Raw genomic sequence first — 49,681 nt, 5'->3', positions numbered from 1 at the left:
CTGCGAGCGCTGCGGCGTCGAGGTGACCCGCTCCAAGGTGCGCCGCGAGCGCATGGGCCACATCGAGCTCGCCGCTCCCGTGACCCACATCTGGTACTTCAAGGGCGTCCCGTCGCGCCTGGGCTACCTGCTCGACCTGGCCCCGAAGGACCTGGAGAAGGTCATCTACTTCGCGGCCTACATGATCACCTCGGTCGACGAGGACGCCCGCCACAAGGACCTCAGCGCCCTCGAGGGCAAGGTCGGCCTCGAGCGCGAGCGGCTCACCAACCGCATGAACGTCGCCATCGAGGACCGCACCAAGAAGCTCGAGGAGGACCTCGCGGCCCTCGAGGCCGAGGGTGCCAAGGCCGACGCCAAGCGCAAGGTGCGCGACGGTGCCGAGCGTGAGCTCGCCGCCATCCGCAAGCGCAGCGAGGCCGAGATCGCTCGCCTCGACGAGGTGTGGGACACGTTCAAGAACCTCAAGGTCCAGGACCTCATGGGTGATGAGCTCCTGTACCGCGAGATGAAGAACTGGTTCGGCAAGTACTTCGAGGGCCACATGGGCGCCACGGCGATCCAGAAGCGCCTCGAGACCTTCGACATCGAGGCCGAGGTGGACTCGCTGCGCGAGACCATCGCGACCGGCAAGGGCCAGCGCAAGGTCCGCGCCCTCAAGCGCCTCAAGGTCGTCGACGCCTTCCGCAAGACCGGCAACAAGCCGATCGGCATGGTGCTCGACGCCGTCCCGGTCATCCCGCCGGACCTGCGCCCGATGGTCCAGCTCGACGGTGGCCGCTTCGCGACCTCCGACCTCAACGACCTGTACCGCCGCGTCATCAACCGCAACAACCGCCTCAAGCGGCTGCTCGACCTCGGCGCGCCCGAGATCATCGTCAACAACGAGAAGCGGATGCTGCAGGAGGCCGTCGACTCGCTATTCGACAACGGTCGCCGTGGCCGTCCGGTCACCGGCCCGGGCAACCGGCCGCTGAAGTCGCTGTCCGACATGCTCAAGGGCAAGCAGGGTCGCTTCCGCCAGAACCTCCTCGGCAAGCGCGTCGACTACTCCGGCCGCTCGGTCATCGTGTCGGGTCCACAGCTGAAGCTGCACCAGTGCGGTCTGCCCAAGCAGATGGCGCTGGAGCTCTTCAAGCCGTTCGTCATGAAGCGGCTCGTCGACCTCTCGCACGCGCAGAACATCAAGTCCGCCAAGCGGATGGTCGAGCGTGCCCGGCCGGTCGTGTGGGACGTCCTCGAAGAGGTCATCACCGAGCACCCCGTGCTGCTCAACCGCGCGCCCACGCTGCACCGTCTCGGCATCCAGGCGTTCGAGCCGCAGCTCATCGAGGGCAAGGCCATCCAGCTGCACCCGCTGGTGTGCGGCGCGTTCAACGCCGACTTCGACGGTGACCAGATGGCGGTGCACCTGCCGCTGTCCGCCGAGGCGCAGGCCGAGGCCCGGATCCTGATGCTGTCGACGAACAACATCCTCAAGCCGTCCGACGGTCGGCCTGTCACGATGCCGTCGCAGGACATGATCATCGGTCTGTTCTTCCTCACCGCCGACCGCGACGGCGAGCCCGGCGAGGGCCGCACGTTCGCGTCGCCGGCCGAGGCGATCATGGCCTTCGACCGCGGCGAGATCACGCTGCAGAGCAAGGTGAAGATCAAGGTCGACGGCATCGTCCCGCCTGAGGGCCTCGAGGTTCCCGAGGGGTGGCAGCAGGGCGACCCGCTCGTCGTGGACACCACGCTGGGCCGCACGATCTTCAACGACACGCTCCCGGCCGACTACCCGTACGTCAACGTCGAGGTCGGCAAGAAGCAGCTCGGTGCGATCGTCAACGCGCTCGCCGAGCGGTACCCCAAGGTCGTCGTCGCGGCGTCGCTCGACGCTCTGAAGGACAACGGCTTCCACTGGGCGACCCGCTCGGGTGTCACGGTCTCGATCGACGACGTCACCACGCCGGCGAACAAGACCGAGATCCTCTCCGAGTTCGAGGCCAAGGCCGCCAAGATCCAGAAGCAGTTCGAGCGCGGTCTCGTCACCGACGAGGAGCGCCGTCAGGAGCTGGTCGAGATCTGGACCGAGGCTGCGAAGCTCGTCGGTGAGGCGATGGAGCAGGCCTTCGACCGCCGCAACCCGATCTTCATGCAGGTCATCTCGGGTGCGTCCGGTAACTTCAACCAGATCCGTCAGGTCGGCGCCATGCGAGGCCTGGTGGCGAACCCGAAGGGCGAGATCATCCCGCGGCCGATCAAGGCCAACTTCCGCGAGGGTCTCTCCGTGCTCGAGTACTTCATCTCGACCCACGGTGCCCGCAAGGGTCTGGCCGACACCGCGCTGCGGACGGCCGACTCCGGCTACCTGACCCGTCGTCTGGTCGACGTGTCGCAGGACGTCATCATCCGTGAGGACGACTGTGGCACCGAGCGTGGCTTCACGGTTCCGATCGTGGGCGAGGACGTCGAGACCACGGCGTACGCCCGCACGGCGGCCGTCGACATCGTCCACCCGACGTCGGGCGAGGTCCTCGCCGCCGCCGGTGACGACCTCGGTGACGTGAAGATCGCCGAGCTCGCCGAGGCCGGCATCGAGGAGGTCAAGATCCGCTCGGTCCTGACCTGCGAGGCCCGGACCGGAACCTGCGCGAAGTGCTACGGCCGCTCGCTGGCCACCGGCAAGCTGGTCGACATCGGTGAGGCGGTCGGCATCATCGCCGCGCAGTCCATCGGTGAGCCCGGCACGCAGCTGACCATGCGTACCTTCCACACGGGTGGTGTGGCCTCCGCCGACGACATCACGCAGGGTCTGCCCCGCGTCGTCGAGCTCTTCGAGGCTCGCACCCCGAAGGGTGTCGCCCCGATCGCCGAGGCCTCCGGCCGCGTGGAGATCGAGGAGACCGACAAGGCCCGCAAGGTCCTGCTCACGCCGGACGACGGCTCCGAGGTCGTCGAGTACGTCGTCTCGCGCCGCAGCCGCCTCAACGTTGCCGACGGCGAGCACATCGAGGTCGGTCGCACCCTGACGGTCGGTACCCCCGACCCGAAGGAGGTGCTGCGCATCCTCGGTGTCCGGTCCACCCAGAAGCACCTCGTGGACGAGGTCCAGGGCGTCTACAAGAGCCAGGGTGTGTCCATCCACGCCAAGCACATCGAGATCATCGTGCGGCAGATGCTGCGCCGGATCACCGTGCTGGAGTCGGGTGACACCAACCTGCTGCCGTCCGACCTGGTCGACCGTGGTCTCTTCGAGGAGGAGAACCGCCGCGTGGTCTCCGAGGGCGGCAAGCCGGCCTCGGGTCGTCCCGAGCTCATGGGCATCACCAAGGCCTCGCTCGCGACCGAGTCGTGGCTCTCGGCCGCGTCCTTCCAGGAGACGACCCGCGTCCTCACCGACGCGGCGATCAACGGTCGCTCGGACTCGCTGCGCGGTCTGAAGGAGAACGTCATCATCGGAAAGCTGATCCCGGCGGGAACCGGCCTCGAGCGGTACCGCAACATCCGGGTGGAGCCGACCGAGGAGGCACGTGCCGCGGCGTACTCCGTCTCCGGCTACGACCCGTACGACTACGAGTTCGGTGGCACCACCGGCCAGGGTCAGGCCGTCGCGCTGGACGACTTCGACTTTGGTTCCTATCAGAGCTGACGCGCGCAAGCGCGCTCAGCTCTGGTGAAGGAACCAGATCGAGCAAACCAAGGCCCCGCCTGCGCCAGCAGACGGGGCCTTGGTGCGTCGAGATCCGGTCGAGCGGGGGATACAGCGCGGGTGAGCGCCCTGACACCCGCCCCGCGCTTGCCTAGAGTCACGACATGCCCAGCCGTGAGGAGATCGTGACTTTCGACGACAGCCCGCCGCCGCCCGGGCAGTCCCCCTGGGTGAGCACCGGCCCGTCGACACTGGTCGACGTCGTCGACTACGACCCGGCGTGGCCGGAGACGTTCGCGACCATCGCGGCGACGATCCGCAGTGCCCTCGGCTGGCGGGCGATCGTCGTCGAGCACGTCGGCTCGACGGCCGTGCCGGGCCTGCCCGCGAAGCCGGTGATCGACATCGACCTGACGGTGGCCGACCCGGCCGACGAGGCGGCGTACGTCCCCGCTCTGGAGGCCGTCGGGTTCGAGCTGCGGGTGCGGGAGCCGTGGTGGTACCAGCACCGGGTGCTGCGCGCCGACGAGCCACGCTGCCACGTGCACGTGTTCGGCTTCGACAGTCCCGAGCTGGTCAAGCACCGGATATTCCGGGACTGGCTGCGCGGGAACCCCGAGGAGCGCGAGCGCTACGCGCAGGTCAAGCGCGAGGCCTCCGCGGCGAGCACCGCGGCCGGCGAGGACGCGATGGCGTACAACGCCCGCAAGGAGCAGGTGGTGCGGGAGATCTACGACCGCGCCTTCCGGGCGACCGGCCTGCGGTAGGCGCGGCTCCTCGGTCTGGAAGGATGAGGACATGCCCGGCACGCTCCCGACCTCGACCGACGTGCTGGTCGTGGGCGCCGGGCCGGCCGGCTCCGCGGCCGCGACCTGGGCCGCGCGCGCCGGCCTCGACGTACTGCTGGTCGACGCCGCCGTCTTCCCGCGCGACAAGACCTGCGGCGACGGGCTGACGCCGCGCGCGATCCACGAGCTGGTCCGGCTCGGACTGGAGGACTGGCTGCGCGCTCATCCGGCCAACCGCGGTCTGCGCGCCCATGGCTTCGGGCAGACGCTGGAGCTGCCGTGGCCGGGCGGTTCGCTGCCGGGCTGGGGCTCCGCCGTCGCCCGCACCGAGCTCGACGACCACCTGCGCACCACCGCGATCAAGTCCGGCGTGACCGCCGTCGACGGGCTGCGGGCCGTCGACGTCCGGATGGACGGCGGCCGGGTGGCTGCCGTGGTGCTGCGGCGCGGCGAGGAGACCGTGGAGATCGCCTGCCACCGCCTCGTGGTCGCCGACGGCGTCCGCTCGCCGTTGGGCAAGGTGCTGGGCCGGGAGTGGCACCGCGACACGGTGTACGGCGTCGCCGGCCGCTCCTACGTGCGCTCCTCGCGCAGCGACGACCCCTGGATCAGCTCGCACCTGGAGCTGCGTGGTCCGGCGACCGGCTCGTCGGGCGTCGGACCGGTGCTGTCCGGGTACGGCTGGGTCTTCCCGCTCGGCACCGGCGAGGTGAACCTCGGCGCGGGCACGCTGGCCACCGCCAAGCGCCCGGCCGACATCGCGATCAAGCCGCTGATGCGCCTCTACGCCGCCTCGATCCAGGAGGAGTTCGGGATCGAGGGCGAGTTGCGCGCCGAGGCCTCGGCGCTGCTGCCGATGGGTGGCGCCGTCAGCAACGTCGCCGGCGCGAACTGGGCGCTGATCGGCGACGCCGCCGGTTGCGTGAACCCGCTCAACGGTGAGGGCATCGACTACGGCCTGGAGACCGGCCGGCTGGTCGCCGAGATGCTCTCTGGCGGCTCTGGCAGCTCTGGCAGCGGTGCCCGGACCGACCTCGCCACCGCGTGGCCGGCGCTGCTGCGCGACCACTACGGCGAGTCGTTCTCGATCGCGCGCAAGCTCGCCGGCATCGCGACGAACCCCCGCTTGGTCGCCGCCCTCGGGCCGGTCGGCATGCGCTCGGACGCGCTGATGACGCTCGCGCTGCGCTGGATGGGCAACCTCGTCACCGACGAGGATCGGGACCGAGCCGCTCGGGTGTGGCGCTGGGCGGGCCGCCGTTCGCTGGCCCGCGACCACCGTCCGCCGTTCTCGTGAGGGCCGCCGCGTGAGCCGCCAGATACCCCGACGGCGCACCCGTCTGCCGCAGGTGCAGCGCGTGGCGGCGTACGCCGTCGTCCTGCGCGGTGACCGGATCCTGCTCAGCCGACTCTCCGACACCCTCACCCGGTCGCCGCTGTGGACGCTGCCCGGCGGCGGGCTCGACCACGGCGAGGACCCGCGCGCCGCGGTGGTGCGCGAGGTCTACGAGGAGACCGGCCTCGACGTCTCCATCGGCGACACCGCGTGGGTGTTCTCGGCGCACCGGGCCAACACCTGGCGGCGCGGGCGCAACGTCGACGCGCACGCTCTCCGCATCGTGTACGACGGGTGGGTGCCGCTGGATGCGCCGGAGCCGCAGACCGTCGAGGTCGGGGGATCGACCGCCGAGGCGGCCTGGCTCCCGCTCGCCGACGTGCTCTCCGGTGCGGTGCCGACGCTGCCGCTGGTGCGCGAGGCGCTCGCGCAGCACCGGCCGTACCAAATGCAGCGCGTGGCGGCGTACGCCCTCGTGCGGCGCGGTCCCGACGTGCTGCTCACCCGCATCTCCGAGCGGGGGTTCCACTCCGGCTCCTGGACGCTGCCGGGCGGCGGTGTGGACTTCGGAGAGAGCCCTCGCGCGGCGTTGGCCCGCGAGGTCCGGGAGGAGTGCGGCATCGACTGCGTCGTCGGAGCGGTGCTGGAGGTCGACGACGTCGCGGTGACTGGCACCGCGCCGAACGGCCGCCACGAGGACTTCCACGGCGTCCACCTGGTCTTCGCCGCCACCGTCCCCGACGACGCCGAGCCGGTGGTCACCGAGGTCGACGGCACCACCGACGCCGTCGCCTGGGTCCCGGTGACGGCCATCGAGGCCGGCGAGCTTCCGGTGCTCGACGTCGTGCGCACCGCGCTGGCGGCTGCGCGGCGCACCCCCGACGGCCCGTAGGCGGCGTCCGTCGTTGGTCGAGCCGGCGAGCCGCTAGGCGAGCCGTGTCGAGACCTCCCGGGGGGCGTGCTGGTGGCCCCGCTCCCCGGGTGGGGGTGGCGGGGTCAGGGGCGGGATGGATGTCGAGTGGTCTCGATACTGGTGGTGCCCTCGGTGTCGACGTGGAACCTCAGGCTGTGTGGGCTGCGCCAGACATAGGTGCCGGGGTCGAGCAGGTCGTAGCTCCAGGCGGTGTGGGTCTTGATCCGGTGGTGGCGGCGGCACAGGGGTGCGAGGTTGCAGGAGCAGGTGGGTCCGCCGGCGGCATGGCCGGTGGTGTGGGCGGTGATGTGGTCGGTGTCGCAGCCGCGGGCGGGGCGGGTGCAGTGGGGGAACACGCACCGGCCGTTGACCAAGGCCACCTGCTCCCGGAGTCGGTTGGTGGGTTGGTAGCCGGTGGTCTCGAGGTGCTCGTTCAGGTCGAGCACCGGCCGCACGGTCACGGTCGTGTTCTGGATGGTGAGCCATTCCCGGAGCTGGTCGAGGGTGATGAGGCTGCGGGTGTTCTCCACCCGCACGAACGGATCCACCACCTGACCATCGCCGTCATCGTGGACGGTGAGGTGGGCGTAGAGGACCACCTGGCGTCGGGGCACGGGCACCCGCACCGGCGCTTCACCGGGCTTCGCGGTCTGCTCATCGGAGTCAGTGGTGAGGTGGAGGGTGTGGTCGTTGCGGGCGATCTCGCCGAGGGCTTTGGCGCGGCGTACGTCGAGGGAGTCGGTGGAACCCAACTGCGCGAGGGTGGTGGCGACCGCGTGGAGGGCGTCGTCGAGGTCGAGGGCGTCGGCCAGGTCCAGGGTGCCGTGGAGCTGGACGCAGCCGGTGGTGGTGATGTGCCGGGTCTCGACCGTCACGTACCGCGACTCCCTGGCGGCCTGTGCTTCGGCTTCAGCTCGGTCGGGCTGGAAGCGGGTGAGGGCCTCGGTGATGGTGCGGTCCAGCTGGGCGGGGCCGATCTTGTGCGCCACCGGGGCGAGCTGTCGGTCCACCCAGGCCGCGGCCTCGACGGGCAGGCTGAGGGTGGCCTCGGCGATGCGGCGGGCCTGCCAGGGCTGCACCCGGCCACCGGTCAACGCGGCCCAGATGCGAGGGAGTCGGTAGCGGCATTCCATGACCTGGCCGAGCCAGATCCGGCCGGAGTCGGTGGAGCGCCCCAGCACCGCGGCGAGCTCGGCGATGGCGAACTCCGCCACCAGCGGCGCCCCCTCGCCCGCGATCGCCACGGCACCTTCGGTGCTCGGCAGCGTCGCGGCCTGCGAGATCGAGTCGACCGAGTGCATGGCCGCCCAGGCGATCGCGTCGACCATCATTTGCACCTCGGCGGCCCGGGCGTTCTCGCGGTGGGTGCGCAGGTCGGCCAACACCCCGGCCGGGGAGTCCGGCGTGGTGTCGAGGTCGATCCGCGGGCTGGTCATGAGTCCACTCAAGCACCCGCCACCGACAGTCCCCGCGAGCCCGCCGCCGGCCCTGTGGAGGGCCGATCACGAGTCCGATACCCGCCTTCCAGCGGCACCACGGGTGGTCTCGACACGGCTCGCTGGCGCTCGCCGGCTCGACCAACGAGGCGGCGGCTCGCCGGGCCGACGTACCCGCCTTGGTCGAGCAGTGAGGCCCGCCAAGGGCCGAACGTGTCGAGACCCCCGACACCCTGGCTCCCAGCGGCACCACGGGTGGTCTCGACACGGCTCGCCTGGCGGCTCGCCGGCTCGGCCAACGAGGTGTGGTGGTCTCGACACGGCTCGCTGGCGCTCGCCGGCTCGACCAACGAGGAGACGTGGCTCGCCGGCTCGACCGACGAGGCGGTGCGGTGGTCTCGACACGGCTCGCTGGCGCTCGCCGGCTCGACCAACGAGGGACGACGCTCGCCGGTCGACCAACGGGGAGGAGCTCGGGTCGACACCTGCGGACGGGCCCGCGATGCACCTCGCGGAGCTGCTGGCTTCTAGGATCGAGGGGTGAACCCCCGCCACCGTCGCCTTGTCATCCCCGCGGCACTCGTGGCTCTCCTCGTGATCGTCCTCGTCGCGCAGCTACTGAAGTGAACCCCCGATGAGCGAACCCCTGCTCCGCGTCCTCAACCGCATGCGCGGGCTGATCCTCGACCCCGACGTGCTGGTCAAGGCGGTCGGATCCGGCCGCCAGAAGGGGACGACGCCGCAGTGGCGGCGCGCCGAGCTGAGGTACGTCGACCTCAAGGGCGGTCGGCATCTGCAGGTCACCACCTTCGATGCCACGCAGGCGTTCACGAAGAACTACCCCGCCGGCGACGCCAGGGACGCCGTCGACGCGCTGCTCGACGAGCCGTTCGGCCACTGGAACGTTGACACCACCACCGAGCACCACGCGGTGCGGGTCACCAAGAAGCTCGAGGCCCTGGTCATCACGACCCCGCGGGCGACGGAGGTCGAGGTCGCGCGCGAGCACGACAAGCCCAAGGAGCGGCTGCTCCCGGCGGACGATCCGGTCTTCGTCACGCTCGGCATCTCCGACAAGGACGGCACCCTCAAGCCGAGCCGGCAGGGGAAGTACCGCCAGGTCGAGGAGTTCCTGCGGCAGCTCGACGCCGGCCTGGAGGACGCGAAGGGCAAGCTGCGCAAGCCCACCGCCGATGACCCGCTGCGGATCGTGGACCTGGGCTGCGGCAACGGCTACCTGACGTTCGCGGCGCAGCGCTACCTGACCCTCAAGGGGCTGCCGGTGGTCGTGACCGGGGTCGACGTCAAGGAGCAGTCCCGCGACCACAACAGCGCGGTCGCCGAGAAGCTGGGCGTGGCGGCGGAGTTCATCGCCGGCACCATCTCGGGCGTCGAGCTGCCCCAGCCGCCCGACGTCGTGCTCGCGCTGCACGCGTGCGACACCGCCACCGACGACGCTCTGGCCCGCGCCGTGGAGTGGGAGGCTCCGCTCGTGCTCGCCGCCCCATGCTGCCACCACGACATCGCCGCCCAGCTGCGCAAGCAGCCGACGCCGTCGCCGTACGCCGCGCTCACCCGCCACGGCATCCTGCGCGAGCGGCTGGCCGACACCCTCACCGACGGGCTGCGCGCCTCGCTGCTGCGGATCAGCGGCTACCGCGTCGACGTCGTGCAGTTCGTGGAGAGCCAGCACACGCCCCGCAACACGATGCTGCGCGCCGTACGCACCGGCGGGCCGGTCAGGGGTGGCAGCGTGCGCAAGGAGTACGACGACCTCGTCTCGACCTGGCGGCTGCGGCCCAGGCTCGGCGAGCTGCTCGGGGTCACGACGGGTGAGTGACCGGCTGCCCCGGCTGCTGTGGCTCGAGCGCGCGCTGGCCGCCCTGGTCATCGTGCCGTTCCTGCTCGGCGCGGCGGCGGCTCCGACCGGCACCGAGCGGGTTGCGTTCGCGTTCGAGGATGCCGCGATCGCGGAGTCGTCGGGGCTGGTGGCCGTCGGTGGCCTCTTCGCGACGACCAACGACTCCGGCGACAGCGGCCGGGTCTTCATCGTCGACCGGCACGGCCGGACCGTCGGCGTGACGCACTGGGCCGAGGACCCCTACGACGTCGAGGCGCTCGCGCCAGCGGGCGACGAGCATGTCTGGGTCGGCGACATCGGCGACAACAACCGGGTGCGGGAGTCACTCACCGTCGCGCGCGTCCCCGTGGGCCGCGGCGAGCGGCGGGTCTCGCCGGAGGTCTACGAGCTGGTCTACCCCGACGGCGCCCACGACGCCGAGACGATGCTCAGCGACGCCGAGGGCCGGCTCTACGTCGCCACCAAGGGCTTCCTGGGCGGGACGCTGTACGCCGCCCCCGCCGAGCTGTCCGCCGCCGCGCCCAACCTGCTGGAGCCGGTCGGTGACGTCCTGCCGATGGCGACCGACGGCGCGCTGCTGCCCGACGGCCGGCACGCGCTGGTCCGCGGCTACACCTCGGCCACGCTCTACACCTGGCCGGCGCTGGAGCGGGTGCGCTCGATCCCGCTGCCGCGCCAGCAGCAGGGGGAGGGGCTCGCCGTCGACGCCTCCGGGGCGGTGTACCTCAGCAGTGAGGGCTCGCGCACCGACGTCCTCGTCCTCGACCCGGTCGACGTCGCTGACGACGGTGACGGCGACGGCTCAGCGACCAGCGACCCCACCGCCACCCCTGCACCCGACTCCACCGACGAGTCGGGCGAGTCCGGCGACCCCGTCGCCGTCACCGAACGGACCGACCGCGGCCTGTGGCCCTGGCTCCTCGGCGGCGTGGTCGGGGTGGCCATGATCGTCGTCCTGCTCCGCTCGCTGCGTCCCCGCTGACCTGTCGAGCCCCGGGATTCCCCGGTGACGCGGTATGACTGACCCATGCGGCTGCGCAACGGCGAGCACGGCTACGGCCTGGTCACCAAGGTCCTGCACTGGGCGACCGTCCTCGCGATCGCGGCCCAGTTCGTCGTCGGCTACCGCATCGAGGACGGCGACGCCGCCGACCGCGCGTGCGACCCGCCCGGAGAGGAACGCGGCGGCGGCAAGACCTCCGACGCCGAGGAGGAGCGGCTCGACCGCCTCGAGGACGCCTGTGAGGCGCAGCAGGATCGCCTCGACGACCGAGCCGACGAGCCGGTCGACGTGGCGTTCGGCGACCTCGGGACCGGTGACCTCCTGGACGGCGGGTTGAGCCTGCCGGAGTGGCACGTCCTGCTCGGCCTGACGATCCTCGCCCTCGGTGTGGTGCGGGTGGTGTGGCGGAGGACGACACCGCTGCCCCCGTGGGCGCCAGCTCTCAGCCCGGTCGAGCGGCGGTTGGAGGGACTGCTGGAGAAGGCGCTGCTCGCGCTGCTCTTCGTCATCCCGGCCACCGGGCTGCTCCTGGTGGCCGGCGAGGACGGCTGGCTGCCGGCGCACGTCACGGCGCACGTGGCGTTCTTCGTCGCCGTGGCGCTCCATGTCGGCCTGGTCCTCCGGCACACGGTGGTACGCCGGGACCGGCACCTGCGACGGATGCTCTGAGGCCGCCGGTGACATGACGCGGGGGCCGGGCGGCAACCGAGGGGCATGGTCCGGCTGCGTCGTACGTCCCCCGACGAGCCCGGCTGGACGCGTCGCCGCGCGGGCAAGGGCTTCGTCTACCTCGACGAGCACGGCGAGCGCCTCGCTCCCGAGGACGCCCAGCGGGTCCGGGACCTGGTCATCCCGCCGGCGTGGACCGACGTCTGGATCACGCCGTACCCCAACGGGCACCTCCAGGCCGTCGGCACCGACGACGCCGGCCGGCGGCAGTACCTCTACCACCCGCAGTGGCGGGCCCGGCGGGACGCGGAGAAGTTCGACCGGGTGCTCGGCTTCGGCGAGGCGCTGTCGCGGGCCCGCGAGCAGGTGATGACCGACCTGGCTCGCGACGGCATGCCGCTCGAGCGGGCGTGCGCGTGCGCGGTGCGACTGCTCGACATCGGCTACTTCCGCATCGGCAACGACGTCTACGCCGACGCCAACGGCAGCTTCGGGCTCACCACCCTGCAGCGCCAGCACGTCCGCCGCCGCCAGGACCGGCTGGTCTTCACGTTCACCGGCAAGTCGGGCGTGGAGCACCGCATCGAGATCGACGACGCGATGGTGCGCGAGGCCGTGGACGTGATGCGGCGGCGACGCGGCAGCGACGGCCGGCTGCTCGCCTACCAGGAGGGTCGCCGCTGGCGGGCGATGCTGCCGCAGCTGGTGAACGAGTACGTGCGGGAGACGACCGGCGTCGAGGCGACCGCGAAGGACTTCCGGACCTGGCACGCGACGGTGCTGGCGGCCGCGGCGCTGGCGGAGGGCTACGACGAGCTGGAGTCGACGCTGCGCAAGACCGGTCGCACCGCCTCGCGCACCGCCCGGAAGCGGCTGGTCACCGCCGCGATGCGGGAGGTCTCGGAGTTCCTGGGCAACACGCCCGCGCTGGCGCGCTCGTCGTACGTCGACCCGCGGGTCGTCTCGGCGTTCGAGGAGGGCCGGACCATCGCCGCCACGACCCGGCGCAACTACGACTCGCCGGACGCGCGACAGGCGGCGCTGGAGCGTGCGACGCTGCGGCTGATCCGCAACGAGGCCGACGCGCAGGAGGGCTGATGGAGATCACCGCCGTCGAGGGTGACATCACCGCCCAGCACGTCGACGCGATCGTCAACGCCGCGAGCAACGCGATGCGGGGCGGAGGTGGCGTGGACGGCGCGATCCACCGCGCGGGTGGGCCGGCGATCCTGGCCGACTGCGTCGCGCGGTTCCCCGACGGGCTCGCCACGGGGGACGCCGGGTGGACGACGGCCGGCGCGCTTCCGGCGCGATGGGTGATCCACGTCGTCGGGCCGGTGCACGGCGTCGGCACGCGCGAGCAGCTGCTGTCGTGCTACCGGCGCGCGCTCGAGGTGGCCGACGAGCTCGACGCGCGCACGGTCGCCTTCCCGCTGGTCAGCGCGGGGGTCTACGGCTGGCCGAAGGACGACGCCATCGCGTGTGCACTCGAGGTCTTCCGGTCCGCGCGGACGTCGGTGTCGGAGGCGCGGATCGTGGCGTTCGGGCGGCCGACGTACGACGCGGTCCGCGCGCAGCTCTGAGGGTTACGACCCGGGACTCGACGGGCCAGGACCCGGGACTCGCGGGGCCACGACTCGGGACTCGACGGGCTAGAGCCGCTCGACGACCCAGTCGATGCAGCGGGTGAGGGCGGTGACGTCGGCGGCGTCGATGGAGGGGTACATCGCGATCCGGAGCTGGTTGGTGCCGATGCCCCGGTAGGCGTCGAGGTCGACGATGCCGTTGGCGACGAGCGTCCGGGTGAGCGCCACCTTGTCGATGGCGGGGTCGAGCTCGACGGTGCCGACGACGGGGGAGCGGTGCGCCGGGTCGGCGACGAAGGGCGCGGCGTACGACGCCTTCTCGGCCCAGTCGTAGAGCGCCTGCGCGGAGGCGTCGACCCGCTCGACCATCGCCGGCAGGCCGCCGAGCGCGTTCATCCAGTCCAGCTGCTCGGCCATGAGGAAGAGCGTCGCCACCGCGGGGGTGTTGTAGGTCTGGTCGAGCCGGGTGTTCTTGAGCGCTCCCACGAGGTCGAAGAACGCCGGGATGTAGCGGTCCGAGGCGGCGATCCGCTCGGCGCGCGCGACGGCGGCCGGCGACATCAGCGCCAGCCACAGGCCCCCGTCGGAGGCGAACGACTTCTGCGGCGCGAAGTAGTAGACGTCGGCCTGGGTGACGTCGAGGGCCAGGCCACCGGCGGCGGAGGTGGCGTCGACCAGAGTGAGCTGGTCCTCGCGTGCGCCGGCCGGACGCACCACCGGCGCCACGACACCGGTCGAGGTCTCGTTGTGGGTCCAGGCATAGACGTCCACGTCGGCCTCGGCCTCGGGGAGGACCAGCGACCCGGGCTCCGCCGTCCGCACGGTGGGCGCGCCGAGCCAGGGCGCCTTGCGGGCGGCGGCGGCGAACTTGGCGCCGAACTCGCCGAACACCGCGTGCTGGCTGCGCTGCTCGACCAGCGCGAAGGTCGCCAGGTCCCAGAACGCCGCGGAGCCGCCGTTGCCGATGACGACCTCGTAGCCCTCGGGCAGGTCGTAGAACGTCGTGAGGCCGTCGACGACGCGGCGCACCAGGCCCTTGACCGGCGGCTGCCGGTGGGAGGTGCCCATCAGCGTGCGTCCGGTCGCCGCCAGCGCCTCGAGCCGGCCGGCCGGGACCTTGGACGGACCGGAGCCGAACCGGCCGTCGGCGGGCAGGAGGTCGGCGGGGATCAGCAGCGACATGGCTCGTATTCTCTCAGTTGCCCACCCCCACCCACCGCAGGAGTCCAGCACCCGTGGAGATCCGCCAGGTCCCGTTCGACCACCCCGACGTCGGGCCACTGGTGGAGCAGGTGCAGAGCGTCTACACCGAGCGGTACGGCGGCCGCGACGACGACCCGACCGACCCGGCGATGTTCGCGGCCCCGAACGGCGCGTTCTTCGTCGGCTACCTGGACGGCGTCCCCGTCGCGACGGGCGCGTGGCGCCGCGAGGGGATCGAGCGGCTCGGCTCGTCCCAGACGGCCGAGATCAAGCGGATGTACGTCGTGCCGGAAGCCGCTCGCCGCGGGCTGGCCCGCCGGATGCTCGCCCACCTCGAGCAGACCGCCCGGGACGCCGGGTTCGAGGTCATGGTGCTCTCGACCGGCGCCCGGCAGCCCGAGGCGATCGCGCTGTACGAGTCCTCGGGCTACGAGCGGGTCGAGGGGTTCGGCTTCTACGCCAGCTCGCCGACGAACCGCTGCTACGCCAAGCGGCTGGACCCGTAGGTCACTGCGCCCAGTCGGGGTTCCAGCCGTCGATCGAGTCGGCCGGGCGGGTGCCGGGCCCGGCGTACACCGCCGAGGGGCGGATCAGGCGGCCGGTCTTCTTCTGCTCCAGGATGTGGGCCGACCAGCCGGCGGTGCGCGCACAGGTGAACATCGAGGTGAACATGTGCGCCGGGACCTGGGCGAAGTCGAGCACGATCGCGGCCCAGAACTCGACGTTGGTCTCGAGCACGCGGTCGGGGCGGCGCTCACGCAGCTCGGCGAGCGCGGCCTGCTCGAGGGCCTCGGCGACCTGGAAGCGCGGGGCGTTGAGCTCGCGCGCGGTGCGCCGCAGCACGCGGGCCCGCGGGTCCTCGGCGCGGTAGACGCGGTGGCCGAAGCCCATCAGCCGCTCGCCGGAGTCCAGCAGGTTCTTGACATAGGCGCGGGCGTCGCCGTTCTTCTCGACGTCCTCGATCATCCCGAGGACGCGGGACGGCGCGCCGCCGTGCAGGGGGCCGCTCATCGCGCCGATGGCGCCGGAGAACGCGGCGGCGACGTCGGCGCCGGTGGAGGTGATGACCCGGGCGGTGAAGGTCGAGGCGTTCATGCCGTGCTCGGCCGCGGAGGACCAGTAGGCGTCGATCGCGTGGGCGTGGGCCGGGTCGGCCTCGCCGCGCCAGCGGATGAGGAACTTCTCAGCGAGCGTCCGGCCCTCGTCGACGAGGCGCTGCGGGACGACCGGCTTGTGCAGGCCGCGGGCCGACTGTCCGGCGTACGAGAGCACCATGACCGCCACCCGGGCGAGGTCCTCGCGGGCCTGCTCGTCGGAGATGTCGTAGGACTGGCCGAAGCCGAAGGCGGGCGCGAGCATCGCGATGGCGGCCTGCACGTCGACGCGGACGTCGCCCGTGTGCACGGGCAGGTTGTAGGCCTCCGCGGGCGGCAGCCCGGGCGTGTAGGAGCCGTCGATGAGCAGGCCCCAGACGTTCTCGAAGGGCACCCGGCCGGCGAGCTCCTCGATGTCGACGCCGCGGTAGCGCAGTGCCGAGCCCTCCTTGTCGGGCTCCGCGATCTGGGTCTCGAAGGCGACGACGCCCTCCAGGCCGTGGTGTACCTGTGTGGTGTCCAGAGTCATGTCCAGCTCCTTCGCGTCGTGCTGCCTCCGGCATTCTGCCTGACGTCCTAGGCTGCGATGTCATGGACCTCGATCTCGCTGCCCGGCGGGAGGACTACGCCCGGGGCGGGCTGTCGGAAGCCGACCTGGCCGCTGACCCGGTGACGATGTTCGAGCGGTGGTACGCCGAGGCCGCGGCTGCCGGTGTCCATGAGCCCAACGCGATGGTGGTCGCCACCGCGACGCCGGACGGCGTGCCGTCCTCGCGGTTCGTGCTGCTCAAGGGGCTCTCCGACGGTGGCTTCGTCTTCTACACCAACCTCGGCTCCCGCAAGGGCCACGAGCTCGCCGCCAACCCCCGCTGCGCACTGCTGTTCCCGTGGCACGTCCTCGAGCGGCAGGTCCGGGTCGACGGCGTCGCTGAGCCGCTTCCCCGGACCGAGGTCGAGGCGTACTTCGCCTCCCGCCCCCGCGGCTCCCAACTCGGCGCGTGGGCGTCGCACCAGTCCACCGTCGTCTCCGGTCGCGACGAGCTCGAGGCGGCGTACGACGACGCGGCGGCCCGCTTCGACGGCGCCGATGTCCCGGTGCCGGATGAGTGGGGCGGCTTCCGGGTGCTTCCCGAGACGGTGGAGTTCTGGCAGGGGCGGACCGGACGGATGCACGACCGGCTGGTCTATCGGCGGGTCGACGGCGGGTGGGTCACGGAGCGCCTGGCGCCGTAGCGCTTCTGTCTACGCGGCTTCAAGCGCAGACCTCGGCGGCGACCTGAGCGTGTTCATCACCACTCACCTGTCGTCTATCTCGTCGACCGTCTGATCCGAGATACCGCCCTGGGGCTGAGCGGCCGCGAGTGGAGGTACTTCTCAGGGTCCCACGTCTGGAGCAGGTGAATCTGATGCCGCTCCGCCGCACTTTCTTCGTCGAAGAACTCGACGCTCACTAGTCTCACCGCTGGCGCTCGATGCTTTCCACGGTAGACACACACCTTGAATCGTGTGTCGATTCGCTGCAGCACGGCCATCAGTGGGATCCCTACGATCACGAATGCCAGAAATCCCTGACCGTTGTCGGTCATTGACCTGATCAGAGGCACTGGTGTCAAGGCGGGCCAAATCTCGACGGAGAACCAGTGTTCGCTGCTCACAAATTCCGCATCCAAGTCATCGGGGTCGTGCCCCGGAGGTGGTCCGCTAGGGGTCCCATAATCTGGCTTCCAGATCCTGATGATCGCGTTCACGGCCACAATGAGGACATAGCCTACGACGCCGATCGCCAACAGGAGACCGAGCTCCTGCAGTTCGGTCACGATGCCCGTCTCGAGAGGAGCGCCATCCTCTAAGGTCCAGGGTCTACTCAACGGCTTCAGTCGCCCTCCTTGCTTGCGCCCGGACCAGAGGGTGGCAGACGGTTGGCGTCAAACGAATCAGTGCGCCGGGGGAGCCGTCTTCCGACTAGCCACGCACCGATCCCCCCAGTCCAGTAGCCGACAGTCCGCACCCCGAACGGCAGCGTGTCCACTTCGCTCCAGACGACCAAGAAAGCGCCAAGTGTCAACGCCAATGGGCCGGGCCACCATCGTCCGGACAGTCGTTTTAGATCCCACCGAGGCATTTTCGTCACATCTCTTCAGGCGGACATTTCAGTCCTCGAGCGTCAATGCTCGCGAGGATAGAGAGCCGCGAGGAGGGAAGCGATTGGCCAAACGGCACGCCCGAGTCATGGCCAGATCCCACCGGCCTCATCGCTGAGAAAGGATCGTTAGGCCGCCCGCCAAGGACGTTAGCGTCAACGCGACCACAATCCTCGGGATGATCCCGCCGTCCGGCGGGTACAACACTCCGAGGGTGTTCAGCGACGAGAACAATATGCAAAACACCACGAAAGGTCGACTCTGCTCATCTACTGCCACAATACCTAACCTCCGACCTTGCTAAGTGGACGAGAAGTCCAGATGACGCACTGGCCGAGCTGTGTGCGACGCCCGTCCTAAGCGCCCCAGCCCAAGAGCCGAGGGACTCCTTGGAAAAAGGAACGACGATGCTCACATAGTTCAGTGGACGGGCAATGCATGATCAGGGCAATCATCGGTGCGCCCGACACCCCCAGGCACTGGTGCCAAAGCGACGCCTCGACGAGTCCTATCCCGGCCGCTAGCGCGGAGCAGTCCGCCGAACATCGGCAGAAATGTCGTCTGCCCCGCCGGGCGTACACATGCCGCCTCATTCACGTCACGACAGCCTCCATCGTGCGCGCGCACCACGCGCCTCAGTGCCTGCCTCTGTAAAATCACATCGATTTACGGTGAAGCGCTTCTTTCGATTGCGTTCTGCTCAGCGGCATCGCATTGGCAAGCCGCCCCAATTCCCATGATTCAAGTATCGCCGCGCGCTCAGCGTCTGCCATTTCCTGAGAATCAAAGACTTCGATCGAGAGGGTTCTCCACCGCCCAAGGCGCCCTGGCTTGAGGCGGCATACGACTACCTTCCAGTGGGGGTCGATCAAGCGCGCGATCCACATTCCAACCACGCCGTAGACAATTCCCAGTAGAGCGCCCATGAGCTCCGACGGCTCGTCCATCCAATGCGACATTGGAAACTTCACCGGAAGAACGTAGACCTTGTAGCAATAGTCTCCGTCCGCGAACCAAGCCTCCGGATTCGTAATATCTGGACCTTGGGTCGCCTTGTCTGGCGAACGCATCAGGAATACCTCGCGATCAAGTAGTTAGCCACAGCGTTGAGTCCGGTGACCAGTCCGTAGGCTGTCTTTTCGTGACCGAGTCCCTTGAGCATACTAGACGCTTGGCTGGCAAAAGTCTTGATGTTCCCTAGAGCCCTCACGATCTTGCTTTTTGGAATGTTCTTTCCTGCGACTCCAGAGATGAATCCTAGCTCCGCGGCGACTATCGCGGGAGCAATGCTTGAACTCACACTCTTTCCTTGCATGAAGACACGATTAACAATCGTTGATACGAAGGACGCTGCTGCACTGGCGAGGCCGACGCAGAGGATCGATGCGACTGCCAGTCCCCCGCACGCGAATTTGACGATGAGGCTGCTAAGCCCGATGTTCAGGCCGACCGCGACCGCACTCTTCGCAATCTTCGTTACCCATCCCCAGAATTGCCCATTGACATCCATTTTATTGACGGGGTCGGCGGGGTAGATATAGGCGTTGTCGTTGCCTCCGCGGATGGGGTCGCGGGAGAGGAAGCGGCCGGTGATGGGGTTGTAGACGCGGGCTCCCATGAGGGTGAGGCCGCCGAGGGTGTCGGTGTCGCGTTGGGCGGCACCGAGCCATCCGTAGCGCCCGGGGTTGGTGGAGCCGGGCGTGAGGGTGCCGAATTCGGTGTAGCTGGCGGTGGCCGAGGGTTGGATGGCTGACCCGATGGCGAAGTGTCCGATGATGTTGCCGTTGACGTCGTATTCGGCGGCCATGGGTGTTTGTCCGGATGCCTGGGTGATGGCGAGGGTGCCGTCGATGCCCCTGGCGTAGCGGGTCCAGGCGGTGGTCCAGGCGGTGGTGGCGTTGGGTCGGGTCTTGAACTCGCTCCAGGCGGGGTTGTCGGTGGTGTCGGCGTAGTGGTTGGTGGTCACCGCTACGTCGACGCCGTTGACGGTCTGGGTCTTGGTGGAGATCCGTCCGAGCGGGTCGAGGGTGTAGGTCTGGGTCGTCGAGCCTTGGGTGAGGGTCTTGACCATGTCGTTGACCTGGTAGGTCACGGTCAGTGCGCCGCCGCTGGGGTTGGTGGTGTGGGCGGCGGGCAGGGTGGTGGTGCGGCCGAGGGCGTCGTAGGCGTACCCGGTGGTGGTGATCCGGTCCGCGGCGTCGTAGGTGGAGGTGGTGGCGTTGCCGCCGGTGCTGCTTTGGCAGTTTCCGTTGGCGTCGGGGCCGTAGGTGGTGAGGCTGGTGCGGTTGGAGTCCGTGGTCAGGGTGTAGGTGCGGGTGGTGCACTCCGCTGCTCCGGGTCCGTCGTCGGCGACCGAGCGGAGGCGCCCGCGGTCGTCGTAGGTGTAGGTCTCGGTCCTGCTGAGGACCATGCCGGTGCCGTAGCTACGGGTGCGGGTGGTGCGTCCGTTGACGTCGAACTCGCGAACGCTGGCGACGTAGGCGAGGCCGGAGGCGGCCGCCCGATTCATGAGGTTGCCGGCGATGTCGTAGCCCCAGCTGAGACCGTTGCGGGTGCCGTAGACGGGGGCGCCGTAGCGTTGCTCGATGAGGTGACCGTCGTTGTCGTAGCTGCCTTCGAGCGGAATCACCCCGCTGATGCCGACGCCGAGGGTGGTCACCATCCCGCGTCGCTCGATCTTGCCGTCGAGGGTCTGGTCGTAGCCGTAGGTGTAGGTGCCCTTGCCGTCGTTGTGGGTGGCGACGTTGCCGGCGGTGTCGTAACTGGTGGTGGCGGTGTTGCCGGCTCCGTCGGTTTGGCTGGTGACCCGGCCCCAGGTGTCGTAGCTGGTGGTCATCGTGGCGGTGCCGTTGCCCACCGTGGTCGGTTGGCCATTGGTGGTGCTGTAGCCGGTCGTGGTCGTGATGGTGGCACCGGTCACCCCCGTGCTCGAGATCGAGCTCCTGGTGGATCGGCCGGCGGCGTCGTAGCCGGCGACGACCGTCTTGGTGGCGGTGCCGCTTTGGGTGACCTGACGGGTCGGGGCCAGGTCACGGCCGTAGCCGGTGTGGCTGATCGCGGGCAGGGTGGAGCCGTCGGTGGGCTGGGCGTGGGGGCCTTCCCAGCAGGGCAGGCCTGCCCATTGGGGCTTGTTGTCGCACTCGTTGCGTGAGGCCGAGGCGTCGGCGGTGTAGTACACGGTGTTGTGCCGCCGGGTGGCCTGGCCGGTGGCGACCCCTTCGGGAGTGATCTCCGCGATCAGGCCACCGGCTGCGTTGTAGCCGTAGCTGGTCGTGTCCCAGCCGGCACCGTTTTGCTGCAGCACCGCCGTGGCCTGGTAGAGACCCCAGCCGTTCACGGAGCCGGTGATCGCGGTGTCGTAGCGGTAGCGGGTCTTGGTGGTGTCGTAGACGCTCACGCCGACCGGCGGTGGGGTGTCGGCCTGGCCGGGAGCCTGGGTGATGGCCCAGGTGCCTGGGATGCGCTCGTCGGTGGCCGAGGAGCGGGTCTCGACGACCAGCCCGTAGCCACCCTCGGGCACGTCGGTGGTGGGCCGACCGGGGACCAGTGAGGCGTCGACCTCGTCGTCGTAGAGGTATTGGGTCAGTGACCGCAGGCCCAGTCGGGTGCCGTTCTTCGTGGTGGCGTGGACGATCGGGCCGTATTGGGCCTCGACGCGGGTGCCCTCGGCGTTGTAGAAGGTCCAGGTCGCGGAGTTGTCGGCCATCGCCGCCGAGCTTTCCGGTGGGACCGGGCTGTTGAGGATCTGGGCTTTGATCTCGGGGGTGATCGACCAGATCTCGTTGCCCATGGCGTCGTACCGGGTGGTGCTGATCTGCCACTTGCCGCCGTAGGTGGCGGTGTTGGTCAGCCGCCCGGCGGTGTTCCAGTAGTAGAGGGTGGCGTAGGTGAAGTCGTCGGCCGTGGGCTGGGCGGCCGGGACCTTGTCGGGCCCGAAGACCGCGGCCCCGGTGTCAGGGGCGTCGGCGGCGCGCTGGCCCCACGCGGCGGTCTTGTCCGAGGACATGTTCGGCAGGCCGTCGCCTTCGGCGTTGAGCTTGAGCCCGTACTTGATGGTCCAGGTGGCGTTGCCGCTGCCGACCGCGGGATCGAGTTGCCGGGTGATGGTGGCTACCGCGCCGGTGGCGTCGTAGTTGATCTGCCACGTCTTCTCTCCCGGCGGGGTGACGCTGGTGACCCGCGTGAGCCCGGCCGAGGTGGCGTAGCCGTAGCTGGTCTTCAACGCCGCCGCGCCGTCACCGGCTCGGGGGTCCCAGACCGACTGCAGCGTGCCGTCGGTGTTGTAGGCGTACTTGGCGACCGCCGTCGCGACCACGGCGGCACCGGCGTCGGGCAGCCCGTCGTTCCCGGCGTCGCCGTCGGCGTCGTTGAGCTTGGGGTCCCAGGCGTGGTGGTCGATGCGGGCTACTCGCGCGGCGCCGTTGACCGTGGTGTAGGTCAGCTGGAGTGCCTGGCAGCCGGCCGGCAGGGAGGCCGGAGTGCAGGTGAGGCCCGTGGGGGCCGGGGCGATGATCCACGACGGCAGCCCGTTGCTGCCGTAGTAGTAGCTGGTCGTCGACTCCGCCGCCGCGCCGACGGTGGAGGTTGGCAGCCAGCGGCCTGCGGTGCGTTCGAAGGTGGTGACGGTGCCGCCGGTCTCGGTGTAGGTCAGCTTGCCGCTGTCCCGGTCGAGGTCGACGGTGACGCCCAAGGCACGGGCGTCGCCGGTGGCGGCGAACTCGCCGGACACGTTGGTGGCGGCCGGCTCGCTGCTGCGGTAGGTGTCGACCGTCCCGTCGGGGGCGGTGAACAAGATGCTGGAGTTCGTGGCCCGCTGATCGGTCACGGTCAACGCCGCTGCGCCACCGTCGAGGGACGCCGCCCAGCCCGGACCGAACACCCCAGCAGCGCCCGTCTCGGGGGCGGCGTTGGACAGGTGGGTGCGGGAGACCGCCAAGGCGCCCGCCGCGGCGTCGACCGCGCCGGTCTGGAACTCACCACTGCCCAGTTGGACGCTACCGGGACCCACCGAGACGGTCGGTGCGGCGTTGCCGGCGGCATGGGCCGCGACCGTGACTGGGCTGGTCTGTGTCGGGGTGGTGTAGGTGCCGTCGCTGAACACGACCCGGACGTCGATGGCGCCAGGAATCGTCATCCCGGCCTCGGCGGCGGGGCGCCACGTCACCGCCGGCAGGGTGGACATCGACCCGTTGTCGTTCACGTGGCCATCCCAAGCCTGGTGGCCGGCGGTGAACAGCTCGGTGGCGACCTTCCAGGTGTCGGTGCTGCCCGCCCGCCACTGCAGGACCGCGCTGGTCGCGCCGCTCGCGCCGGCTGCCTCGATCTCGAACGTGGTCGCGCTCGTCGCCCCGGGTGTGGGGCTGATCAGCCATCCCTGGCCGGTGCCGAAGGCGTACTCGGTCCAAGCGGTGGCCAGCCCGGCGTTCGAGACGCCCCGGACCTCGATGCTGGTCCACCCCGAGGCGGGAATCGCGATCGCGGGCGTGGTCGCCGTGCCCTGCTGGTTCGCGTTCAGCACGGACTGGGTGGCGCCGTTGAGCTTCCACTCCAGCTGCACCGACCCGGTGCTGGCGGCGGTGCACGTCATCGAGGCGGCCGGCCGGGTCCCATACCAGTGCTGGTCGGCCGTGCCGGGGCAGGTCACCTGCACGGCCGCGGGCACGGTGCTGTTGATGGTGGTGGTGTGCCACTTCGACCACGCACCGGCCAGGGTGCCGTCCTCGCCCCGCGCCCGTACGTAGTAGGTGCCGTTGGGCAGAGCATCGTTCGGCGTGCAGGAGTCCGGGGCCCCGGAGGCGACGTATCCGGTCGTGCAGGAGGCCACCGCCGTCGAAGTCGGGTCGGTGGAGTCGTGGACCTCGACCCGATAGCGCACCGTGGTCAGGTCCGGGTCAACCGCCGAGGTGGTCCACTCCGGGGTCGCGGTCCGGGTGTACCACTGACCCGCCCAGGTCTGGGAGTCGCTCGGCATCGGCACCGCCGCGGCCAGCGGAGCCCCCGAGCCGGTGATCGACAACACCGCGGCGGCAGCGTCGTACTCCCGTAGCTGCGCTGCGGTCTCATCGGCCGCCACCACCCGCAGCCCGTCATTCGTCGCACCGCCTGCCCACGCCTGGGCGATGGCGGTGATGTCCCAGCTGTCACTGCGCTGCGTGGCGCAGCCCACCCCGGCGCTCGCCGGCTGCACCGTGACCGCTGCATCCGCCGTGGACGCACTGGGCTGACTCGCCCACGTCACCGCCTCCGGCGACCAGGCCGAGGTCAGCCGCTGGACCGCGATGGTGTGGGTGGCGCAATCCGAGGAGTACTCCACCGGGAGCGAGAGCGACGCGGCGGTGATCGTCTCTCCCGCCGAGGTGGCCTCATCGAAGTCCACCAACAGCCGGCCCGCCTCCCCCGACGGGAACCGGCCCACGGTGTAGAAGTCGTAGTCGATGTCGGAGGGGTTCAGCCCCGCGTAACCACCCGCCGGGCCCAGCGTGTACGTCGGGTCGATGGTGACCGGATACGCCGTGCCCGGGTCGGCTAGGAACGCCGCATCCGGCTTCAGCACGACCCTCGTGCCCTTCCCTTTGTCCGTCACCGCCACGTCGACCGCACGAGGACGCGACGCGCCGGCCTCGGTGTTCGCGTCAGTGCGGGCACCCCGGTCCACCGTGGCGTCCCACATCAGCGGCGCCGGAGCACTCACGACTGGCTCACCGTCGTCTGTCGTGAGCGTGAGCGACCCGTGCTTGCCCCGGGTCAGCTTCGCGCCGTCGGCCGCGACGAGCATCGGCAACCGCAACGGCCCCTCGGGGGCCGCGCGCAGCACCACCGAGTGCGAGAAGCCGTCCGCCAGCGCCTCGACCACCAGGTCACCGTTCGGGACCACGTCGGGATAGGTCAGCTTCGAGCCCTCAACCGTCGGAGCCGGCAGCACGGTCGGCCACGACCACGCCACCTCCCGGCCGGTCTCATCGGTCATCCGCGCCAACGGCTCGCCGCCGCCATCGGAGAACGACAACTCGCCCACAGCGTTGGCCGGCCGCCAACCCCCCTCGCGCTCCACCAGCGTCGTGTCGATCGGCCCCCACGTTCCCGTCTTCGGATCCCGGGCACGCACCGGCGCCACCGAGAGCTTCCTGGTCCACGTGCCATCGGGGTTGATGAACACCTGCCGGGTCGGAGTCCGCTGCGACAGGTCCTCCACACCAGTCCGGAGCTCGCGCGCCGCCACGGCCGCTGAGCCGGCGTCCGGCCCGTCAGGACGGCCGTCACCGTCGGAGTCAGCCGCCTCCTTCGCCGACTTCGCCGCCGGTGTCGGCTCGGCAGCCACCGCCAACGGCTGCAACGACGAGGTCACCAACGCCCACGCCATCGCACAAGCCACGACCAGCACGACGACATACCGACGACCCGACAAACCAACCCCCTAGCCAGAGCCCGTGTTCGGGCCGTACGCCGAGGAAGGTCCCAGACGCGTTACTCGGTCGGCGGGGGTTTGTGACCGGATTTTCCGCAGATCCGGCCGAACTTGTGACGTACATGCCAAGAAACAGGCGTCTTACGGCGCGGATCTGACGACGCACGCCCTCCGGGCGAGCCGGTGTGCCCCGCTCGGCCGTCTGCCGTCGGAGTCAGAGGTGGTCGTCTGTAGGAAGTCGATCCCCGCCTCCGTCGGCAGGGTCCGACTCCAGCGGTTCGACGTACGCGAACTCGTCGAAGGCCGCGAGGGCCAGCCACGGGAATGCTCCCAGGGCAAGCAGGATGCCCATCCGCCCGAACGGGGCGAACCCACCCAGAAGCGCTATCAGAAGTGAAGCACTGACGACAGCAAGCGCTACTGGCGGGCGCCAGGCAGGAGCCGTCAGCAGACCGAGGGCGCCCACGATTGCCAGCACGGTGCCCGCCAGACTTCCGAAGATGTGCGCCGTTGCGATGCATCCGACGGCGCACGCCTCAAGGGCCGCAACGATTGCCAAGCGCTTGCCGCCGAGACGCTTGAGGCGTGCCAACGTGCACAAGGGTGCGGCCGTTCGGCGATGAAGCGCGCGCCGGGATGCTGGGCGATGTGAGGCGCCGTCCATGGCACGTTCAACTCCTTGAGGAAGGCCCGCGTCTGCATGGGCGGGACGCGGACACCATGCCATCCCGAACGGGCAATATTGGCTGCGCGATCGTGAATGCTCGCCGTCGCTCGATGGAAGGGGTCAAGGGACGGGCGGGACTGGCAGCGATTGCCTCTTCGCGGCGATCAAATGGTCCTCAGGGATTCCTGGAGGGCCGAGACTGGCGCCACTTGCATAACCCCCAGCCGAGGTTGAACCCTCCAACAAGAACGCCGATCGTCGCCAGTTGTCGCACGCCGTCCTGCAGCTCATAAAGACAAAGCATCCCCGCCAGGCTCGCTGCAGGCAGTCCGGGCGCTAGAAATAAAATCAGTCGGACAGCGGAGGACAAGGGGCGCACGGGAATCGCCACTACGGAACGGGCCCGGCGACGGCCGCAACAATCGCCGCCGACAGACTCGCGAACTGCAAGGTCAGGAGCCACAGCGGAAACATCGGTCGACCATTCGCGCCTCGAACCGTCGAAACGATCAAGAGGATATAAAAGACGCCTGACAGCGCCGCCGGGGCCCTTCCGTAGTCAAGAAACCATACAGCCTTGCCTGTTACAAGGATCCATGAGTTCGCGAAAAGCAAGGTGAGCGCGAATGTAGATTCGCCTATCACCGCTGCAACACCTGTGTGGTCTTTGGTCATCTAGCTTCGAGCCTTCCTGCGCGACCCTGGAGAGGCGGATACCGGTCCGGCGAGCGCCGCGGATCGGTGGAGTGGAATCGATGGCGGATCCCCAGGCCATTCAGAGTCCCCAAACCCACGCGTATCTGGTCGAGCGGACGATGCGTGACCAGGGCAATGATCAGCGCGCCCGAAACCCCGAAACACTGGTTCCCAAGCGACGCCTCGAAGAGTCCTAACCCACCCGCTATCGCAAGCAGCCCGGCGAGCATCGGAAGAAACGTCGTCTCCCTCGCCAGGCGTACACACACCGCCACATTCACCTTCACGTGAGCCTCAATCTTGAATGCCTACTAAATGATCCCATCCAGCCCGCCGAGGTCGTGAGGACCTTGCCCCGAACGGATTCGTTTAGTGTGTCCGCCGACGTCTTGTCGCGGGACGCGTCGGTTCGGTTTTCAAGTTGCGAATGAACTCCCAAATCAATCCGCCGGCGAAGATCGCCGCCATCGTGATCAGCGGCGCCCAATTCTCTTTGGCGACGAAGAATGATGTCACGGCGATAAAGATAAGAACATAAAGAAGTCTCGTCATGTCTAAGGCCTGTTCGGTCGATCATGGTGCGGCTCGTTGGCGCCGGTTCGGGGGAGGGGGGAATCGGTCCTAAGCAGGAACACCCTGTAAGCACTATCGAGGAAGCCGGCGCCCGCAAACAATACGATGGGTTGGATCCCCGTCTCCGGTTGTCCGACGAAATAGGTCAAAAGCACGACAGAATATAGTGCTAGGCCAAGCCGCCAGAGCCTCGACGACGGAGTAGATCGCCTCAGCGCGTGAACTATCAAGAGGATCGTTATCGCGGCGATGCCCAGCCATGTCGCACGGAGCGGCAGGCTGTTAGCGGCGAAGAACTGTCTGAACGACAACAGGGTTACCACAAAGTAGAGGACTCCGGAGGGCCGCGCCGGGGCATGGCGCGTAAGTCGGCCTCTGCCCGGAGTCGGATCTGAGCTCATTACGACGATCTTCCCCTCCTAGCCAGAGCCCGTCTTCGGACCGTACGCCGAGGAAGGTCCCAGACGCGCTACTGCGTCAGCGGAGGTTTGCGACCGGATTGCCAGCAGATCTGGCCGAACTTGTGACGTACATGCCAAGAAACTGGCGTTTGTGGGAGGCGCGCGGTCCGACGACGTGCGCCTTGCGGCGGCGAAGTCGGTGTGCGCAGCGGTCGTCGCTGTCCCGTCAGCGGACGACGGTTCGCAGAAAGTCGACGCCGTCGCGCGTGATGCTGGCTCGGACCTCGTGCGCACGGGCCAAGGCCTCGTCGCGGTTCGTCGCGGGCAGACGGCACCTCTCCCCGGTGTCGGCTTCGATGTCGACGACCCACCGGGTGTGCAGAACTCGCCGCTGCACGGGCGCCGGCAGATGCCGGTAGGCGACAGCCTTGGTGAACGGGTCGACGAGCGGATTCGGGAGAGTGAGCCTGCGACGCCAGCGGCGCAGGCGTGCGACCGCCGGCTCCACCCGCACGGTGACCGGCACGCCATCAGGGCCGCGCGCGTCGGGGAGACGCACGATGGCCTCAGTGGGCGTCATGAGGTGCCTCGCCGTTCGGGGGCGAAGCCGCCGGCTCGAACCTTGGCCGCAAGTCGTTCGCGGAGGGCTTCGGCACCTGCCAGCGAGGTGGCCTTCTCCTTGTGCGCCACGCGGATGAGACCCGACCCGTCGCGCCTGTACCGCACCACACCCACCTTCCAATGCGAGTCCTTTGCGTTCCTGAGATGCAGGAGGACTCCGATCGTTGCTGCGAAGACGAGCCCCTCGATCCCGGCCAGGCCTCCGCCCAGGAACAGTTCGCCTCGTTTGATGGCGCGGACGTAGTAGACGTGCGCCCCTTGAACAATCCGCACGTCGTGCGGTCCGGGGTTGAACTGAATGGGGTCACGCGAAGAATCGAGCATCAACCGACTCCTCGGCGTCGCAGTCTTGATCGTTTCATCCGCTAGTCCGTGGTCCAACTATGGTGACGTTGTCGTGCGCTTGTGCGCTCAGTCGTCCTCCGCCCGTGGGCCCGCCGGAGGTCGGCTACCGCCTTGCGGCGGAGCGGTGCAACGTGGAGGTAGGGCTCCGGGCGCCATGACTCGAGCAGCTCGCGCTGACGCTGTGTGGCCGCCGCTTCGTCGTCGAAGAACTCGACACCGACCAGTCGGACCAACGGCGGTCGATACCTTCCCCGGTAGATGCAGACCTTGTATCGCGTGTCCAGGAACTGCACAGCAGCCATTAAGGGCAGACCGAGGATCAGGAACGCGAGGAAGCCCGTTGGGTTGTCCAGAAGGGAACGCACGAATGCGACCGGCGTCAGTGCGGGCCACGCTTCGACCGTGAACCAGTGTCCGGCACTGGCGAACTCGGCATCGGGGTCATCGGGGTCATGGCCAGGAGGTGGGCCCACCGCCACACGTCGGTAATCGGGTTTTCAGAGCCGGATGGTGGCGTTCACGGCGAGTGCGCCCACAATGAAGACCGCGCCGAGTGCGAGGAGGAGGCCGAGCTCGACGATCTCTTTCGAGAAGCCAGACAACGTCAAGGGCAGCACGCTGTCTCCCCGCTATCGACCACAGATCCCGCGGCTAGAAGTGCTGACCCTGCGCTACCTCGCCAACGGACGCTTAGCTCCTCACGGAAGGCCCGGGTCTCCGGAGCGGGATGCGGACACCATCCCATCCCGATGACGGGCAACGGCGGTGTTTCGCGGCCGCGGGGAGCTGAGCGCTCCGGGAGTTGTGACGCGGATGCCAAGAAGTGTCGACCGGCAGACCAGAGGATGCGGTTGTAGCTCCCGCACCTGGACTGCCGGGGCCATCATTGGCAGGTGGCCCCCATTCTTGAGCTGGAGACGCAGGACACCCAGGAGCGGCGCTGGGCATGGATCCTGCCTGTGGTGACGCTGGTCGTCGGTTCGTTTGTGTCGACCGACGCGGACGGCGTGGCGGTGCGAGTGCTTCTCGGCGCGTGGTTCTTGATCAGTTTGTCCGTCGGCGTCGCGTGGCAGCTGCTGTACCGCCGGAACCTCGCTGATCGGTTCGGGTTGCTCGCCGCCCTCTTCGTCCTCGCGATGATCGTGGGGCTGTGTTTCGGCTCCGTCTCGGTCGGCACGGCCGGGGGAGTCCGGTTCGACCAACTCGCGTTGCCGAGCATCCTGGCCGGCGTCGTATTGACCGAATGGTGGCTGCGCGATCGCGAGCGCTCGCGTCGCTGACCGGCGGCAACGGGCCGGTCCGCTATGCCGACGTCTGCGAGGAATTCCGGCCGCGCCTCCTCGAGCGGAGGAAGCGATACCGCATGGCGACGTACAGCGGTAGGAAGACGACGGGCAGCAGGACAGTGCCGGCGGCCCAGGCCCACGGACTGAAAGCGCCGGCTCCCGGCTCCGGGCGACCGAGCGCGAAGCCGTGTCTGCGGGAGTCCCACCAGACCAGAGCGGCGCAGGCGATCCACATGCACAGCAGAGCGACCTTCATCTCGGGCGCCTCCGCCGCGGAGACTCCCGAGCCTCGGATGGTTCGTTCATGTTTCGCCCCCAGCTCCTGATCCTGAATCCGCCTGTCCTCCTTCCCGCAGGGAGGCGACGCCAAGGCTGGCTCGCTCGCGATCGAAGGTCCATGCGTTCGTAGTGACTCCCGGCTCCCGCCCCGCGGACTTGTGACCTGGTTGCCAAGAAGCTGTGTGGAACAGCGGAAACGCGGTTGTGAGTGAGTGCTCACTCACTTAAGGTGGCGGGATGCCCCGTGCTCGTCCGCTGACCCCCGAGGAGCGCCGCGCCGCCCTCGTCGACGCGACGGTGCCGTTGCTCTACCAGCACGGCCGCAACGTGACGACGCGGCTGATCGCGGAAGCGGCAGGGGTGGCGGAGGGCACGATCTTCCGGGTGTTCCCGACCAAGGACGCGCTGGTCGAGGCGGCCCTGGCCCAGGCGTTCCGGCCCGGTCAGCTGCTGGTTCGGGTCGCGGAGATCGATCCCGCCCTGCCGCTGCGCGAGCGGCTGCTCACCGTCACGAGCATCCTGCAACAGCGGTTCCAGGCGACGTTCGGCCTGATGCGCGCGATGGGGATCATGGGGCCGCCGCCCGGGCCGCACGAGGATCGCCACCGAGCGCTCGACGAGCTCGAGCGCGCGATGGTGGCCGTCGTCGAGCCCGACGCCGACCGACTGTCGGTGGAGCCCGCGATGCTGGTGCACATGCTCCGGCTGCTGACGTTCGCCGGCAGCAACCCGCACCTGGCGGACAGCCGCCTGCTGACCCCCGAGCAGATCGTCGACACCCTGCTCCACGGCGTACTCACGAGAGAGAACTGATGCTCCTCCGACTTCTGCGCGGCTACCTGCGTCCCTACCGTGGCTGGCTGCTGGCCATCGTCGGGCTGCAGTTCGTCAGCACCGGGGCGATGCTCTACCTCCCGGCGCTCAACGCCGACATCATCGACGGCGGCATCGCCCAGGGCGACACCGGCTACATCGTGCGCACCGGCGCCGTCATGCTCACGGTCTCGCTGGCCCAGATTGCCTGCTCCATCGCGGCGATCTGGTGCGCCGCGCGCTCCGCGATGGGTTTCGGCCGGGACCTGCGGGCGGCCCTGTTCCACCGGGTCGGCTCCTTCAGCGCCTACGAGGTCGGGCGCTTCGGCGCGCCCAGCCTGATCACCCGCACGACCAACGACGTCCAGCAGGTGCAGATGCTGGCCTACCTCGCCTGCTCGATGGCCGTGACGATCCCGATCATGATGGTCGGGTCGGTGCTGATGGCGCTGCACCAGGACCGCAACCTGGCGTGGCTGTTCGCCGTGCTCATCCCCGCGCTCTTCCTCGTGGTCGGCGCCGTGGTGACGCGGATCGTGCCGTACTTCCGGCTGGTCCAGCAGCGGCTCGACCGGGTCAACGGCGTGCTGCGCGAGCAGATCCAGGGCATCCGGGTGGTGCGCGCGTTCGTCCGCGAGCGCGCGGAGGAGGAGCGCTTCGAGGTCGCCAACGAGGCGCTCACCGACGTGTCCCTGCGGGCCGGCCGCTGGATGGCGACGTTCTTCCCGCTGATGCTGCTCGTCGTCAACGTCGCCGCCGTCGGCGTCATCTGGTTCGGCGGCCACCGGGTCGACGCCGGCGAGATGGAGGTCGGCCCGCTGACCGCGTTCCTGTCCTACCTGATGCAGGTGATGATGAGCGTGATGATGGGGTCGTTCATGCTCATGATGATCCCGCGCGCCGCCGTGTGCGCCGACCGGATCGGCGAGGTCCTCGACACCGAGACGACCGTCCACGCCCCCGAGCGCGGCGTCACCGATGCCGACGTACGCGGCGTGCTTGAGTTCGACCGCGTCGACTTCAGCTACCCGGGCGCCGAGCAGCCGGTCCTCACCGACGTCTCGTTCACGGCCCGAGCCGGCCAGACGCTGGCGGTCATCGGCTCGACCGGTGCCGGCAAGTCGACGCTGCTCAACCTCGTGCCCCGGCTCTTCGACGCCACCGGCGGGGCCGTCCGCGTCGACGGCGTCGACGTCCGCGACTGGGATCCCGGCGCGCTCGGCAGCCGGCTCGGCCTGGTGCCGCAGAAGGCGTTCCTGTTCTCCGGCACCGTCCGCTCCAACCTCGAGATGGGCAAGGGCGACGCGACCGACGCGGAGCTCTGGCACGCCCTGGAGGTCGCCCAGGCCCGGGACTTCGTCGAGACGCTCGAGGGCGGCCTCGATGCCGCGGTCGCCCAGGGCGGCACCAACTTCTCCGGCGGCCAGCGGCAGCGCCTCGCCATCGCCCGGGCGCTGGTACGCCGCCCGGAGATCTACCTCTTCGACGACTCCTTCTCCGCGCTCGACCTGGCAACCGACGCCCGGCTCCGCCTCGCGCTCGCACCCGAGACGCGTGACGCGCTCGTAATCATCGTCGCCCAGCGGGTCTCGACGATCCGTGAGGCCGACCTGATCCTCGTGCTCGACGACGGCCGGATCGTGGGCCGCGGCACCCACGAGGAGCTGCTGGCCGACAACGCGACGTACCAGGAGATCTGCTCGTCGCAGGTCACGGCCGAGGAGATGTCATGAGTCGATCTGCTCTGGTCTCGACGGGCTCGACCGGCGGGTTGCGCGAGGAGATGTCATGAGCAGGGGCCAGCTGAAGGCCACCGAGCGGATCACGGGCGGCGGTGGCCCCGGCATGCACGGGCAGGTGGCCCAGAAGCCGATGAGCTTCGGGCCGTCGGCGAAGCGACTGCTGCGACGGCTCGCCCCGCAGCGCGCCGTACTGCTCCTCATCGTCGGGCTCGCGGTGGCCGGCGTGGTGCTGGGGGCGTTGGCGCCGCGCTACCTCGGCCAGGCCACCGACCACGTCTTCACCGGCGCGGTCGGCCGCGACCTTCCTGCCGGCGCCACGCAGGAGGAGGTCGTCGATGGGCTGCGGGCGCAGGGGGAGGACCGGCTCGCCGACGTGGTCTCCGGCCTGCGCGACCTGGTGCCGGGCCAGGGCGTCGACTTCGACGCGGTGGCGCGGGTGCTGCTGCTGGTGCTGGGCCTGTACGTCGTCTCCGCACTGTTCGCCTGGCTGCAGGGCCTGCTGCTCAACCGGCTCGTCAACCGGGCGGTCCGTGAGCTGCGCACCGACGTCGGGCGCAAGCTGAACCGGCTGCCCCTGGACTATCTCGACCGGCAGCCCCGCGGCGAGATCATGTCTCGCGTCAGCAACGACATCGACAACCTCGCCCAGACGCTGCAGCAGACCGTCAGCCAGCTGCTGACCTCCGTCGTCACCGTCGTCTCCATCCTCGCGATGATGCTGTGGATCAGCCCGCTGCTCGCGGTGATCGCGCTCGTGTCGGTGCCGGTCTCGATGCTGGTCGCCAGTCGGGTGATGAAGCGGTCGCAGGGTCAGTTCGTCGCGCAGTGGCGGCGCACCGGCCAGCTCAACGCCCACATCGAGGAGACCTTCTCCGGCCACGAGCTGGTCCGCGTCTTCGGACGTCAGGCCGAGGCCGAGCGGATCTTCGCCGAGCACAACGAGGGCCTGTTCCGCGCGGGCTTCAAGGCGCAGTTCGTCTCCGGACTGATCATGCCGGTGATGATGTTCATCGGGAACCTGAACTTCGTCCTGGTCGCGGTCGTCGGCGGCCTCCGCGTCGCCACCGGTCACCTGACTGTCGGCGAGGTCCAGGCGTTCATCCAGTACTCCCGCCAGTTCAACATGCCGCTCACGCAGCTGGCCTCGATGATCAACATGCTGCAGTCCGGCGTCGCCTCCGCCGAGCGGGTCTTCGAGCTGCTCGACGCGCCGGAGCAGTCACCCGACGAGGCCGGATCGCTGCCCGCCGTACCCGGTGGCGGGCCCAGTGGCGAGGTCCGCTTCGAGCACGTGTCGTTCTCCTACGACCCCGACGAGCGGCCGCTCATCGAAGACCTCTCGCTGGTCGCCCGACCGGGTCAGACCGTGGCGATCGTCGGCCCCACGGGAGCCGGCAAGACCACGCTGGTCAACCTGATCATGCGGTTCTACGAGCTGCAGACCGGCCGCATCACGCTGGACGGCGTCGACATCGCCGGCGTCCCGCGGGCCGACCTGCGTGCGCGCACCGGCATGGTGCTGCAGGACACCTGGTTGTTCGAGGGCACGATCCGCGACAACCTGCGCTACGGGCGTCCCGACGCGAGCGAGGAGGAGATCCTCCAGGCGGCGCGGGCGACGTTCGTGGACCGCTTCGTCCACTCGCTGCCCGACGGCTACGACACCGTCATCTCGGCCGAGGGCGCCTCCTTGTCGGCCGGCGAGCGGCAGCTGCTCACCATCGCGCGGGCGTTCCTCGCCGACCCGGCGCTGCTGATCCTCGACGAGGCGACCAGCTCGGTCGACACCCGCACCGAGCTGCTGCTTCAGCAGGCGATGGCGGCGCTGCGCAGCGACCGCACCTCCTTCGTCATCGCCCACCGGCTCTCCACGATCCGCGACGCCGACCTGATCCTCGTCATGGAGGCCGGTGCGATCGTCGAGCGGGGCACCCACGAGGAGTTGCTGGCCGCCGACGGCGCCTACGCGCGGCTCTACCGCTCTCAGTTCGCCGCTCCCGTCGAGGAGGAAGAGGTCGCCTGAGGGTTCGCGCCGTCATACGGATGGGTCGCCAGAGCGACCAGCTCGTATGACGTCCGCCGAAAAGCCGTTGAGCGGCCCTCTCGACCGGCGTACCTTCGAGGGACACGGGAAAGGAGGTGGTCCAAAGACATGAACTCTTTCAGGACGCGTGAGGTGGCTGCCCGCTAGCAGCCCCAGCAGGACGCCGGGGCTGAGATGCCCCACGACGCTGCTGGCGAATCCCAGGCAGCTACCCGACCCGCAGACGACCGGGACCACGTCCCCCGGTGCGGTCGCTCTCCTGAGCGGCCACGTCTGCGGGTCGCTGCATGTCCGGCGTACGACGGCCACGACCCGGCGGAAAGTTGTTCGAGTCAACCAATCGGGAATATGGTTGACGTCATCAACTGTTGGACCAGTGACCAGCAACCGTCCGTACGTAGGGATCGAGACAACGTGAGCCAGGACCCCACTCCTGCCGGGACCGCCGAACAGGCCGGTCAGATGACCCACAAGGAGATCCTGGAGGCCCTCTCCGGCCTCCTCCTCGCGATGTTCGTCGCGATGCTCTCCAGCACCGTCGTCACCAACGCCCTCCCGCGCATCGTCACCGACCTCCACGGCAGCCAGACCGGCTACACCTGGGTGATCGTCGCGACGATGCTGGCGATGACGGCGACCACCCCGATCTGGGGCAAGCTCGCCGACCTGTTCGCCAAGAAGACGCTGATGCTGGTGGCGCTCACGGTCTACATGCTCGGCTCCGCCCTCGCGGGCGTCAGCCAGTCGATGGAGATGCTGATCGGCGCACGCGTCCTCACCGGTGTGGGGGTGGGCGGCGTGATGGCGCTCATCCAGATCATCATCGCCACGATGGTGAGCCCGCGCGAGCGGGGCCGGTACGCCGGCTACATCGGCGCCTCCTTCGGCCTCGCCACGCTGAGTGGACCGCTCATCGGCGGCGTGGTGGTCGACTCCCCGCTGGGCTGGCGCGGCTGCTTCTACGTCGCCCTGCCGTTCGCCATCGCCTCCTTCCTCCTGCTGCGCGCCAAGCTGCACCTGCCCGTGGTGAAGCGGCAGGTCCAGATCGACTACCTCGGCGCCGTGCTGCTGATGGGCGGCGTCAGCCTGCTGCTGATCTGGGTCTCGCTCGCCGGCCACCAGTTCGAGTGGCTCTCGCTCGCCACGGTCCTGATGGTGGCCGGTGGCATCGTGCTGCTGGCGCTGGCCGTCCTGGTCGAGGCGCGTGTCGCTCCCGAGCCGATCATCCCGCTGTTCCTCTTCAAGGACCGCACCATGGTGCTCGCCACCATCGCGACCATCTCGGTCGGCATCGCGATGTTCGGCGCGACCACGTTCCTCAGCGAGTACTTCCAGACCTCGCGCGGCATGAGCCCGACCGCTGCCGGGCTGATGTCGCTGTGCATGGTCGGCGGCTTGATGGTCGTCGGCATCGTGTCCGGCAAGGCCATCACCGACACCGGTCGCTGGAAGGGCTGGCTGGTCGGCGGCATGGCGGTCGCCGTGCTCGGCACCGTGCTGCTCGCCACGATCGACGCCCATACCAGCCTGTGGACGGTCGGCGCCTACATGGCGGTGCTCGGGTGTGGGCTCGGCGCGACCCAGCAGAACCTGCTGCTCGCAGTGCAGAACAACGTCGACCAGGCCAACATCGGCGCCGCCAGCTCGCTGGTGAACTTCTTCCGGTCCATGGGTGGCGCGGTCGGCGTCAGCGCGCTCGGCGCGGTCCTCGCCCACGACGTCACCAGTGACGTCACCAGCGGCGTGGCGAAGCTGGTCGCCCAGGGCACGCTCCGGCCCGAGGACGTCGGCTCGCTCGGCCACGGGGCCGTGCCCGATGTCGCGGCGCTTCCCGGCCCGCTGCGGACCGTCTTCGAGAACGCGTTCGGCGACGCGACCGGTCACATCTTCGTCTACACGGTGCCGTTCGCGCTGGTGGCGCTCATCGCCGTCTGCTTCATCAAGGAGACGCGCCTGCGCACCTCGCTGGGCGACCTGAGCGAGCCGGAGATCGACATGGAGCTCGCCGCCGAGCTCGAGGCCGGCGGTGGGGGCCGGCGATGACCGAGCGCGAGGAGTCGCTGCACCTGCTGGAGCAGGAGCTCGGCGTGCTGATCCGCCGCATCAAGCGGGTCATCGCCGAGCGCGCCCGGATGGTGCACCCCGACCTGCCGCCACCGTCCTACCTGGTGCTCGGCTGGATCGCCGAGCAGGGGCCGTTGCGGGCCTCGGCGCTGGTGGAGGAGTTCGCCGTCGACAAGGCCGCCGTCAGCCGCCAGGTCCAGCACCTCGAGGAGCTCGGCCTGGTGGAGCGGACCGCCGATCCCGACGACGGGCGGGCCAGCCTGCTCAGCGCCAGCGCGGACGCCGTACGCCGGCTCCGCAAGGTGGAGGTGGCGCGCCGGGGGCTGCTCGACGAGCGGCTCGCGGACTGGACCGCCGAGGAGCTGGAGCGGTTCGCCACCGAGCTGGCTCGCTACAACGCGACACTGGCCTGAAGCCCCAGGCACCTGACGTTTTCGACACCGCTCCCGCAGGGCAGCGGTTGAGAACGTCAGGTGCCCGCGTCACACCAGCCAGGCGGCGCTGTCGGGCGGCAACAGCCGGCCCTCGAGCTCCCTGCTGGCGATGACAACGTCCCCCGCGGGGAGCTCGATCGCGTCCTGGCCGCAGTTGAGGACCACCGTCAGGTCGCCGCGACGGAAGGCCAGCACGTCGCGGTGCAGGTCGAGCAGCTCGACCTGCTCCGGCCCCGGCAGCGCGTGCTTGCGGCGGCAGGCGAGCGCGGCGCGGTAGAACTCCAGCGTCGAGCCGGGCACGCCGGTCTGCGCCTCGACGGTGAGCTCCGCCCACCCGGCGGGCTGGGGCAGCCACGGCTGCGCCGTGCCCGGCGAGAAGCCGTACGGCGGCTCGGTGCCGCTCCACGGGATCGGGACCCGGCAGCCGTCGCGGCCCTCCTCAGGGTCCTCGGTGTGACGCGTCCGCAGCCAGGTCGGGTCCTCCCGGTGCTCGGGGTGCACGTCGACCTGCTCGAGGCCGAGCTCCTCCCCCTGGTAGAGGTAGGCCGAGCCGGGCAGCGCCAGCATCGTCAGGGTCGCCGCCTTGGCGCGGGCGAGACCGACCGCGCCGCCGCCGTAGCGGGTCGCGTGGCGCACCACGTCGTGGTTGGACAGCACCCAGGTGGGCGAGGCGGAGACCGAGGCGAGCGCGTCGAACGTCGAGGTGATGACGCCGCGGAACGACTCCGCCGACCAGCCGGCGAGCAGCCACGCGAAGTTGAACGCCTGGTGCATCTCGTCGTCGCGGACGAAGCGCGCCATCGACTCGGCCGTCTGGGTCCAGGCCTCCGCGACCAGCATGCGGTCGCCCGGATAGGCGTCGAGCACCCGGCGCCAGCGCCGGTAGACGTCATGCACCTCCGGCTGGTCCCACATCGGCTCGTCGACCGAGACCCGCTCGACCATCTGGCCGGTGGTGTCGGCGCCGGAGCGCGGCGCCTCGCCCTCGGCCACCACCTGGTCGCGCAGTGACTCCTCCTTGATCAGCCCGTGCGCGACGTCCACCCGGAAGCCGTCGACCCCTCGGTCGAGCCAGAACCGCAGCACGTCCTCGAACATGTCGCCGACCTCGGGGTTGCGCCAGTCGAGGTCGGGCTGGGAGGAGTCGAAGAGGTGGAGGTACCACTCACCGTCCGGCACCCGCGTCCACGCCGCGCCGCCGAAGACGGACGCCCAGTTGTTGGGCGGCTCCTCGCCGTTCGGGCCGCGGCCCTCGCGGAAGATGTAGCGGGCACGCTCGGGGGAGCCCGGGCCGGCCGCCAGAGCGGCCTGGAACCACTCATGCTCGTCGGACGTGTGGTTGGGCACGAGGTCGACGATGAGCCGCAGGCCCAGCTCGTGGGCGCGGGCCACCAACGCGTCGGCGTCGGCGAGGCTGCCGAAGAGCGGGTCGATGTCGCGGTAGTCGGCGACGTCGTACCCGTGGTCCTTCATCGGCGAGCGGTAGAAGGGTGAGATCCAGAGCGCGTCGACGCCGAGGTCGCGCAGGTGGGTGAGCCGGTCGGTGATGCCGTGCAGGTCGCCGACGCCGTCGCCGTTCGCGTCGGCGAAGGAGCGGGGGTAGACCTGGTAGGTGACGGCGTGACGCCACCATGCGTGCGACTGGGGGGAGTTCACGTCGTCAACCTTAGGATGGGCCCGTGAGCGACCTGATCGACACCACTGAGATGTACCTTCGGACCATCTACGAGCTGGTCGAGGAGGGCATCGTCCCGCTGCGGGCCCGGATCGCCGAGCGCCTGCACCAGAGCGGTCCCACGGTGTCGCAGACGGTCGCCCGGATGGAGCGCGACGGGCTGCTGACCATCCAGGGCGACCGGCACCTGGAGCTCACCGAGGAGGGCCTGCGCCTGGCGACCCGGGTCATGCGCAAGCACCGGCTCGCCGAACGGCTGCTCACCGACGTCATCGGCCTGGACTGGGAGCTGGTCCACGAGGAGGCGTGCCGCTGGGAGCACGTCATGTCCGAGACCGTGGAGCGCCGGCTGCTGGAGCTGCTCGACCACCCGACGGAGTCGCCGTACGGCAACCCGATCCCGGGCCTGGCCGAGCTCGGCGAGGAGCCGGTCGTCGAGGACTTCATGACCGGCGTCGAGCCGCTGTCGAAGGCCGCCGCGGCACAGAAGGCGACCGTGCTGGTGCGCCGCATCTCCGAGGAGATGCAGAAGGACGAGGCGCTCATGAGCGCGCTGCGCCGGGTCGGCGCCCTCCCCGACAAGACCGTCACCATCATGGCGACCGAGGAGGGTGTGCTGGTCGGCTCCGGTGGCGAGGCGGCCGAGATCGTTCCTGAGGCGGCGGACCACATCTTCGTGCGCAAGCTCTGAGGACGCCTGACGCGCCGCGGGGTCGGCTGCTTTAATCGTCTTCACGACACACGCGCCGCCTCCGCGCCACGGGGCGTCTCGGGACAGGGCCTTGGGGGAGGACCCGATGGAAGTCGTCCGCGTCGACGTCCCGGCTGCAGAGCTGGCCGCTGAGTCGGCCGGCGGGCCGGGAGTGGTGGTGGTCGCGCGCGACCCGACGCGCGGCCCGCTGGCCGTCGGCCAGCAGGTCGTCGTCGTCGATGCCGACGGCGAGTTCCACGGGGGCGTCGTCCTCGCGGCCGTCGACGACCCGGATGAGCCCGGCTACCGGCTGCTCCTCGGGGCGCGACTCCCGGCCGAGCTCGCGGCACAGCGCATCGCCGATCACGACGTGCTGCCGGAGAACGCCCGGCTGCACGAGGTGGTCGACCTCCTCGGCGACCTCCGCCGAGCGATGCGCGACGCCTCCGGTGAGAGCTAGGAAGCGAGAGACGCGCGCCGCTCGGCGAGGCGGGCGAGGAACTCGCTGCATCCGGCGTGCACGCGGTATGTCGCGAGGTCGTCGCCCCGCGTCGCGCCGCGGTTCACGATGACCACGGGCGTCCCCGCCTTGGCCGCGCGCCGCACGAACCGCAGCCCGCTCATCACCGTCAGGCTCGAGCCGGCCACCAGGAGCGCGCCGGTCGTCCCAGCCCCGCCGGCCAGCCCGTCGACCGCGTCGTAGCAGCGGGCCACGCGCTGCTTCGGGACGTTCTCGCCGAAGAAGACCACGTGGGGCTTGACGACGCCGCCGCACGCCTCGCAGTCGGGCACCACGAAGCCGCCGGTCTCGGTCAGCTCCACGTCGCCGTCGGGGTTGCTCGCGACCTGGGCGTGCCGCTGCGCCCAGCCCGGGTTGAGGGCCTCGAGGCGCTCCTGCAGCGCCGTACGGGCCGTCACGTCACCGCAGTCGAGACACACGACCTCCGCCACCCGGCCGTGCAGGGCGACCACGCGCCGGCTGCCGGCCGCCTCGTGGAGGCCGTCGACGTTCTGGGTGATGAGCAGCTCGGGGTCGATCCGCGCCAGGGCGTGGTGCCCGGCGTTCGGCCCGGCGGCGCCCATCCGCGCCCATCCGAGGTGGCTGCGGGCCCAGTACCGCTGCCGGGCGCTCGCGTGCGCGAGGAACTCCTGGATCGTCATGGGCTGACGCACCCGCCGTCCCGGGCCGCGGTAGTCGGGGATGCCCGAGTCGGTCGACAGACCGGCCCCGGTCAGCACGACGAGCGGGGCCGCCGCCAGCAGGTCCAGGGCCGCCGCGTCGGGGTCCGCGACCGGAGTCGCCGCCGGGGCCAGCGTCATGCGCTGTAGCGCGCCTGCGCGCGGGCCCGGGCCTTGCTCGCCTCGACCTCGCGGTTCTTGGGTGGCGCGGTGGTCACCAGCGACTCCAGGAGGTGGCGGGTCGCATGGGCGACCTCGGCCACGGCTCGGTCGAACGCCTCCTGGTTCGCGGCCGAGGGCTTGGTCGTGCCGGCCACCTTGCGGACGTACTGCAGCGCCGCGGCGCTCACCTCGTCCGGGGTCGCCGGTGGCTCGAAGTTGTGGAGCGGACGGATGTTGCGGCACATGGCCCCAGGGTACGTCGGACCGGGGTCCCTCGACCGGCCCGAACGACCGGCCCGAACAGGAGCCCGAACCACTAGCCTGGGCTCGTGCCTGGACGTCATCGCGCCGGAGGCCCGCCTGTGGCCGACGACGCCCACCCGCTGCTCGACGCGATGGCCGCGATCGCCTCCGACCTCGAGCTCGGCGGCGTGCTGCGGCGCATCGTCGAGGCGGCCTGCTCGCTCACCGACGCGGAGTACGGCGTGCTCGCGACGGTCGACGAGTCCGGCTCCTTCGCCGAGCTCGTCACCCACGGCACGACGCCCGAGCAGGCGCGGGCGATCGCCATGTCGAGCGGGCCGGGCGCGCCGGCTGATGCCCCGCTCGGTGCGCCCGTCCTCGTCGAGGACCGCGTCTTCGGCCACCTCTACCTGGGCGACAAGCGCGGTGGCGCGTCCTTCACCGCCGAGGACGGTGCGTACGTCGTCGCGCTGGCCCGCTCCGCCGGGAACGTGATCCGGCACGCCGCCGCCTTCGAGGAGAGCGAGCGTCGGCGGACCTGGCTGGAGGCGACCGTGCGGGTGGGCGCCATGGTCTCCTCGACCGGTCACCTCGGCGAGGCGATGGAGCAGCTGGTCCGCGAGGTCGAGCAGGTGACCGGCGCGGAGGACGTCGCGCTGGTGCAGTTCGACGGTCTGGAGTGGAGCGTCGGCGCCCACACGCCCTCGGTCGCGCCACTGACCGCGGAGCTCGACGACCTCGCCGACCGGTTCGCCGAGGCGGCGCAGTCAGGGCGACCGGTGCGGGTGGCGGGCGAGGGCCGGCGCTGCGCGCTGATCGTGCCCCTCCACACCGAGCTCGCCGCCCGCGGCGTGCTGCTCCTGCGGCTGGCCGACAGCCGGCTCGCGGTGCGCGAGCTCGAGCAGGAGCTGCTCGTCTCGTTCGCCGGCCAGGTCAGCCTCGCGCTCGACCGTGCCCACGCCCTCGCGGAGCGGCACGAGCTGTTGCTGGCCGCCGACCGCGACCGGATCGGCCGCGACCTGCACGACCTGGTGATCCAGCGGCTCTACGCGACCGGCCTGCAGCTGCAGGCGGCCCGCAACAGCGGTGACGCCGAGCGGATGGCGGAGGGACTGCTGACCGGCGTCAAGGAGCTCGACCTCAGCATCCGCGACCTGCGCGCCACCATCTTCGAGCTGGGCCGCGGCATCGGACAGAAGCTCCGTGACGAGGTGCGGGCCCTGACGACGGAGTACGCCACCGTCCTCGGGTTCCTGCCGGTCCTGCGCACCACCGGGCCGGTCGACAGCGTGCTGCCCGAGCCGGCGCACGACCAGCTGCTGCTGACGCTGCGCGAGGCGCTGTCGAACGTCGCCAAGCACGCGGACGCGTCCCAGGTGGTCGTCGAGCTGGTGGCCTCGCCGCTGTGGTTCATGCTGCGGGTGACCGACGACGGCATCGGGATCGGCCCGGACGCCGGACCCCGCAGCGGTCTGGGGAACGCGCGCCACCGCGCCGAGAAGCTCGGCGGCCTGCTGCGGCTCGCCGCGGCCGGCGACGGCAGGACGGTCATGACCTGGCTGGTGCCGACCGGCCGCTGAGCAGCGCCGGCACCTGACCTCACCAACCGTCTCGCCCCGGGGAGGCGGTTGGTGAGGTCAGGTGCCCGTCAGCGCTCGCCGGCCAGCAGCGCCAGCGCGGGGTCCAGACCGGCGTCGATCGCGGCGGCGGCGGCCGGAGGGACCCCGAGCCCGGCGTCCCGGCCCTGCTCGGTCATCGAGCCGCGCGTGTCATCGCCCCAGGGACCGTCCGTGTCCTCGAGTGCCATCGTGGCCGCCTCGGCCCCGTCGACCTCGTCGCCACCCTCGGGGTCGACCACGGCCCGGGAGACGTAGCGCCGCACCACCTCGAGCACCGCCACGCAGGCCAGTGCGATGAGCACGAAGCGCTGCAGCAGCACGCTGAAGGTCAGCTCGTCCTGGGCGTAGCGCCAGATCCCCGGGGAGACCATGAGGACCGCCAGGACGAGCGCGGGGATCGTCGTACCGCGGTGGTCGACGTTGCGGAACACCGGCCGCGCCGGGCGCACCACGTCGGGGTCCATCGCCTCCTCGCGCAGACCGGCGGTGTCGTCGTCGAACAGGGAGAGTGCCGTCATCGGGTGCTCCGTTCGCTGCGGCGGATGCGCCGGTCGGTCGGGGTCATGCGGTCACCGCCAGTGCCGACGAGACCGGACCGTCGGTGCGGGCGCCGGTGACGACGCCGATCGAGCGGACCGAGCCGGCGCCGGCGATCTCGGTGTAGGACAGCACCGGCAGCCGGTCCAGGGCCGGAGCCACGAAACGGCGTACGGCGGCCCGCAGCTGTGGCGCGCAGACCAGCACCGGGCGCACGTCCTCGTTCTCGGCCTGGGCGCCGAAGCCGGCCAGCGCGAGGAGGATGTTCTGGGCCAGGTCGGGGTCGAGAGCCAGCACGGTGCCCTGGTCGGTGGCGCGCATCGCCTCGAGCATGCTCTGCTCCAGCCCAGGCTCGAGGCTGATGGCGTGCACCACGCCGTCGGTGAGGTAGGGCGCCACGACCGCCGGGCCGAGCGCGGCGCGGGCCGCCTCGACCAGGGCGTCGAGGTCCTTGGTCGCCGCCGCCCGCAGCGACAGCGCCTCGAAGATCCGGACCAGGTCGCGGACCGACACGCCCTCGTCGAGCAGCGCGCGCAGCACCCGCTGGATCTCGCCGAGGGAGAGCTGGGTGGGCGTGAGCTCCTCGATGACCACCGGGTGGGTCCGCTTGACCACGTCGGTGAGCAGCCGGACGTCCTCGCGGCCCAGGAGGCGGCCGGCATGGCGGGTGACGATCTCGGCCAGGTGGGTGGTGATGACCGAGGCGCGGTCGACGACGGTGGCGCCGGCGATCTCGGCCTGGTGCCGCAGCTCGGCGGGGATCCACTTGGCGTCCAGGCCGAAGACCGGCTCCCGGGTCGGGGTGCCGGGCAGGCTCGCGATGTGGTCGCCGATGGCCAGCACCGTGCCACGCGGCGCCTGGCCGCGGGCGACCTCGATGCCGAACAGCGTGATGGCGTAGGTGTTGCCCGGCAGCTCGAGGTTGTCGCGGGTGCGGACCGGCGGGATGACGATCCCGAGGTCGCCGGCGATCTTGCGGCGCAGCGCCTTGACGCGGTCGAGGAGGTCGCCGCCGCTGGTGGCGTCGACGAGGTCGATGGAGTCCGCGGAGAGCTCCAGGCCGAGGGGGTCGACCAGGATCTCCTGGGCCAGGATCTCCGGCGAGTCCGGGGAGGGCACCATCTCGCCACCGGTCGGCAGGGCCGCCTCGTCGGCCGGATCGTCCTCCACCACCCGGTTGGAGGCGATGAGGCATAGCCCGCCGGCCAGGATGAACGGGATCTTCGGCAGGCCGGGGATGAGGCAGAGCGCCAGGGCCGCGAAGCCGGCGATGCGCAGCGGCATGCGCCGTGCCGTGATCTGTCGCACCAGGTCGGAGCCCATGTCCTCCGAGCCGGCAGCGCGGGTCACGATGAGGCCGGTGGCGACCGAGAGCAGCAGGGCGGGGATCTGCGAGACCAGACCGTCGCCGACGCTCAGCAGCGAGTAGGTGTTGACCGCCTCGCCGAACGGCATGCCGTGCTGGATCACGCCGATGGCGAAGCCGCCGACCAGGTTGACCAGCGTGATGAGGATGGCCGCGATCGCGTCACCCTTGACGAACTTCGACGCACCGTCCATGGCGCCGTGGAAGTCGGCCTCCGCGTGCACCTCCGCGCGGCGGCGGCGGGCCTCCTGCTCGTCGATCAGGCCGGAGTTGAGGTCGGCGTCGATGGCCATCTGCTTGCCGGGCATCGCGTCGAGGGTGAAGCGCGCGCCCACCTCGGCGACGCGGCCGGCGCCGTTGGTGATGACGATGAACTGGATGACCAGCAGGATCACGAACACGATCAGGCCGACGACGAGCGAGCCGCCGACGACGAAGTGCCCGAAGGTGTCGATCACCTTGCCGGCGTACCCGTCGATGAGGACGAGCCGGGTGGCGCTGACGTTGAGCGCGAGCCGGAACAGCGTCATCACGAGCAGGATGGACGGGAACGCGGCGAAGTCCAGCGGCTTGTGGATGAAGATCGCGACGAGCAGCACCAGGAGGGCGCCGGTGATGTTGAGCGCGATCAGCACGTCGAGCACGCTCGGCGGGAGCGGCACGACGAGCATCACGACGATCATCACGATGCCGATGGGGACGCCGAGCTTGCTCAGCGAGCTCATGGGTGACGGTGCGCGCGTCGGTGGGGGCATCGGGCGGACGGCCTCTGTCGTTCGGGGTGCGGGGGCACCTCAACGGGGGAGCGCCGTCCGTGGCTCCTGGCATGCTGGCGCCGTCCTGGCGTCGGGTGGCCGATCGGCAGGCCGGCTCCGATCCTGAGCGGAATGGCGCGGTGAAGTCAGGAGTCGCTCGGCGAGCCCTCTTCGGCCGCGGAATCGGCGGCCGCGCCGCCGGCGGGCCGGGCGGGCGGCCGGCGGAAGCGTGGCACCGCCGGCAGGTCGTCGTCGGCGCGCGGGGTGCGGTGCTCGCCGCCGTGGTAGCCGTGCTTGCGGCGGCTGATGACGTAGGCCAGCACCTGCGCGACCGCCGCCCACAGCTCGCGCGGGATCTCCTGTCCGACCTCGCAGTGCCGGTACAGCGCGCGGGCGAGCGGGACGTCGCGCACCAGTGGGACTCGCGCCTCGACGGCGGCCTCACGGATCTTGGCCGCGATCGCCCCTGCGCCGCGGGCCACGACGCGCGGGGCGCCGCGGGTCGGGTCGTACCTCAGCGCGACGGCGACGTGGGTCGGGTTGACCAGCAGTACGTCGGCCTCGGCGACGTCGGCGATCATCCGGTTGCGGGCGGCGGCGAGCTGCCGGGAGCGGATCGCGCTCTTGACCAGCGGGTCGCCCTCGCTCTGCTTGTGCTCGTCCTTGATGTCCTGCATCGACATCCGTGTCTGCTTGTCGATCCGGCGGCGCTGGACGAGGTAGTCGGCGGCGGCCATGACCAACGCCGCGATGGCGACGTTGCGCAGCAGCGACACGACCTTGCCGGCGGTGATCGACAGCACTGCGTCGATCGGCACCAGACCGCCGACCAGCGGGAGGATCGACCGCACCGCGGAGTAGGAGACCGCGGCCAGCACGAGACTCTTGAAGAGCACCTTCGCGCCCTCCCACAGCGACTGCGGGCCGAAGAGCCGCTTGAAGCCCTGGATGGGGTCGAGCTTGGACAGCTTGGGCTTGGCCAGCTTGGGGGAGAGCACGAGGCCGCCCTGCAGCACGAAGGCGCCCACCGCGATCAGCAGGGTGCCGGCGGAGAGGGCGAGGATGACGAGGAACGCGTGCTGCAGGCCCTCGACCAGCAGGTGCAGCGCGAGCGGGACGCTGGGGTCGGCGATCGAGCGCACGCACGCGGCGAGGAACTCCCGCATCCACCGGGCCTCGCCCTGGACCATGGGGACCAGCAGCAGGCCGAGCACGAACACCGGCAGCCAGCCACCGATGTCGGGGCTGCGGGCGATCTGGCCTTCCTTGCGCGCTTGCGCGCGCCGCTTCGGTGTCGGCTTCTCGGTCTTCTCGGAGCTTCCGGCCATCTCAGCCCGCCCCCGACATCACGGACATCGCCTCCATCGCGAGGTCGACCAGCCGGTCGATCGCCTCGGGGAGCACGGCGAACGAGCTGCCGACCAGGAGCAGCGTGAGCCCGATCTTGACCGGGAACATCACGTTCATCGCGTTGAGCATCGGCGACACCTTCGTCAGCAGGGCCAACGCGAGGTCCGCCACGAACAGCACCGCCACCAGCGGGAGCGCGATCTGCACCGCGACGGTGAAGAACATCCCGGCCGCGGTGACCAGCACGTCCTCCCACGCCGTGAGGTCGGGGAACCCCGACAGCGGCAGGAACGTGAAGGTCTTCAGCAGCCCCCCGATCACGATCAGGTGGCCACCGCTGACGAGGAGCAGTGCGGTGAACAGCCACTGGTACCACCGCCCGAACACCGAGGCGTTGTTCATCGACAGCGGGTCGAAGGCCGTCACCATCGCGAAGCCGCCGAAGTTGTCGATCAGGCTGCCGGCGGCGCCGATGGCGGAGAAGAGCAGGAGCGTCACGAACCCCATCCCCAGGCCGATGAGCACCTGGGTCACGACCACGACCATGAGCTGCGGGGTCGTCGCGGGCAGCCGGTCGGCGGCCAGCGCCGGCGCCACGACGAAGGAGAGCCCGAGGGCGAGCACGACCTTGGCCATCGAGGGCACCATCCGGCCGCCGAACGGGGGCGCGATGGTCAGCCACGCCACGATCCGGACCGAGGCGAGCAGGTAGGCCAGCAGCGGCGCGCCCTCGATGGTGATGTTCATGTCGCCGCCAGGATCACTGCAGCATCGAGGGGATGCTCTCGAAGAGCTGCACCGTGAAGGTGATCATGGTGTGCAGCATCCAGTTGCCGCAGAACAGCAGCGCGATCCCGATGCCCACGAGCTTGGGCACGAACGAGAGCGTGAACTCCTGGATCTGCGTCATCGCCTGGAACAGCGAGATCGTGAAGCCGATGACCAGCGCGGTCACCAGGATCGGCGCGGAGAGCTTTAACGCCACCATCATGGTCTGCAGCGCCAGCTCGATGATCGCGGTGTCGGTCATGGCGTGCTCATCCGTAGCTCCCGACCAGTGCTCTGACGAGCAGGGCCCAGCCGTCGACCAGCACGAACAGCAGCAGCTTGAACGGCAGCGACACCATCACCGGCGGCATCATCATCATGCCCAGCGCCATCAGCGCCCCGCTCACGACGATGTCGATGACCAGGAACGGGATGAAGATGATGAAGCCGATGATGAAGGCGTCCTTGAGCTCGGAGAGCACGAACGCCGGGATGAGGGTCGTCAGCGCGACGTCCTCGCGGTTCTCGGGCAGCTCGCGGTCCGCGACGCTGTGGAGCAGCATGAGCTCCTCGTCGTCGGTGTTGGCCAGCATGAACGTCTCCAGCGGGGCGATGCCGTCCTCCCACGCCTGGCTGGTCGACTTGGCGCCGTCGAGATAGGGCTGCACCCCGGCGTCGTTGATGTCACCCAGGACCGGCGCCATGATGAACAGGCTGAGGAAGAGCGCCAGCCCGGCGAGGACCTGGTTGGGCGGGCTCATCGGCAGGCCGAGCGCGTTGCGGGTGATGCCGAGGACCACCAGGATCTTGGTGAAGCTGGTGCAGGTCAGCAGGATCGCCGGCGCCACCGACAGCAGGGTGAGCGCCAGGATCGTGACCAGCGAGGTGCTGGGCTTGTCGGTGAGTCCGGTGACGTCGACGGTGACGCTCGGGCCCTCGGGACGACGCGGGCCGTCGGGGCCGGTCGGGCCGGCGAACGCGGCGCTCGGGGCCACCACGATGGCAGCGGCGGTCGCCCCGACCAGCCAGAGGCGGTGGCCGAGGTGGCGTACGGCGGTCACGAGATGCGTCGCGATCGGGACTGGCTGGCCTTCGACTGGGCCGCGCTGAGCGCCTGGCGCCAGGTGTGGGCGGAGAGGATCGAGCCGGCGAGGGGGAGCACCTCGGCCCCCTCGCGCGCCGTTCCGGTCGCCGGCTCCAGGCCGGGCTCCGGCTCGGTGAGGTCGATGCCGACCTCGTCGGGCTCCACCTCGGTCAGCAGGCTGACCTGGTGCTCGGTCGTGCCGAGCACCAGCACCCGGGTGCCGACGCTCACCACGGCGACCGAGCTGCCGCGGCTGAGCGGCTGCTTGTGGATCACCTGGATCGGGGCGCCGGCGCGGCCCTGGAACCGCCGCCCGGCCAGCCGGGCGAGGAGCATGAGCAGGCCGACGACGACCGCCAGCGAGCAGACCAGCCGGATCAGCAGCCCGGCCATGTCGGTGGAGCCAGACACGAGGTCAGACCGCCGCGGTGTCGTCGAGGATCTCGGTCACGCGCAGGCCGAAGTCCTCGTCGACCACGACGACCTCGCCACGGGCGATGAGCCGGCCGTTGACGAGGAGGTCGGCCGGGCTGCCGGCGGCGCGGTCGAGCTCGAGCACCGCGCCAGGGGAGAGCGCCAGCAGGTCGCGCACCGTCATCCGGGTGCGGCCGAGCTCGACGGTCACCTCCATGTCGACGCCGTGCAGCATCTCGATGCCGCGCTGGCCGGGGATGTGGGAGTAGGCGGCGGACGCCTGGAACGTCGGCTGGCCACCGGCGGCCGCCACGGCAGCGGCCGCGGCCGTCGTACCGGGGATGCCGGCGGCCGGCGCGACGCCGGTGACGTCAGCGGTCGGCGCGACCGAGGCTGCGGGGGGCGCGGCCGGGGCCGGCTCAGGCTCCGGCGGCAGCTCGGGGAGCGGCTCGCGGGCGCTGGCGAGGGCGTCATCGGTGAGCAGGACGGCGGCGGCGATCCCCGCGCCGATGAGCGGTACGGTCGTGAAGTCGCCGCCGAGGGTGGTGACCACGTCGGGGAGCTCGACCGTGCGGGCGTTGCGGGCCCGGGCGCCGAGTCGCGCGGCGGCCGCGTCGAGAGCGGGCTGGATCGCCGCGTGCAGGTCCAGGCCGCCGAGCGGGCTGGAGGCCAGGGCGTCGACGAGGTCACGGCCGACGAGCACCGCCACCCGGCCGGAGACCGGTGCGTCGAGGTCGGCGACGGCAGCGCCGGCGAAGACCGACGTCACGTGCGGGGAGCCGGGCTGGGCCGGCCCGGCCGCGA

At 70.3% G+C, this 49,681-nt stretch carries 42 protein-coding genes; 21 read left to right on the top strand and 21 right to left on the bottom strand.

The annotated features are described in order from the left end of the window. The 4 genes from VGE38_RS01205 to VGE38_RS01190 all read left to right on the top strand — a co-directional run. On the top strand, positions 1–3,634 hold a 3,634-nt coding region (locus VGE38_RS01205), incomplete at its 5' end, for a DNA-directed RNA polymerase subunit beta' (RefSeq protein ID WP_331140707.1). 164 nt (positions 3,635–3,798) lie between these two features. Then, the gene (locus VGE38_RS01200) at positions 3,799–4,401 is read left to right on the top strand and encodes a GrpB family protein (protein WP_331140706.1); all 603 of its coding nucleotides are present in this window, start codon (positions 3,799–3,801) and stop codon (positions 4,399–4,401) included. A gap of 31 nt (positions 4,402–4,432) precedes the next feature. Continuing rightward, the gene (locus tag VGE38_RS01195) at positions 4,433–5,719 is read left to right on the top strand and encodes a geranylgeranyl reductase family protein (protein ID WP_331140705.1); all 1,287 of its coding nucleotides are present in this window, start codon (positions 4,433–4,435) and stop codon (positions 5,717–5,719) included. A gap of 10 nt (positions 5,720–5,729) precedes the next feature. Beyond that, positions 5,730–6,650 carry an NUDIX domain-containing protein gene (locus VGE38_RS01190; protein ID WP_331140704.1) on the top strand — a complete coding sequence of 307 codons (921 nt, stop codon included), beginning with the start codon at positions 5,730–5,732 and terminating at the stop codon, positions 6,648–6,650. A gap of 104 nt (positions 6,651–6,754) precedes the next feature. On the opposite strand, the gene VGE38_RS01185 is transcribed toward VGE38_RS01190, so the two are convergent. Further along, a complete protein-coding gene (locus tag VGE38_RS01185) occupies positions 6,755–8,107 on the bottom strand; it encodes an HNH endonuclease signature motif containing protein (RefSeq protein WP_331140703.1) in 1,353 nt (450 codons plus the stop codon). Between the two features lie 255 nt (positions 8,108–8,362). Between VGE38_RS01185 and VGE38_RS01180 the strand changes: the two genes are divergently transcribed. From VGE38_RS01180 to VGE38_RS01155, 6 genes are all read left to right on the top strand, one after another. After that, entirely contained in the window at positions 8,363–8,638 is a 276-nt protein-coding gene (locus VGE38_RS01180; protein ID WP_331140702.1) for a hypothetical protein, read from the top strand. A 103-nt stretch (positions 8,639–8,741) separates the two neighbouring features. After that, a complete protein-coding gene (locus VGE38_RS01175; protein WP_331140701.1) occupies positions 8,742–9,947 on the top strand; it encodes a class I SAM-dependent methyltransferase in 1,206 nt (401 codons plus the stop codon). Further along, positions 9,940–10,950 carry a YjiK family protein gene (locus tag VGE38_RS01170; RefSeq protein WP_331140700.1) on the top strand — a complete coding sequence of 337 codons (1,011 nt, stop codon included), beginning with the start codon at positions 9,940–9,942 and terminating at the stop codon, positions 10,948–10,950. The genes VGE38_RS01175 and VGE38_RS01170 overlap by 8 nt, the downstream gene beginning before the upstream one ends. 45 nt (positions 10,951–10,995) lie before the next feature. After that, complete coding sequence (locus VGE38_RS01165; protein WP_331140699.1) at positions 10,996–11,640, top strand: cytochrome b; 645 nt, start codon at positions 10,996–10,998, stop codon at positions 11,638–11,640. A gap of 45 nt (positions 11,641–11,685) precedes the next feature. Continuing rightward, positions 11,686–12,738, top strand: coding sequence for a DNA topoisomerase IB (locus VGE38_RS01160; protein WP_331140698.1), 1,053 nt, complete (start codon positions 11,686–11,688; stop codon positions 12,736–12,738). Then, positions 12,735–13,223: an O-acetyl-ADP-ribose deacetylase gene (locus VGE38_RS01155; protein WP_414690881.1), complete on the top strand. Its 489-nt coding sequence runs from the start codon at positions 12,735–12,737 to the stop codon at positions 13,221–13,223. Before VGE38_RS01160 ends, VGE38_RS01155 begins: the two co-directional genes overlap by 4 nt. Before the next feature lie 69 nt (positions 13,224–13,292). Here the strand turns inward: VGE38_RS01155 and serC are convergent, their stop codons facing one another. Further along, on the bottom strand, positions 13,293–14,408 hold the full coding sequence (serC, locus tag VGE38_RS01150) for a phosphoserine transaminase (RefSeq protein WP_331140696.1): 1,116 nt from the start codon (positions 14,406–14,408) through the stop codon (positions 13,293–13,295). A gap of 53 nt (positions 14,409–14,461) precedes the next feature. On the opposite strand from serC, the gene VGE38_RS01145 reads away from it, so the two are divergent. Next, positions 14,462–14,935, top strand: a complete 474-nt coding sequence (locus tag VGE38_RS01145) for a GNAT family N-acetyltransferase (protein ID WP_331140695.1) — start codon at positions 14,462–14,464, stop codon at positions 14,933–14,935. A gap of 1 nt (position 14,936) precedes the next feature. Here the strand turns inward: VGE38_RS01145 and VGE38_RS01140 are convergent, their stop codons facing one another. Then, positions 14,937–16,052, bottom strand: a complete 1,116-nt coding sequence (locus VGE38_RS01140) for a citrate synthase 2 (RefSeq protein ID WP_331140694.1) — start codon at positions 16,050–16,052, stop codon at positions 14,937–14,939. Between the two features lie 62 nt (positions 16,053–16,114). Between VGE38_RS01140 and pdxH the strand changes: the two genes are divergently transcribed. After that, positions 16,115–16,756 (top strand): pyridoxamine 5'-phosphate oxidase, encoded by a 642-nt coding sequence (pdxH, locus tag VGE38_RS01135; RefSeq protein WP_331140693.1) that lies wholly within the window; start codon positions 16,115–16,117, stop codon positions 16,754–16,756. 74 nt (positions 16,757–16,830) lie between these two features. Here the strand turns inward: pdxH and VGE38_RS01130 are convergent, their stop codons facing one another. From VGE38_RS01130 to VGE38_RS01100, 7 genes are all read right to left on the bottom strand, one after another. Next, positions 16,831–17,340, bottom strand: a complete 510-nt coding sequence (locus tag VGE38_RS01130; protein ID WP_331140692.1) for a hypothetical protein — start codon at positions 17,338–17,340, stop codon at positions 16,831–16,833. Between the two features lie 980 nt (positions 17,341–18,320). Next, positions 18,321–18,734, bottom strand: a complete 414-nt coding sequence (locus tag VGE38_RS01125; RefSeq protein WP_331140691.1) for a hypothetical protein — start codon at positions 18,732–18,734, stop codon at positions 18,321–18,323. Further along, positions 18,734–25,069: a DNRLRE domain-containing protein gene (locus VGE38_RS01120; protein WP_331140690.1), complete on the bottom strand. Its 6,336-nt coding sequence runs from the start codon at positions 25,067–25,069 to the stop codon at positions 18,734–18,736. Before VGE38_RS01120 ends, VGE38_RS01125 begins: the two co-directional genes overlap by 1 nt. Before the next feature lie 214 nt (positions 25,070–25,283). Next, positions 25,284–25,661, bottom strand: a complete 378-nt coding sequence (locus VGE38_RS01115; protein WP_331140689.1) for a hypothetical protein — start codon at positions 25,659–25,661, stop codon at positions 25,284–25,286. 465 nt (positions 25,662–26,126) lie between these two features. Beyond that, a complete protein-coding gene (locus tag VGE38_RS01110; protein ID WP_331140688.1) occupies positions 26,127–26,411 on the bottom strand; it encodes a hypothetical protein in 285 nt (94 codons plus the stop codon). Positions 26,412–27,632: 1,221 nt separating this feature from the next. After that, positions 27,633–27,986: a hypothetical protein gene (locus VGE38_RS01105; RefSeq protein WP_331140687.1), complete on the bottom strand. Its 354-nt coding sequence runs from the start codon at positions 27,984–27,986 to the stop codon at positions 27,633–27,635. After that, a complete protein-coding gene (locus VGE38_RS01100; protein ID WP_331140686.1) occupies positions 27,983–28,351 on the bottom strand; it encodes a hypothetical protein in 369 nt (122 codons plus the stop codon). Before VGE38_RS01100 ends, VGE38_RS01105 begins: the two co-directional genes overlap by 4 nt. 914 nt (positions 28,352–29,265) lie before the next feature. Here VGE38_RS01100 and VGE38_RS01095 point away from each other — a divergent pair. The 6 genes from VGE38_RS01095 to VGE38_RS01070 all read left to right on the top strand — a co-directional run bounded on the left by VGE38_RS01095 (position 29,266) and on the right by VGE38_RS01070 (position 37,013). Beyond that, complete coding sequence (locus tag VGE38_RS01095) at positions 29,266–29,652, top strand: hypothetical protein (protein WP_331140685.1); 387 nt, start codon at positions 29,266–29,268, stop codon at positions 29,650–29,652. A gap of 522 nt (positions 29,653–30,174) precedes the next feature. Continuing rightward, the gene (locus tag VGE38_RS01090) at positions 30,175–30,750 is read left to right on the top strand and encodes a TetR/AcrR family transcriptional regulator (RefSeq protein WP_331140684.1); all 576 of its coding nucleotides are present in this window, start codon (positions 30,175–30,177) and stop codon (positions 30,748–30,750) included. Next, the gene (locus VGE38_RS01085) at positions 30,750–32,483 is read left to right on the top strand and encodes an ABC transporter ATP-binding protein (RefSeq protein WP_331140683.1); all 1,734 of its coding nucleotides are present in this window, start codon (positions 30,750–30,752) and stop codon (positions 32,481–32,483) included. The genes VGE38_RS01090 and VGE38_RS01085 overlap by 1 nt, the downstream gene beginning before the upstream one ends. Before the next feature lie 55 nt (positions 32,484–32,538). Continuing rightward, the gene (locus VGE38_RS01080) at positions 32,539–34,515 is read left to right on the top strand and encodes an ABC transporter ATP-binding protein (protein ID WP_331140682.1); all 1,977 of its coding nucleotides are present in this window, start codon (positions 32,539–32,541) and stop codon (positions 34,513–34,515) included. Positions 34,516–34,950: 435 nt separating this feature from the next. Beyond that, positions 34,951–36,579, top strand: a complete 1,629-nt coding sequence (locus VGE38_RS01075) for an MDR family MFS transporter (protein ID WP_331140681.1) — start codon at positions 34,951–34,953, stop codon at positions 36,577–36,579. Next, positions 36,576–37,013 (top strand): MarR family winged helix-turn-helix transcriptional regulator, encoded by a 438-nt coding sequence (locus VGE38_RS01070; protein ID WP_331140680.1) that lies wholly within the window; start codon positions 36,576–36,578, stop codon positions 37,011–37,013. Before VGE38_RS01075 ends, VGE38_RS01070 begins: the two co-directional genes overlap by 4 nt. Before the next feature lie 69 nt (positions 37,014–37,082). On the opposite strand, the gene VGE38_RS01065 is transcribed toward VGE38_RS01070, so the two are convergent. Next, complete coding sequence (locus tag VGE38_RS01065; protein ID WP_331140679.1) at positions 37,083–38,690, bottom strand: glycoside hydrolase family 13 protein; 1,608 nt, start codon at positions 38,688–38,690, stop codon at positions 37,083–37,085. 23 nt (positions 38,691–38,713) lie between these two features. Between VGE38_RS01065 and VGE38_RS01060 the strand changes: the two genes are divergently transcribed. Beyond that, entirely contained in the window at positions 38,714–39,400 is a 687-nt protein-coding gene (locus VGE38_RS01060) for an iron-dependent transcriptional repressor DtxR (protein WP_331140678.1), read from the top strand. A gap of 106 nt (positions 39,401–39,506) precedes the next feature. After that, positions 39,507–39,860 (top strand): hypothetical protein, encoded by a 354-nt coding sequence (locus VGE38_RS01055; protein ID WP_331140677.1) that lies wholly within the window; start codon positions 39,507–39,509, stop codon positions 39,858–39,860. On the opposite strand, the gene VGE38_RS01050 is transcribed toward VGE38_RS01055, so the two are convergent. Continuing rightward, positions 39,857–40,720 (bottom strand): NAD-dependent protein deacetylase, encoded by an 864-nt coding sequence (locus VGE38_RS01050; RefSeq protein WP_331140676.1) that lies wholly within the window; start codon positions 40,718–40,720, stop codon positions 39,857–39,859. The genes VGE38_RS01055 and VGE38_RS01050 overlap by 4 nt on opposite strands. Further along, entirely contained in the window at positions 40,717–40,986 is a 270-nt protein-coding gene (locus tag VGE38_RS01045; RefSeq protein ID WP_331140675.1) for a DUF2277 domain-containing protein, read from the bottom strand. Before VGE38_RS01045 ends, VGE38_RS01050 begins: the two co-directional genes overlap by 4 nt. An 84-nt stretch (positions 40,987–41,070) precedes the next feature. On the opposite strand from VGE38_RS01045, the gene VGE38_RS01040 reads away from it, so the two are divergent. Beyond that, positions 41,071–42,564, top strand: coding sequence for a sensor histidine kinase (locus VGE38_RS01040; protein WP_331140674.1), 1,494 nt, complete (start codon positions 41,071–41,073; stop codon positions 42,562–42,564). Between the two features lie 68 nt (positions 42,565–42,632). Here the strand turns inward: VGE38_RS01040 and VGE38_RS01035 are convergent, their stop codons facing one another. The 8 genes from VGE38_RS01035 to fliN all read right to left on the bottom strand — a co-directional run. Continuing rightward, on the bottom strand, positions 42,633–43,121 hold the full coding sequence (locus VGE38_RS01035; RefSeq protein ID WP_331140673.1) for a hypothetical protein: 489 nt from the start codon (positions 43,119–43,121) through the stop codon (positions 42,633–42,635). 43 nt (positions 43,122–43,164) lie between these two features. Beyond that, entirely contained in the window at positions 43,165–45,231 is a 2,067-nt protein-coding gene (flhA, locus tag VGE38_RS01030) for a flagellar biosynthesis protein FlhA (RefSeq protein WP_331140672.1), read from the bottom strand. A gap of 176 nt (positions 45,232–45,407) precedes the next feature. After that, positions 45,408–46,589 carry an EscU/YscU/HrcU family type III secretion system export apparatus switch protein gene (locus VGE38_RS01025; protein ID WP_331140671.1) on the bottom strand — a complete coding sequence of 394 codons (1,182 nt, stop codon included), beginning with the start codon at positions 46,587–46,589 and terminating at the stop codon, positions 45,408–45,410. A gap of 1 nt (position 46,590) precedes the next feature. Then, complete coding sequence (locus VGE38_RS01020) at positions 46,591–47,358, bottom strand: flagellar biosynthetic protein FliR (RefSeq protein ID WP_331140670.1); 768 nt, start codon at positions 47,356–47,358, stop codon at positions 46,591–46,593. A gap of 13 nt (positions 47,359–47,371) precedes the next feature. Further along, complete coding sequence (fliQ, locus tag VGE38_RS01015; protein ID WP_331140669.1) at positions 47,372–47,641, bottom strand: flagellar biosynthesis protein FliQ; 270 nt, start codon at positions 47,639–47,641, stop codon at positions 47,372–47,374. A 7-nt stretch (positions 47,642–47,648) separates the two neighbouring features. Further along, complete coding sequence (gene fliP, locus VGE38_RS01010) at positions 47,649–48,440, bottom strand: flagellar type III secretion system pore protein FliP (RefSeq protein WP_331140668.1); 792 nt, start codon at positions 48,438–48,440, stop codon at positions 47,649–47,651. Beyond that, on the bottom strand, positions 48,437–48,874 hold the full coding sequence (locus VGE38_RS01005) for a FliO/MopB family protein (protein WP_331140667.1): 438 nt from the start codon (positions 48,872–48,874) through the stop codon (positions 48,437–48,439). Before VGE38_RS01005 ends, fliP begins: the two co-directional genes overlap by 4 nt. 4 nt (positions 48,875–48,878) lie before the next feature. Further along, positions 48,879–49,681: flagellar motor switch protein FliN (gene fliN, locus VGE38_RS01000; protein WP_331140666.1), on the bottom strand; the 803-nt coding region annotated here is incomplete at its 5' end.

Origin of the sequence: Nocardioides sp., from assembly GCF_036405735.1 — a bacterium.
In the GTDB taxonomy this organism is placed as follows: domain Bacteria; phylum Actinomycetota; class Actinomycetes; order Propionibacteriales; family Nocardioidaceae; genus Nocardioides.
Note: the sequence above shows the minus strand (reverse complement) of the source record. Positions and strands in the feature narration are given on the sequence as shown.

Coding starts and splice junctions, on each gene's coding strand:
- VGE38_RS01200 (WP_331140706.1), top strand. CDS start 3,799: ATGCCCAGCCGTGAGGAGATCGTGACTTTCGACGACAGCCCGCCGCCG.
- VGE38_RS01195 (WP_331140705.1), top strand. CDS start 4,433: ATGCCCGGCACGCTCCCGACCTCGACCGACGTGCTGGTCGTGGGCGCC.
- VGE38_RS01185 (WP_331140703.1), bottom strand. CDS start 8,107: ATGACCAGCCCGCGGATCGACCTCGACACCACGCCGGACTCCCCGGCC.
- VGE38_RS01175 (WP_331140701.1), top strand. CDS start 8,742: ATGAGCGAACCCCTGCTCCGCGTCCTCAACCGCATGCGCGGGCTGATC.
- VGE38_RS01165 (WP_331140699.1), top strand. CDS start 10,996: ATGCGGCTGCGCAACGGCGAGCACGGCTACGGCCTGGTCACCAAGGTC.
- VGE38_RS01160 (WP_331140698.1), top strand. CDS start 11,686: ATGGTCCGGCTGCGTCGTACGTCCCCCGACGAGCCCGGCTGGACGCGT.
- serC (WP_331140696.1), bottom strand. CDS start 14,408: ATGTCGCTGCTGATCCCCGCCGACCTCCTGCCCGCCGACGGCCGGTTC.
- VGE38_RS01140 (WP_331140694.1), bottom strand. CDS start 16,052: ATGACTCTGGACACCACACAGGTACACCACGGCCTGGAGGGCGTCGTC.
- pdxH (WP_331140693.1), top strand. CDS start 16,115: ATGGACCTCGATCTCGCTGCCCGGCGGGAGGACTACGCCCGGGGCGGG.
- VGE38_RS01125 (WP_331140691.1), bottom strand. CDS start 18,734: ATGCGTTCGCCAGACAAGGCGACCCAAGGTCCAGATATTACGAATCCG.
- VGE38_RS01110 (WP_331140688.1), bottom strand. CDS start 26,411: ATGACCAAAGACCACACAGGTGTTGCAGCGGTGATAGGCGAATCTACA.
- VGE38_RS01105 (WP_331140687.1), bottom strand. CDS start 27,986: ATGACGCCCACTGAGGCCATCGTGCGTCTCCCCGACGCGCGCGGCCCT.
- VGE38_RS01100 (WP_331140686.1), bottom strand. CDS start 28,351: ATGCTCGATTCTTCGCGTGACCCCATTCAGTTCAACCCCGGACCGCAC.
- VGE38_RS01090 (WP_331140684.1), top strand. CDS start 30,175: ATGCCCCGTGCTCGTCCGCTGACCCCCGAGGAGCGCCGCGCCGCCCTC.
- VGE38_RS01085 (WP_331140683.1), top strand. CDS start 30,750: ATGCTCCTCCGACTTCTGCGCGGCTACCTGCGTCCCTACCGTGGCTGG.
- VGE38_RS01080 (WP_331140682.1), top strand. CDS start 32,539: ATGAGCAGGGGCCAGCTGAAGGCCACCGAGCGGATCACGGGCGGCGGT.
- VGE38_RS01070 (WP_331140680.1), top strand. CDS start 36,576: ATGACCGAGCGCGAGGAGTCGCTGCACCTGCTGGAGCAGGAGCTCGGC.
- VGE38_RS01055 (WP_331140677.1), top strand. CDS start 39,507: ATGGAAGTCGTCCGCGTCGACGTCCCGGCTGCAGAGCTGGCCGCTGAG.
- VGE38_RS01050 (WP_331140676.1), bottom strand. CDS start 40,720: ATGACGCTGGCCCCGGCGGCGACTCCGGTCGCGGACCCCGACGCGGCG.
- VGE38_RS01045 (WP_331140675.1), bottom strand. CDS start 40,986: ATGTGCCGCAACATCCGTCCGCTCCACAACTTCGAGCCACCGGCGACC.
- VGE38_RS01035 (WP_331140673.1), bottom strand. CDS start 43,121: ATGACGGCACTCTCCCTGTTCGACGACGACACCGCCGGTCTGCGCGAG.
- flhA (WP_331140672.1), bottom strand. CDS start 45,231: ATGAGCTCGCTGAGCAAGCTCGGCGTCCCCATCGGCATCGTGATGATC.
- VGE38_RS01025 (WP_331140671.1), bottom strand. CDS start 46,589: ATGGCCGGAAGCTCCGAGAAGACCGAGAAGCCGACACCGAAGCGGCGC.
- VGE38_RS01020 (WP_331140670.1), bottom strand. CDS start 47,358: ATGAACATCACCATCGAGGGCGCGCCGCTGCTGGCCTACCTGCTCGCC.
- fliQ (WP_331140669.1), bottom strand. CDS start 47,641: ATGACCGACACCGCGATCATCGAGCTGGCGCTGCAGACCATGATGGTG.